The 53,397-nt window shown below is 68.2% G+C and carries 61 protein-coding genes (2 of these 61 running past the window's edge); 28 read left to right on the forward strand and 33 right to left on the reverse strand.

Translation table 11 applies throughout. The features are described 5' to 3' along the window. Window positions 1–640: the 5' portion of a flagella assembly cyclic-di-GMP phosphodiesterase TipF gene (gene tipF, locus AC1DJ5_RS07090; RefSeq protein WP_477020126.1), read on the reverse strand. Its footprint begins 629 nt before the window's first position; only the first 640 of its 1,269 coding nucleotides appear in the window; it begins with the start codon at window positions 638–640; its stop codon lies beyond the left edge, outside the window. Between the two features lie 111 nt (window positions 641–751). Between tipF and AC1DJ5_RS07095 the strand changes: the two genes are divergently transcribed. Both AC1DJ5_RS07095 and AC1DJ5_RS07100 read left to right on the forward strand, forming a co-directional pair. Next, window positions 752–1,522 carry an SDR family NAD(P)-dependent oxidoreductase gene (locus tag AC1DJ5_RS07095; protein WP_477020127.1) on the forward strand — a complete coding sequence of 257 codons (771 nt, stop codon included), beginning with the start codon at window positions 752–754 and terminating at the stop codon, window positions 1,520–1,522. Window positions 1,523–1,685: 163 nt separating this feature from the next. Then, window positions 1,686–2,639, forward strand: a complete 954-nt coding sequence (locus AC1DJ5_RS07100; RefSeq protein WP_477020128.1) for a lysophospholipid acyltransferase family protein — start codon at window positions 1,686–1,688, stop codon at window positions 2,637–2,639. Here AC1DJ5_RS07100 and AC1DJ5_RS07105 read toward each other — a convergent pair. Next, on the reverse strand, window positions 2,606–3,103 hold the full coding sequence (locus AC1DJ5_RS07105) for a response regulator (protein ID WP_441455357.1): 498 nt from the start codon (window positions 3,101–3,103) through the stop codon (window positions 2,606–2,608). The genes AC1DJ5_RS07100 and AC1DJ5_RS07105 overlap by 34 nt on opposite strands. Window positions 3,104–3,160: 57 nt before the next feature. Further along, on the reverse strand, window positions 3,161–3,370 hold the full coding sequence (locus tag AC1DJ5_RS07110) for a DUF2093 domain-containing protein (protein WP_441455358.1): 210 nt from the start codon (window positions 3,368–3,370) through the stop codon (window positions 3,161–3,163). An 83-nt stretch (window positions 3,371–3,453) separates the two neighbouring features. Here AC1DJ5_RS07110 and AC1DJ5_RS07115 point away from each other — a divergent pair, with 83 nt between their 5' ends. Continuing rightward, window positions 3,454–4,620, forward strand: coding sequence for a DmpA family aminopeptidase (locus AC1DJ5_RS07115; RefSeq protein ID WP_441455359.1), 1,167 nt, complete (start codon window positions 3,454–3,456; stop codon window positions 4,618–4,620). A gap of 131 nt (window positions 4,621–4,751) precedes the next feature. On the opposite strand, the gene xseA is transcribed toward AC1DJ5_RS07115, so the two are convergent. After that, complete coding sequence (gene xseA / locus AC1DJ5_RS07120) at window positions 4,752–6,233, reverse strand: exodeoxyribonuclease VII large subunit (RefSeq protein ID WP_477020129.1); 1,482 nt, start codon at window positions 6,231–6,233, stop codon at window positions 4,752–4,754. Window positions 6,234–6,299: 66 nt separating this feature from the next. Between xseA and AC1DJ5_RS07125 the strand changes: the two genes are divergently transcribed. Genes AC1DJ5_RS07125 through purD form a run of 3 tightly spaced genes read left to right on the forward strand, consistent with a single transcriptional unit; the run spans window position 6,300 to window position 8,207 of the window. Next, the gene (locus AC1DJ5_RS07125; RefSeq protein WP_441455361.1) at window positions 6,300–6,467 is read left to right on the forward strand and encodes a hypothetical protein; all 168 of its coding nucleotides are present in this window, start codon (window positions 6,300–6,302) and stop codon (window positions 6,465–6,467) included. Window positions 6,468–6,477: 10 nt separating this feature from the next. After that, window positions 6,478–6,870, forward strand: coding sequence for a hypothetical protein (locus tag AC1DJ5_RS07130; RefSeq protein ID WP_477020130.1), 393 nt, complete (start codon window positions 6,478–6,480; stop codon window positions 6,868–6,870). A 59-nt stretch (window positions 6,871–6,929) separates the two neighbouring features. Further along, window positions 6,930–8,207, forward strand: coding sequence for a phosphoribosylamine--glycine ligase (gene purD / locus AC1DJ5_RS07135; protein ID WP_477020131.1), 1,278 nt, complete (start codon window positions 6,930–6,932; stop codon window positions 8,205–8,207). A gap of 45 nt (window positions 8,208–8,252) precedes the next feature. Here purD and AC1DJ5_RS07140 read toward each other — a convergent pair whose 3' ends face one another. Next, window positions 8,253–8,801, reverse strand: coding sequence for a murein L,D-transpeptidase catalytic domain-containing protein (locus AC1DJ5_RS07140; RefSeq protein ID WP_477020132.1), 549 nt, complete (start codon window positions 8,799–8,801; stop codon window positions 8,253–8,255). Window positions 8,802–9,078: 277 nt separating this feature from the next. Here AC1DJ5_RS07140 and AC1DJ5_RS07145 point away from each other — a divergent pair, with 277 nt between their 5' ends. After that, a complete protein-coding gene (locus tag AC1DJ5_RS07145) occupies window positions 9,079–10,395 on the forward strand; it encodes a metal-dependent hydrolase family protein (RefSeq protein WP_477020133.1) in 1,317 nt (438 codons plus the stop codon). A gap of 108 nt (window positions 10,396–10,503) precedes the next feature. Here the strand turns inward: AC1DJ5_RS07145 and lpxK are convergent, their stop codons facing one another. From lpxK to AC1DJ5_RS07165, 4 genes are read right to left on the reverse strand one after another with little or no spacing between them, the layout of a single operon-like run. After that, window positions 10,504–11,541 carry a tetraacyldisaccharide 4'-kinase gene (gene lpxK / locus AC1DJ5_RS07150; protein WP_441455366.1) on the reverse strand — a complete coding sequence of 346 codons (1,038 nt, stop codon included), beginning with the start codon at window positions 11,539–11,541 and terminating at the stop codon, window positions 10,504–10,506. Continuing rightward, window positions 11,538–12,839 (reverse strand): 3-deoxy-D-manno-octulosonic acid transferase, encoded by a 1,302-nt coding sequence (locus AC1DJ5_RS07155; protein WP_477020134.1) that lies wholly within the window; start codon window positions 12,837–12,839, stop codon window positions 11,538–11,540. Before AC1DJ5_RS07155 ends, lpxK begins: the two co-directional genes overlap by 4 nt. A 1-nt stretch (window position 12,840) precedes the next feature. Beyond that, a complete protein-coding gene (locus tag AC1DJ5_RS07160; RefSeq protein ID WP_477020135.1) occupies window positions 12,841–13,527 on the reverse strand; it encodes a lysophospholipid acyltransferase family protein in 687 nt (228 codons plus the stop codon). Then, window positions 13,524–15,368: an ABC transporter ATP-binding protein gene (locus AC1DJ5_RS07165; protein WP_477020136.1), complete on the reverse strand. Its 1,845-nt coding sequence runs from the start codon at window positions 15,366–15,368 to the stop codon at window positions 13,524–13,526. Before AC1DJ5_RS07165 ends, AC1DJ5_RS07160 begins: the two co-directional genes overlap by 4 nt. Before the next feature lie 91 nt (window positions 15,369–15,459). Here AC1DJ5_RS07165 and AC1DJ5_RS07170 point away from each other — a divergent pair, with 91 nt between their 5' ends. Then, window positions 15,460–16,125, forward strand: coding sequence for a protein tyrosine phosphatase family protein (locus AC1DJ5_RS07170; RefSeq protein ID WP_441455614.1), 666 nt, complete (start codon window positions 15,460–15,462; stop codon window positions 16,123–16,125). Window positions 16,126–16,128: 3 nt separating this feature from the next. Here the strand turns inward: AC1DJ5_RS07170 and AC1DJ5_RS07175 are convergent, their stop codons facing one another. From AC1DJ5_RS07175 to folE, 17 genes are all read right to left on the reverse strand, one after another. Beyond that, window positions 16,129–16,335 carry a hypothetical protein gene (locus AC1DJ5_RS07175; RefSeq protein ID WP_441455370.1) on the reverse strand — a complete coding sequence of 69 codons (207 nt, stop codon included), beginning with the start codon at window positions 16,333–16,335 and terminating at the stop codon, window positions 16,129–16,131. Continuing rightward, window positions 16,332–16,520: a hypothetical protein gene (locus AC1DJ5_RS07180; RefSeq protein WP_441455371.1), complete on the reverse strand. Its 189-nt coding sequence runs from the start codon at window positions 16,518–16,520 to the stop codon at window positions 16,332–16,334. The genes AC1DJ5_RS07175 and AC1DJ5_RS07180 overlap by 4 nt, the downstream gene beginning before the upstream one ends. A gap of 98 nt (window positions 16,521–16,618) precedes the next feature. After that, a complete protein-coding gene (locus tag AC1DJ5_RS07185; RefSeq protein WP_441455373.1) occupies window positions 16,619–16,870 on the reverse strand; it encodes a DUF4170 domain-containing protein in 252 nt (83 codons plus the stop codon). Between the two features lie 11 nt (window positions 16,871–16,881). Then, window positions 16,882–17,691 (reverse strand): 3'(2'),5'-bisphosphate nucleotidase CysQ, encoded by an 810-nt coding sequence (locus tag AC1DJ5_RS07190; RefSeq protein ID WP_441455375.1) that lies wholly within the window; start codon window positions 17,689–17,691, stop codon window positions 16,882–16,884. Then, complete coding sequence (locus AC1DJ5_RS07195; protein ID WP_477020137.1) at window positions 17,688–19,034, reverse strand: TldD/PmbA family protein; 1,347 nt, start codon at window positions 19,032–19,034, stop codon at window positions 17,688–17,690. Before AC1DJ5_RS07195 ends, AC1DJ5_RS07190 begins: the two co-directional genes overlap by 4 nt. Window positions 19,035–19,077: 43 nt before the next feature. Beyond that, window positions 19,078–19,473, reverse strand: a complete 396-nt coding sequence (locus AC1DJ5_RS07200) for an MAPEG family protein (protein ID WP_441455377.1) — start codon at window positions 19,471–19,473, stop codon at window positions 19,078–19,080. A 2-nt stretch (window positions 19,474–19,475) separates the two neighbouring features. Next, entirely contained in the window at window positions 19,476–21,251 is a 1,776-nt protein-coding gene (locus AC1DJ5_RS07205) for a M14 family metallopeptidase (RefSeq protein WP_477020138.1), read from the reverse strand. 113 nt (window positions 21,252–21,364) lie between these two features. Further along, window positions 21,365–21,844 carry a DUF1579 domain-containing protein gene (locus AC1DJ5_RS07210; protein ID WP_441455379.1) on the reverse strand — a complete coding sequence of 160 codons (480 nt, stop codon included), beginning with the start codon at window positions 21,842–21,844 and terminating at the stop codon, window positions 21,365–21,367. Window positions 21,845–22,116: 272 nt separating this feature from the next. Further along, window positions 22,117–22,458: a hypothetical protein gene (locus AC1DJ5_RS07215; RefSeq protein ID WP_477020139.1), complete on the reverse strand. Its 342-nt coding sequence runs from the start codon at window positions 22,456–22,458 to the stop codon at window positions 22,117–22,119. 93 nt (window positions 22,459–22,551) lie between these two features. Next, the gene (locus AC1DJ5_RS07220) at window positions 22,552–24,081 is read right to left on the reverse strand and encodes a UbiD family decarboxylase (protein ID WP_477020140.1); all 1,530 of its coding nucleotides are present in this window, start codon (window positions 24,079–24,081) and stop codon (window positions 22,552–22,554) included. Between the two features lie 10 nt (window positions 24,082–24,091). Then, window positions 24,092–24,733: a Pr6Pr family membrane protein gene (locus tag AC1DJ5_RS07225; protein ID WP_477020141.1), complete on the reverse strand. Its 642-nt coding sequence runs from the start codon at window positions 24,731–24,733 to the stop codon at window positions 24,092–24,094. Beyond that, window positions 24,733–24,981: a helix-turn-helix domain-containing protein gene (locus tag AC1DJ5_RS07230; RefSeq protein WP_441455383.1), complete on the reverse strand. Its 249-nt coding sequence runs from the start codon at window positions 24,979–24,981 to the stop codon at window positions 24,733–24,735. Before AC1DJ5_RS07230 ends, AC1DJ5_RS07225 begins: the two co-directional genes overlap by 1 nt. 34 nt (window positions 24,982–25,015) lie before the next feature. Next, the gene (locus AC1DJ5_RS07235; RefSeq protein WP_477020142.1) at window positions 25,016–25,873 is read right to left on the reverse strand and encodes an aldo/keto reductase; all 858 of its coding nucleotides are present in this window, start codon (window positions 25,871–25,873) and stop codon (window positions 25,016–25,018) included. 179 nt (window positions 25,874–26,052) lie between these two features. Further along, window positions 26,053–26,838 carry a hypothetical protein gene (locus tag AC1DJ5_RS07240; protein WP_477020143.1) on the reverse strand — a complete coding sequence of 262 codons (786 nt, stop codon included), beginning with the start codon at window positions 26,836–26,838 and terminating at the stop codon, window positions 26,053–26,055. 19 nt (window positions 26,839–26,857) lie between these two features. Continuing rightward, window positions 26,858–28,687: a gamma-glutamyltransferase family protein gene (locus tag AC1DJ5_RS07245; RefSeq protein WP_477020144.1), complete on the reverse strand. Its 1,830-nt coding sequence runs from the start codon at window positions 28,685–28,687 to the stop codon at window positions 26,858–26,860. A gap of 149 nt (window positions 28,688–28,836) precedes the next feature. Further along, entirely contained in the window at window positions 28,837–29,277 is a 441-nt protein-coding gene (locus tag AC1DJ5_RS07250) for a biopolymer transporter ExbD (RefSeq protein ID WP_441455388.1), read from the reverse strand. Between the two features lie 185 nt (window positions 29,278–29,462). Next, the gene (folE, locus tag AC1DJ5_RS07255; RefSeq protein WP_441455389.1) at window positions 29,463–30,080 is read right to left on the reverse strand and encodes a GTP cyclohydrolase I FolE; all 618 of its coding nucleotides are present in this window, start codon (window positions 30,078–30,080) and stop codon (window positions 29,463–29,465) included. Between the two features lie 131 nt (window positions 30,081–30,211). On the opposite strand from folE, the gene cysS reads away from it, so the two are divergent. Beyond that, a complete protein-coding gene (gene cysS, locus AC1DJ5_RS07260) occupies window positions 30,212–31,618 on the forward strand; it encodes a cysteine--tRNA ligase (protein WP_477020145.1) in 1,407 nt (468 codons plus the stop codon). Between the two features lie 79 nt (window positions 31,619–31,697). Beyond that, on the forward strand, window positions 31,698–32,645 hold the full coding sequence (locus AC1DJ5_RS07265; RefSeq protein ID WP_477020146.1) for a homocysteine S-methyltransferase family protein: 948 nt from the start codon (window positions 31,698–31,700) through the stop codon (window positions 32,643–32,645). Here the strand turns inward: AC1DJ5_RS07265 and AC1DJ5_RS07270 are convergent. Beyond that, window positions 32,642–33,940, reverse strand: a complete 1,299-nt coding sequence (locus tag AC1DJ5_RS07270; protein ID WP_477020147.1) for a lytic murein transglycosylase — start codon at window positions 33,938–33,940, stop codon at window positions 32,642–32,644. The two genes, AC1DJ5_RS07265 and AC1DJ5_RS07270, sit on opposite strands and share 4 nt — an antisense overlap. Before the next feature lie 355 nt (window positions 33,941–34,295). Between AC1DJ5_RS07270 and ykgO the strand changes: the two genes are divergently transcribed. The 4 genes from ykgO (at window position 34,296) to AC1DJ5_RS07290 (ending at window position 36,552) form a co-directional block, all read left to right on the forward strand. Continuing rightward, entirely contained in the window at window positions 34,296–34,421 is a 126-nt protein-coding gene (ykgO, locus tag AC1DJ5_RS07275; RefSeq protein WP_013479043.1) for a type B 50S ribosomal protein L36, read from the forward strand. Between the two features lie 259 nt (window positions 34,422–34,680). Beyond that, window positions 34,681–34,962 (forward strand): nucleoid-associated protein GapR, encoded by a 282-nt coding sequence (gene gapR / locus AC1DJ5_RS07280; protein WP_441455395.1) that lies wholly within the window; start codon window positions 34,681–34,683, stop codon window positions 34,960–34,962. Window positions 34,963–35,198: 236 nt separating this feature from the next. Next, window positions 35,199–35,516, forward strand: a complete 318-nt coding sequence (locus AC1DJ5_RS07285; protein ID WP_477020174.1) for a hypothetical protein — start codon at window positions 35,199–35,201, stop codon at window positions 35,514–35,516. Window positions 35,517–35,640: 124 nt separating this feature from the next. Next, window positions 35,641–36,552 carry an alpha/beta fold hydrolase gene (locus AC1DJ5_RS07290; protein WP_477020148.1) on the forward strand — a complete coding sequence of 304 codons (912 nt, stop codon included), beginning with the start codon at window positions 35,641–35,643 and terminating at the stop codon, window positions 36,550–36,552. Between the two features lie 70 nt (window positions 36,553–36,622). Here the strand turns inward: AC1DJ5_RS07290 and AC1DJ5_RS07295 are convergent, their stop codons facing one another. The 3 genes from AC1DJ5_RS07295 to AC1DJ5_RS07305 all read right to left on the reverse strand — a co-directional run bounded on the left by AC1DJ5_RS07295 (window position 36,623) and on the right by AC1DJ5_RS07305 (window position 39,165). Continuing rightward, window positions 36,623–36,865 (reverse strand): DUF2798 domain-containing protein, encoded by a 243-nt coding sequence (locus AC1DJ5_RS07295; RefSeq protein ID WP_477020149.1) that lies wholly within the window; start codon window positions 36,863–36,865, stop codon window positions 36,623–36,625. A gap of 251 nt (window positions 36,866–37,116) precedes the next feature. Beyond that, on the reverse strand, window positions 37,117–38,574 hold the full coding sequence (locus AC1DJ5_RS07300) for a sigma-54-dependent transcriptional regulator (protein WP_441455398.1): 1,458 nt from the start codon (window positions 38,572–38,574) through the stop codon (window positions 37,117–37,119). Between the two features lie 120 nt (window positions 38,575–38,694). Beyond that, complete coding sequence (locus AC1DJ5_RS07305; RefSeq protein WP_477020150.1) at window positions 38,695–39,165, reverse strand: DUF1203 domain-containing protein; 471 nt, start codon at window positions 39,163–39,165, stop codon at window positions 38,695–38,697. Window positions 39,166–39,248: 83 nt separating this feature from the next. Here AC1DJ5_RS07305 and AC1DJ5_RS07310 point away from each other — a divergent pair, with 83 nt between their 5' ends. From AC1DJ5_RS07310 to AC1DJ5_RS07350, 9 genes are all read left to right on the forward strand, one after another. Then, complete coding sequence (locus AC1DJ5_RS07310; protein WP_477020151.1) at window positions 39,249–41,060, forward strand: M3 family oligoendopeptidase; 1,812 nt, start codon at window positions 39,249–39,251, stop codon at window positions 41,058–41,060. A gap of 196 nt (window positions 41,061–41,256) precedes the next feature. After that, entirely contained in the window at window positions 41,257–42,606 is a 1,350-nt protein-coding gene (locus tag AC1DJ5_RS07315) for a serine hydrolase domain-containing protein (RefSeq protein WP_477020152.1), read from the forward strand. A 74-nt stretch (window positions 42,607–42,680) separates the two neighbouring features. Beyond that, the gene (locus AC1DJ5_RS07320; RefSeq protein ID WP_441455404.1) at window positions 42,681–42,929 is read left to right on the forward strand and encodes an aa3-type cytochrome c oxidase subunit IV; all 249 of its coding nucleotides are present in this window, start codon (window positions 42,681–42,683) and stop codon (window positions 42,927–42,929) included. 232 nt (window positions 42,930–43,161) lie between these two features. After that, window positions 43,162–44,295: a Re/Si-specific NAD(P)(+) transhydrogenase subunit alpha gene (locus tag AC1DJ5_RS07325; RefSeq protein ID WP_441455405.1), complete on the forward strand. Its 1,134-nt coding sequence runs from the start codon at window positions 43,162–43,164 to the stop codon at window positions 44,293–44,295. Continuing rightward, window positions 44,292–44,525 carry a hypothetical protein gene (locus AC1DJ5_RS07330; protein ID WP_441455406.1) on the forward strand — a complete coding sequence of 78 codons (234 nt, stop codon included), beginning with the start codon at window positions 44,292–44,294 and terminating at the stop codon, window positions 44,523–44,525. Before AC1DJ5_RS07325 ends, AC1DJ5_RS07330 begins: the two co-directional genes overlap by 4 nt. Window positions 44,526–44,527: 2 nt before the next feature. After that, complete coding sequence (locus AC1DJ5_RS07335) at window positions 44,528–44,854, forward strand: NAD(P) transhydrogenase subunit alpha part 2 (protein ID WP_441455407.1); 327 nt, start codon at window positions 44,528–44,530, stop codon at window positions 44,852–44,854. After that, window positions 44,851–45,135 (forward strand): hypothetical protein, encoded by a 285-nt coding sequence (locus AC1DJ5_RS07340; protein ID WP_441455409.1) that lies wholly within the window; start codon window positions 44,851–44,853, stop codon window positions 45,133–45,135. The genes AC1DJ5_RS07335 and AC1DJ5_RS07340 overlap by 4 nt, the downstream gene beginning before the upstream one ends. A 9-nt stretch (window positions 45,136–45,144) precedes the next feature. Further along, window positions 45,145–45,522 (forward strand): hypothetical protein, encoded by a 378-nt coding sequence (locus tag AC1DJ5_RS07345; RefSeq protein WP_441455410.1) that lies wholly within the window; start codon window positions 45,145–45,147, stop codon window positions 45,520–45,522. A gap of 33 nt (window positions 45,523–45,555) precedes the next feature. After that, window positions 45,556–46,977 carry an NAD(P)(+) transhydrogenase (Re/Si-specific) subunit beta gene (locus AC1DJ5_RS07350; RefSeq protein WP_441455411.1) on the forward strand — a complete coding sequence of 474 codons (1,422 nt, stop codon included), beginning with the start codon at window positions 45,556–45,558 and terminating at the stop codon, window positions 46,975–46,977. Here AC1DJ5_RS07350 and AC1DJ5_RS07355 read toward each other — a convergent pair. Further along, a complete protein-coding gene (locus AC1DJ5_RS07355) occupies window positions 46,974–47,570 on the reverse strand; it encodes a hypothetical protein (RefSeq protein WP_477020153.1) in 597 nt (198 codons plus the stop codon). The genes AC1DJ5_RS07350 and AC1DJ5_RS07355 overlap by 4 nt on opposite strands. Window positions 47,571–47,724: 154 nt before the next feature. Here AC1DJ5_RS07355 and AC1DJ5_RS07360 point away from each other — a divergent pair, with 154 nt between their 5' ends. After that, window positions 47,725–48,117: a cupin domain-containing protein gene (locus AC1DJ5_RS07360; RefSeq protein WP_477020154.1), complete on the forward strand. Its 393-nt coding sequence runs from the start codon at window positions 47,725–47,727 to the stop codon at window positions 48,115–48,117. 83 nt (window positions 48,118–48,200) lie between these two features. Next, on the forward strand, window positions 48,201–49,667 hold the full coding sequence (locus AC1DJ5_RS07365) for an amidohydrolase family protein (RefSeq protein ID WP_477020155.1): 1,467 nt from the start codon (window positions 48,201–48,203) through the stop codon (window positions 49,665–49,667). On the opposite strand, the gene AC1DJ5_RS07370 is transcribed toward AC1DJ5_RS07365, so the two are convergent. After that, window positions 49,645–50,223, reverse strand: a complete 579-nt coding sequence (locus AC1DJ5_RS07370; RefSeq protein WP_477020156.1) for an HdeD family acid-resistance protein — start codon at window positions 50,221–50,223, stop codon at window positions 49,645–49,647. The genes AC1DJ5_RS07365 and AC1DJ5_RS07370 overlap by 23 nt on opposite strands. Before the next feature lie 72 nt (window positions 50,224–50,295). Further along, the gene (locus AC1DJ5_RS07375) at window positions 50,296–50,538 is read right to left on the reverse strand and encodes a hypothetical protein (RefSeq protein ID WP_477020157.1); all 243 of its coding nucleotides are present in this window, start codon (window positions 50,536–50,538) and stop codon (window positions 50,296–50,298) included. Window positions 50,539–50,632: 94 nt separating this feature from the next. Between AC1DJ5_RS07375 and AC1DJ5_RS07380 the strand changes: the two genes are divergently transcribed. The 3 genes from AC1DJ5_RS07380 to AC1DJ5_RS07390 form a co-directional block, all read left to right on the forward strand. Beyond that, entirely contained in the window at window positions 50,633–51,622 is a 990-nt protein-coding gene (locus tag AC1DJ5_RS07380) for a helix-turn-helix transcriptional regulator (protein ID WP_441455421.1), read from the forward strand. 176 nt (window positions 51,623–51,798) lie between these two features. Beyond that, entirely contained in the window at window positions 51,799–53,241 is a 1,443-nt protein-coding gene (locus AC1DJ5_RS07385; RefSeq protein WP_477020158.1) for a hypothetical protein, read from the forward strand. A gap of 77 nt (window positions 53,242–53,318) precedes the next feature. After that, window positions 53,319–53,397, forward strand: partial view of a universal stress protein gene (locus AC1DJ5_RS07390; RefSeq protein WP_477020159.1) — the start only. It continues 755 nt past the right edge of the window; only the first 79 of its 834 coding nucleotides appear in the window; the start codon lies at window positions 53,319–53,321; its stop codon lies beyond the right edge, outside the window.

A 53,397-nucleotide genomic window follows, 5' to 3' on the forward strand; every position in this document is an offset into this window, starting at 1 on the left:
GCAGGTTGTCGATGGCGGGCAGTAGGCCCTCGCCCTCGGCCACGGACAGGTATTCGGCGGGCATCATGATCCGGTTGGACGGATCGCGCAGGCGGGTGAAGCTCTCGTAGAAGACGGTGCGGCGCTGGGGCAGGGTCACGACAGGCTGCAGATAGAGGTCGACCCGGTTCTCGGTCAGGGCGTCGTGGACGGTCTTGAGCAGAGTGTTCGACTGGACCTGACGACGGCCCTCATAGGTGTCGGCGGTGATCGGCGAGGACGACAGGCGGTCGTCGATGGACTCGCTCATCTGCTGGATCAGGCCCTCCAGCATCCGCACTTCGCCGGTCAGGGCCTCGGTGCGCGACAGGGCGCCGCTCTCGATGGCCTGGGCCAGTTCGGTCAGGGCGCCTTGGGTCGACTCCATAGCATCGGCCATCAGGCGATGCGCCTCGCGAACCTTGGCGATTTCCTTGCGCAGGGCGCGGCGGTCCAGAACCCCGGCGACGACGGCGTGCAGCCCGACCAGAACGCCCAGCGCGCCCAGCACGCCGGCCGCGCCTGCCCCTGCGCCCATACCGGCGCGCCAGATCGCCGCCCCGATGGTCAGGGACAGGAACAGGTAGCCGAAGAACAGAAATCCGCCGGTAATCTTGCGCATGGGACCGGTGTTAAACCGCCTTTCCCGTATGGAATCGGCCAAGTATCGGTCTAACTAAAGGTAACGGCTAGGGTTCGGACACAGAAATCCGACCGTAAAGGGGGTTAACGCATGGAATTGTTCGATCTGAGCGGCAAGGTCGCGGTCGTCACCGGTTCCTCCAAGGGCATCGGCAAGGCCATCGCCGAGCGTCTGGCCGAACACGGGGCCCGCGTCGTCATCTCGTCGCGCAAGGCCGGGCCGTGCGACGAGGTCGCCGCCGCCATCAATGAAAGGCACGGCGAGGGCCGCGCCATCGCCATCCCCGCCAACATCGCCTCCAAGGAAGACCTGCAACGGCTGGTGGACGACACCAATCAGGCATTCGGCCATATCGACATCCTGGTCTGCAACGCCGCGACCAATCCCTACGCCGGGCCGATGGCGGGCATCGCCGACGACCAGTTCGAGAAGATTCTTCAGAACAACGTCATCTCCAACCACTGGCTGATCCAGATGGTCGCGCCGCAGATGCTGGAGCGCAGGGACGGGGCGATCCTGATCATCTCCTCGATCGGCGGGCTTCGCGGCAACGCCCTGATCGGCGCCTACAACATCTCCAAGGCCGCCGACATGCAGCTGGCGCGCAATCTGGCGGTGGAATACGGGCCGTCGAACGTGCGGGTGAACTGCATCGCGCCCGGCCTGGTCCAGACCGATTTCGCCAGATACCTGTGGGAGAACCCGGAGTTGCTGAAGACGGTCACCGAGCCTGCCCCGCTGAAAAGGATCGGCCAGCCTGATGAAATCGCCGGCACGGCAGTCTATCTGTGCAGCCCTGCCTCGGCCTATGTGACCGGACAGACCCTTGTGGTGGACGGTGGACTGACGATTGCCTGGTGAAGATCAAACGCGCTCAAGCAGCCCGAAGGGCGGTAGCGAAAGCGAAACGCGCTCAAGCAGCCCGAAGGGCGGTAGCGAAAGCGAAACGCGCTCAAGCAGCCCGAAGGGCGGTAGCGACAGCGATATGCGCTCAAGCAGCCCGAAGGGCGGTAGCGACAGCGATATGCGCTCAAGCAGCCCGAAGGGCGGTAGCGCCTCTAACAAACCTGGGCTTGCCCAGGACCTGACCTGGCGGCTGGAGGCGGCGGCGTTTTCGGGGCTGTTCGCCTTCCTCCGGGCGCTGGGCGTCGAGCGGGCCTCGGGTTTCGGCGGCAAGCTGTTGCGGACGCTGGGGCCGCTGACCGGCACGCACAAGACGGTGACGCGCAATCTGCGCATCGCCTTCCCCGACATGGACCCAGCCGAGCGCGAGCGTCTGGCCGTCGATCAGTGGGAGCAGACGGGGCGGACCTTTGCCGAACTGGCGGTCATGGATCGCCTGACGCCCGAGAGCGGACGCATCGACATCCTCGGGCTGGAGCGGCTGCACGCCATCCGCGACTCTGGCCGTCCGGTGGTGCTGGTCTCGGGCCATCTGGCCAATTTCGAGGTCATGGCGGCGGTCATCATGGCGGCGGGGGTGCCGTGCCAGGTCACCTATCGCGCGGCCAACAACCCCTATGTCGACGCCCTGATCCGTCAGAGCCGCGAGCGCTACGGCATCAAGCTGTTTGCGCCCAAGGGCGACGGCACGCGCGAACTGATGGCGGGAATGAAGCGGGGCGAATCCATCGCCCTGCTGGTCGACCAGAAATACAGTCAGGGGCCGGAGGTCGAATTCTTCGGCCAGCCGGTCAACGCCTCGCCCGGCGCGGCGCGGATGGCGCTGAAATTCGGCACGGTGATGCAGCCGTTGTCGGTGGTGCGCCTGCCCGGCGTGCGCTTCCGCGTGACGGCGCACGAACCGATCGCCGTGCCCGACACCGGCGACAAGGCCGCCGACGTCCGGGCCGGCGTTCAGGCCGTCAACCGCTTCGTGGAGGAGCGGGTGAAGGAGCATCCGGTGGACTGGTTCTGGGTCCACAAACGCTGGCCGGCCGAGGTCTATGCGGCGCTGGAATCCGTCGACCGGCGATAGGGGCCGGCGTAGTCGTCTGTCTGGGTGCGCCGACGGTCGGGGCCGAAATAGCCGCCGCCCCGGATGAAGGTGCGGGGCCGCATGATCACAGCCTGAATCCGGGTCAGCAGGGCCTGGGCGTTGACGGGCTTGGTCACGAACTCGGTCACGCCCGCGTCGCGCGCCTGAGCGACGCGGCGCTTCTCGGAATGGCCCGTCATCATGATGATCGGCAGATAGGGATTGGGGCTGTCCGGCGCAGTGCGGATCAACTGGGTGAAGGTCACGCCGTCCACCGGCAGCATCTTGAAATCGACGATGGCCAGGTCAGCCGGGTGCGTCTTCAGTGCCTCCAGCGCGGCCGCGCCGTCCTCGACCTCGCGCACCCGGGTGACGCCGATCGATTTCAGCATGACGCAGACGATGGCGCGCATGTTCGGATTGTCGTCGGCCAACAGGATGTCGAGCGATTGCAGGGCGGACATGGGAACACGACACGATCTGGGGGCGTCGTCGACGCCGCTAATCAGGAGGACTGGCGATCAGCCGCGCGCGGCCGTCATGAACTCGAGCGGGCTCGCGTAGGCTTCCTGCCGTTCGACCGACCAGTAGCGCAGTGCGGCGAGCGGGATCGGCACGCCGCTGACGGCGCAGGTCACGTAGGCGCCGGGGCGCAGAACGGCGAACTCGCCGTCGCCATAATGCAGCGTGGCGGGCGAGGGCGAAACGGGCGGAGAAGCAGGCGTCGTCATGGAACGATGATTGGCATGGCTCGCCGCGCGAGACGAGGGCGAATCACTGTCATCTGAAAAAGAGTTGATGACAGGAGCCGCTGATGATCCGTCCTTATGCGTGTTGGTGCGCAGTCGCGCTGGCGGCGACATTGGCGGCAGCCGCGTCCTCGGCAGCCGCTCAAGCGAGCGAGACGCGTCCGACGATCCGCGATCTGGGCCGCGCGCCCGGCGTGCTGTCGCCGGGGCTGCTGAACGCCATCACCGACGTGGCGGGCGTGCGGGTGGGGCAGGTGACGCTGCGGCGCGGCGACAGCATCCGCACCGGGGTGACGGCCGTCCTGCCGCACGGCGGCGACCTGTTCCGCGACAAGGTTCCGGCGGGCCTGTCGGTGGCCAACGGTTTCGGCAAGTTGGCGGGCGCGACCCAGATCCGCGAACTGGGCGAGATCGAGACGCCCATTGTCCTGACCAACACCCTGTCCGTGGCGCGCGGCATCGACGGCGTGCTGGACTGGACGCTGAAACAGCCGGGGCATGAGGACATCCGCTCGGCCAACGCCGTGGTGGGCGAAACCAACGACGGCGGGCTGAACGATATCCGGGCGCGGGTGGTGACGGCCGCCGATGTGGTGGGGGCCATCGAGACGGCGACGTCGGGGCCGGTGGAGCAGGGCGCGGTCGGGGCAGGGACGGGCACCATTGCGTTTGGGTTCAAGGGCGGGATCGGCACCAGTTCGCGCAAGCTGCCCGCCAGCCTCGGCGGCTTCACCGTGGGGGTTCTGGTGCAGTCGAATTTCGGCGGCGTGCTGAGCATGGACGGGACGCCCGTCGGGGTGCCGCTGGGCCGCTACTATCTACGTCAGGAGGTCGAGGCCGAGCGGGCCGACGGCTCAATCATGATCGTGGTGGCGACCGACGCGCCCCTGTCGGACCGCAATCTGGAGCGGCTGGCGAACCGGGCCTTCGCCGGTTTGGCGCGGACGGGGGCGGCCTTCTCGAACGGGTCGGGCGACTACGCCATCGCCTTTTCGACCGCCGAGGGCGTGCGCCGCACTGCGGCGCGCCGGGCAGGCGCGACGACGGTGGCTGATTGGCCCAACGACCGCATGTCGCCCCTGTTCGTCGCCGTCGCGGAAGCGACCGAGGAGGCCATCCTCAACTCCCTGCTGAAGGCCGAGACGACGACGTCGGTGATCGACGGCAAGACGGTGACGGTCGAGGCTCTGGACGTTGAGGCGGTGCGGGGGCTGCTGGCGGCGGGCCGGTAAGCTCTCCTCCCCATTTCATGGGGAGGAGGATCGGACGCGAAGCGGACGAGACTGAGGGGCCGCTTGGTTCCGCTGAAGCAGCCCCTCCACCGCCACGCGGTCCCCCTCCCCACGGAGTGGGAAGGGAAAAGCTAGAACAGGTCGCCCTGGCCCGCTGTCGGTGCTTTCGGGCGCGGCGCGGGCTTGGGAGCAGGTGGCGCGAGGGGCGGAGGCGCGGCGCCTTCGTCGTTGATGGTCGCGTCCCGGGCCCCGTCGCCGAAGACGATGCGGACGGCCTGACCGGGCGACAGCGCGGCGGCCGAGGCGATCATGGCGCCGGCCTCGTCCTCAATCCGGGCGAAGCCTGGCTTGGGCCGCTTGGGGTCCAGCGTCGCCAGCGCCCGCGACAAGGCGGCCAGGCGGGTCTCGTCGCGGTCCAGCCGCCGCTTCATCGCCGGGCCGAAGCGATCCGCATAGGCCGTGAGCCGGTCGCCGCGCCGTTCGATGGCCCGGTCCAGCAGACCCTTGGACAGACGCCCGCCGACCACGGCCAGCTGGCGCTCGTGCACGGCGACGTTGCGGTGCAGACCCGAGCCCAGACGGCTGGCGGCGTGGTCGAGGCGTTGCTGCGGCAGGGCCAGCAGGTCCTCGGGTCGGGCGGGCAGGCCGCGGGCTGCGGCGCGCAGCCGTGTGCGGCGGTCCTCCAGCAGACGCGATCCGGCCCGCGCCAGTCGCCCGTCGAGGTCGCTCAGCGTCCAGCGCAGGTCGGCCAGAACCGGGGTGGCGATCTCGGCGGCGCCGGTCGGCGTCGGGGCGCGACGGTCGGAGACGAAGTCGATCAGCGTCGTGTCCGTCTCGTGCCCCACGGCCGAGATGATGGGGATGTGGGCCTCGGCCACGGTGCGAGCCAGGGCTTCGTCGTTGAAGCACCACAGGTCCTCGACCGAGCCGCCGCCGCGCGCGACGATCAGCAGGTCGGGGCGGGGGATCTGCCCGTCCGGCGTCATGGCGTCGAAGCCGCGGATGGCCTTGGCCACCTGACCGCTGGCGGCGTCGCCCTGAACCACCACCGGCCAGACGATGACGCGGCAGGGCCAGCGTTCGGCGATGCGGTGCAGGATGTCGCGGATCACCGCCCCGGTCGGGCTGGTGATGACGCCGATGGTCGCAGGGAAGGTCGGCAGGGGCTTCTTGCGCGTCGGCTCGAACAGGCCCTCGTCACGCAGACGGGCCTTCAGCCGCTCCAGCTGGGCCAGCAGCGCGCCTGCGCCGGCCGGCTCCATGCTCTCGATGACGATCTGATAGGAGGACCGGGCCGGGTAGGAGGTGATCTTGCCGGTAACGATGACCTCCAGACCGCTTTCCGGCTGGGCGCCCAGGCCCTTGACCACGCCCTTCCAGATGACGCCGTCGATGGCCGCCTTGTCGTCCTTGAGCGTCAGATAGACGTGACCCGAGGCGTGGCGGTTCACCTTGGAGATCTCGCCGCGCAGACGGACGTGGCCGAAGCGGTCCTCCAGCGTGCGTTTCAGCGCAAAGCTGAGTTCCGAGATCGACAGGGGCGGGTTGTTGTCGCGCGCGGCGGTCGGCGCCTCGGCGGCGCCTTCGAAAGCATAGTCGTCGTCAAAGCTCATGGGCGCACCTTAGCCTCTGCGGCGGGCGACGGGAACGGGGCGGTTCGGCAGGCGTTGCCGTCGGTGATGTCCGACTATTCCCTTCCGCCAAAACCGCCCGAGGAAGACCCGACTGAACGCGACCTCTCGCGCCGCAGCGGCAATCCGTCGGTCAGCCCCTGGCTGTTGCTGATGGGCGTCGTTCTGCTGGGCGTCGTGGTCTATGCGGCGTCAGCCTTGCTGCCACTGAAGTAGGATCTTCGTCATGAACCGCAGCCTGATCGTCCTCGCCTCGGCCGCCGCCCTGCTGGCGGCCTGTTCCCAGCATAAGGAAAAGGCGCCGCCCCCCGCGGAAGCGCCGGCCGTGTCCGACGCCCTCACCCGGGACGAACCCATCGCCCTTGGCCTGACCGCCGCCCAGTTCGACGGCGCCAACCTGCTGTCGACCAATGGTTCGGACCTGGGCGACGTCGTGCGCGTCGACGTCAACAGTGCGGGCAAGGCCGTCGGCCTGATCGTCGCGCCGACCGGTCCGGGCCAGCGCTGGGTGCGTCTGCCGCTCGACGGGCTGACCGTGAAGGTGAATGGACCCTATCATGACGTGGTCACGACCCGGACCTGGGAAGAGGTCAAGGCTCTGCCCGGCTGGACGCCCTGAAACGTCGCTAACCCTTTCGCCCGCTTGACCCGTGCGGCCGAGCCCGTCATTGCGCAAGCATGAACATTCTGCTCGTCGGTTCGGGTGGGCGTGAACACGCCTTGGCCTGGAAAATCGCCCAGTCGCCGCTGGTCACGCGGCTTGTCGTCGCGCCCGGCAATCCCGGCATGGCGAAACACGCCGAGCTGAGGCCCGATCTGAAGGCGACCGACGCTGACGGTTTGGCCGCCCTCGCGCGCGAGATGAAGGCGGACCTGGTCGTGGTCGGCCCCGAATCGGCCCTGGCCGAGGGCCTGGCCGATCGGCTGAACGCGGCGGGGATCCCCTGCTTCGGTCCGACCGCCAAGGCGGCGCAGTTGGAGACCTCCAAGGCCTTCTCCAAGGCCTTCCTGGCGCGGCACGACATTCCGACAGCGGGCTATGGCGTCTATGAGGACGTGCCTTCGGCCAAGGCGGCGCTGAACCAGTATTCGGCCCCCTATGTCATCAAGGCCGATGGCCTGGCAGCCGGCAAGGGCGTCGCCATCAGCCCCGACAAGAAGGACGCCGAGGCCGAGATCGAGCGGATGCTGGGCGGGCGTTTCGGCTCGGCCGGCTCGCGCGTGGTGATCGAGGAGTTCATGGACGGCGAAGAGGGCTCGCTGTTCGCCCTGTGCGACGGCCAGCGCGCCGTCCTGTTCGGCGGGGCCCAGGATCACAAGCGCGCCTTTGACGGCGACATGGGGCCGAACACGGGCGGCATGGGCGCCTATTCGCCGGCGCCGGTCTTCACCCCCGAACTGGTGCAGCAGGCCGACGAACGCGTGGTGCAGCCGACCATCCGCATGATGGCCGCCGAGGGCGCGCCCTATCGCGGCGTCCTCTACGCCGGCCTGATGGCGACGAGCGACGGCCCCAAGGTGGTCGAGTTCAACGCCCGCTTCGGCGACCCGGAATGCCAGGTGCTGATGATGCGCTTCGACGGCGACATCGTTCCTCTGCTGCTGGCCTGCGCGCGCGGCGATCTGACCCGCGCGCCCGCGCCCCGGTTTAAGGACGGCACGGTGATCTGCGTGGTCATGGCGGCCAAGGGCTATCCCGACAGCCCGCTGGAAGGTTCGGTCATTCGCGGCGCCGATCAGGACTTCGGCCCCCACGTCCAGGTCTTCCATGCGGGGACCAGGAAGCGCGAGGACGGCACCCTGGTCGCCGCCGGCGGCCGGGTGCTGAATGTCTGCGCCTATGGGGCCGACATCGCCGAGGCGCGGACGCGGGCCTATGAAGCCATCGCCAAGATCGACTGGCCGGGCGGCTTCAACCGCACCGACATCGGCTGGCGGGCGCTGGAGCCGCGTTAAGCGCTCTGGGAATAATGGAACCGCGCTGGGCGGCTCCGCTAAGGCTCAGGCCATGGCGAACAGCAGCCGGCCCTCGCCCATGCGTTCGCGCAGGGGCGCCAGGTCGGCGTGGGACACCGAGAAACAGCCGTAGGACCGACCCAGCTTGCCCTCGCGGGCCAGGAAGGCCGGGTCGGCGTAGTCGGCGCCGTGGATGATGATGGCCCGTTCGCGCGCCCGGTTGTTGGAATACTCCAGCCCGTCCAGCAGGACGTTCGGCCCCTGCTGGCCGCCCCAGCCGGCGCCCGCCGTGGCATAGGCACCGATGGACGACATATGGCTGTCCATCTGGTTCGAGAAGCGCTGGGCGAAGCCGGAATGCGCAGGGTCAGATCCGCGACCGTGGCTGGTGCGATAGGCCGTGACCCAGCCGCCTTCCAGATCGACCTCGTACAGGCGGTCCTCGCCCGAGAACTTCTGGAAGTCGACCAGATACATCCGGTCGCGCCTGGTGATCTTGTGGCCGTGGACATCCAGCGCGGCGTGGGCGCGCTCCATCAGGTCCTTGCGGACGACGCCATGCGGATCGATGACGGGGCCGGTCGCCCTCGCCACGGAAACGGGCTGAGGCGCGACGGTCGGGACGGGAACGACGGGAAGGCTGCCAGGCGTGGCTCCGGCGAGTTGAACGGTGGAGGCGGCGGAGGAACATCCCGCCAACAGGGCCGAACCGCCCAAGATCAAGCCACGTCTGGAAAGCCGCATGCGACGCCCCTCGCACCATTAAACAACTGTATCCGCTTGTTTCATAAAGCCCCGTAACGACGCAACCTTAGCCTTGGCGAAAGCCGTGAAGGGGCTAAGGTGAAGGCAGTAGTTCTGGGAGGGACCGATGAAGAAACTGGCTCTGATTGTGACCGCTGCCGTTCTGGCGGCCACGTCCGCACAGGCGCAACAAGCCCCTACGGTCGCTGCCGTTTCCGCCGAGCAGCCGACGACGTTCGTTCAAGTGGGGCGGCTCCTGGCCGATCCGGCCAGCGGCCAGGTGCTGCGCGATAAAACTCTCGTGATCAGAGGGAACCAAGTCGTCGAAATCCGCGACGGCTTTGTCGGCGACGGAAAAGTGGTCGATCTGCGGAGCGCCTTCGTCCTGCCGGGCCTGATCGACAGCCATGTCCACCTGACCCACCAGCAGAGCCCGACCGCGCGCCTGGACAATGTGACCGAGTCGACCGCGACCCAGGCGATGATCGGCGCGCGCTACGCCCGCCGCACCCTGAACGCGGGCTTCACCACCGTCGCCGACCTGGGCGCCAGCAACGAGGCCATCTTCGCCCTGCGCGACGCGGTGCGGCGCGGCGACGTGCCGGGACCGCGCATCATCGCGGCCGGCTCGGCGGTTTCGATCCACGGCGGCCACGGCGACGTCAACGGCTATCGCGAGGACGTCATGCATGTCCTGTCGCCGGAAAGCGTCTGCTCGGGGGTCGAGGACTGCATGCGGGCCGTGCGGATGCAGGTCCGCAGCGGCGCCGACATCATCAAGATCACCGCCACCGGCGGGGTCCTGTCCAACACCGCCGCAGGTCTGGCCCAGCAGTTCAGCGAGGACGAACTGGCGGCCATCGTCGCCTCGGCTCACCGCATGGGGCGTCAGGTCACGGCCCATGCCCACGGCGTCGACGGCATCAACGCCTTCCTCAAGGCGGGGGGCGATTCCATTGAACACGGCACCTACCTCGACAATGAGTCGATGCGCCTGTTCAAATCGCACAACGCCTGGCTGGTGCCGACCCTGATGGCCGGCGACTATGTGGCGCGCGTGGCCTCTAGCCCCGATAACTTCTTCACCCCGGCTCAGACCGCCAAGGCGCTGGAAATCGGGCCCAAGATGGTGGACATGGCGCGCCGCGCCCATGACGGCGGCGTCCGCATCGCCTTCGGCACCGACTCCGGCGTCTCGGCCCACGGCGACAACGCTCAGGAGTTCGCGCTGCTGGTCCGCGCGGGCCTGACCCCGCTGGAGGCCATCCAGGCCGCCACCGTCGGCGCGGCCGAACACCTGATGATATCGAACGAGGCCGGTCGTCTGGCGGCGGGGATGCCCGCCGACCTGATCGCCGTCTCAGGCGATCCGCTGAGCGACGTGACCGAACTGGAACGCGTGCGCTTCGTGATGAAGAACGGTCAGGTCTTCCGCGGCGACTAATTCCTTCTCCCCTTGTGGGAGAAGGTGGCCCGCGCAGCGGGTCGGATGAGGGGTTTCTGGCGGTCGGATGAAGGGGGCGTTGGCAAGCGCGGCGCGACCCCTCATCCGTCAGCCTTCGGCTGGCACCTTCTCCCGCAAGGGGAGAAGGGCCTTGGTAAGGAAGCCGGCGAAAGCCGCTTCCTGCTCCAACCGCGCGACCACGGGCCAAGACACGATCCGCGTCCGCCATTCAAGCGGCAGACGCACCCAGTCCTTTTCGGTCGTCACCAGACCGGCGTCGAACAGGGCGGCCCGATCCGTAAGCAGGGCGAAGTCGCGCTCTGACAGGGCGGCGTGGTCCGGGAAGGGGACGAAGTCCTTCAGGTCGCAACCGGCGGCGATCAGCGACCGCTCGACCTTCCACGGCTTGGCGATGCCGGCGAAGCCGACCTGAGGTCCAGGCGGCGGCGCGGCGGCGGGCTCCAGCCGGGCGATGAAGACCGGCAGGTCGCCGAAGGTCGCGACCAGTTCAGGGTCGGCCTCGGCCAGGTCGGCGGGCAGCAGGATGATCACGGCGTCGGCGCGCGCCAGGCCGGCCTTTAGCGGCTCGCGCATCGGACCGGACGGGAAGACCGAGCCGTCGCCGAAGGGCCATTCCTCGTCGCGCGTCTCGCCGTCGACGACGATCAGGCTGAGGGTCTTTTGCAGCGTCGGGTTCTGATGGGCGTCGTCCAGCACCAGGGCCTCGGCCCCGGCGGCGACGGCGGCCTTGGCTCCGGCGACGCGGTCGCGAGCGATCCAGGCGGGGGCGTCGGCAGCCAGCATCAGCGGCTCGTCGCCCACGTCGGCGGCAGTGTGGAGGTTCAGATCAACCTGAACCGGCCCTTCCAGCGCGCCGCCGTAGCCCCGCGACAGGGCGGCGGCGTTGACGCCTTGCGCGTGCAGCAGACGCAGGACCTCGCGCGCGATCGGGGTCTTGCCAGACCCGCCGACCGTCAGATTGCCGATGGAGATGACAGGCGCGCCGGGATCGAGGGGCGCGGCGCGGGCGATGCGGCGGGCGGTGACGCCGGCCCAGATCCACGAAGCGGGCTTGAGAAGCATCCGCGCCACCGGCGCATGGCGGCGGTCGCGGCTGTACCACCAGCGGGGCGTGTTCAGCTTCATCGGCGGCCTCGCGAGGGGGCGGCGGGCAGGTGGGCCTGAAGCGCTAGCCACAGCCGATCCAGCCCGGCGGCGGCGTCGGCGGCGGCGCGACGGGCGCGCTCGCCCATGTCGCGGGCGGCGTCGGGATCGGCCAGCAGGGGGGCGACGACGCCGGGCAGTTCGCCCGGCGACAGCACCGAGATCAGGCCTCCCGCCTGTTTCAGCATCCGCGTCACGGCGACCCAGTTGCTGGCGTCGGGGCCAGTGACGACCGGCTTGGCCAGGCGCGCGGGCTCCAGCGGATTGTGCCCGCCGACGGCGCCGCCGCCCAGCGCGGGCGCGAACGAGCCGCCCATGACCACGACGTCGGCCAGTCGCAGGAACAGGCCCAGTTCGCCGAGGGTGTCGGCCAGATAGATGTCGGTCTGATCCGTGATCGGCTGGCGTTGGCTGCGCCGGGCAAAGCTGTAGCCATCTTGGCTCAGGGACCGCGCGATCTCGTCGGCGCGGTCGGGGTGGCGCGGCACGACGATCAGGAACAGGCGGTCCGCCAGATGGTCCAGCGCCCCGACGATGGCCATTTCCTCATGCTCGTGGGTGCTGGCGGCGACGACGACGGGGCGGTCGTCGATCAGGGCCGACAGGCGCGAGAACTCGGCCTTGTCGTAGGGCAGGGGCTCGCCAGACAGTTTCAAATTGACCTGACCGTCGACGCGGGCGCCCAGGGCCGTCAGCCGGTCGGCGCTGGCCTGATCCTGAGGCCAGACGTGGGCGAAGGTGGCCGTCAGGGCGCGGGCCATGCCGGGAGCTTTCTTCCAGCCCTCGGCGGTCTTGCCGGTGATGCGGGCGCTGACCAGGGCCAGGGCCACGCCGCGCTTTTTCGCCGCCGTCAGCAGATTGGGCCACAACTCGCTCTCGACGAAGACGCCGATGGTCGGCCGCCAATGATCGAGGAAGGCGGCGACGGCGGCGGGGCCGTCCACCGGGGCGAACTGATGGATGACGCCGGGCGGCAGGCGTCCAGCCAGAATCTGGGCCGAGGTCAGGGTGCCGGTGGTGACCAGAACCGTCACGTCGGGACGGTCCTTCCTGATGCGCTCGGCCAGCGGCAGGATGGACAGGGCCTCGCCGACGCTGACCCCGTGGATCCAGATCAGCGGCCCGGCCGGACGCGCCGCGCCAGTCAACCCCAGCCGCTCGTCGACCCGCCGCGGGTCTTCCTTGCCCTGCTTGACCCGGGCGTCGAGCAGGCGCGGGGCCAGCGGCTCGATCAGCCGGGTCAGCAGGCGATAGGCGATCAGGGCGGGACTGAAGATCACGTCAAGCGTGCCCCAACCCGGTCAGGGCGTCGGCGCGGGCCTCGACCGCGTTCAGCCGGGCGGTCCAGTCGGCGGCGACCTCGGACAGATCGGCGCCCTCGGGATAAAGGGCGGCGTCCCAGACGATGGCCCCCTTGCCGAAGGGCAGGGGCAGGATGGCGCTGTCCCAGCTGTTCAGGCGGATCGCCGGGCTGCAGGACAGGCCGATGAAGAGGGTCGGCGCGCCCGACAGCTTGGCCAGCAGCGGCAGGCCCTCGGCCATCTGACGCGCCGGGCCGCGCGGGCCGTCCGGGGTGATGGCCAGGGCGCCGACCTTTAACTGCCTCAGGCCGTCGCGCAGGGCCTGGGTCCCGCCCTTGGACTGGGCCGCCTTGTCCTTGTTGGCCGAGGAGCCGCGCACGGCGGGAAAACCCTGACGCGCCACGGCCTTGGCGATGAACTCGCCGTCGGCGCTCAATGAGATCAGCGCCTTGGCCGACTGCGCCCGGCCCAGCGGCCAGCAGGCGGGCGACAGGCCGATGCGCGAATGCCAGAAGGCGCACAGCACGCCGCCACCCTTGTCCCAGACGGCCTCGGCGAGGGCCTCGTTCTCATGCGTCCAGCGGATGGTGGCGAAGCAGAAGCGCATCCATTGCGCCAGGGTCCACGCCAGAATCGTCTGGACGACCGGATTGCGCAACGGCCTCATGCGACGGTTTCGACCGTGACGGGGGGCGAGCCGTCCAGCGACTGCTGCTTGGCCAGGCGGGCGTAGAGGCCGCCCTTCCTGACCAGGGCGGCGTGGGAGCCCTGTTCGACGACGCGGCCGGCGTCGATCACATAGATGCGGTCGGCGTTCTGAACCGTCGACAGGCGGTGGGCGATCATCAGGGTGGCGCGGCCGTGCATCAGACGCTCCAGCGCCGCCTGAACCAGGGCCTCGCTCTCGGTGTCCAGCGCCGAGGTGGCCTCGTCCAGCAGCAGGATGGGGGCGTCCTTCAGGAAGGCGCGGGCGATGGCGATGCGCTGGCGCTGGCCGCCCGACAGGCGCATCCCGGCCTCGCCGACGCGGGTGGCGTAGCCCTCGGGCAGGGCGGCGATGAAGTCGTGGGCCGCGGCGGATCGGGCGGCCTCGACGATCTGTTCGGCCGACGCGCCCTTGCGGCCATAGGCGATGTTGGCGGCGACGGTGTCGTCGAACAGGAAGGGCTCCTGCGTCACCAGGGCGATGCGCTCGCGCAGGGAATGCAACTGCAGCTCGCGAATGTCGCGGCCGTTCACCTTCACGGCGCCGGACGTCACGTCATAGAAACGCGGCAGCAGCGACAGGATGGTCGACTTGCCGCCGCCGGAGGGCCCCACCAGGGCGACGGTTTCCCCGGGCTTCACGGAAATGGACACGCCCGACAGCGTTGACGCGCCGTCTTCTTCGCCGGCTTTGTAGGCGAAGGAGACGTTCTCCAGGGCCACGGTCGCCGGACCGGGCGCCAGAGTCTCGGCGTCGTCGGCCTCGCGAATCTCGGGCTGGATGTCCAGGGCGGCGAACAGGCGGCGCGCGGCGGTCAGGCCCTCGCTCATCACCGTCTGCAGGTTGGTGACCTGACGCAGTGACTGGCCGGCCAGAAGCAGCAGGCCGATGAAGGCGGCGAACTGGCCCACGCTCATGGCGCCGTCCTGGGCGCGCCAGCCGGCGTAGGCCATGACGGCGGCGACCACGATCATGGCCACCATGTCGCTGGCCGGACCGGCGAAGGCGCGGGCGTTGGCGCCCTTGATGACGTGGCGCTGACGGCGCGCCACCACGGCGGCGATATTGGCTTCCTCGGCGGCTTCGCGGTTCTCGATCTTGATCAGACGGACGCCGTCGAGGTTCTCCATCAGGGCGGTCGACAGGTTCTCGGTCTCGGCCATGGCGCCGCGCGCCGCCTTGCGGGTCTTCTTGCCGAAGCGGCGGATGATCAGGCTGACGGCGGGCACGCCCAGCAGAACGATGGTCGTCAGGCGCCAGTCGATGAAGCCCATCGACACCAGCACGGCGACCAGCGTCAGGCCGTGCTGGGTGTAGTTGACCACGCCCGAGGTGAAGGCCTCGCGCACCAGATTGGCGTCGAACAGGACCGACGAGACGAAGGCGCCCGAGTGCTGGCTGCGCAGCCGGGCCAGATCGGCGCGGATCATGGCGGCGAACAGGCGCACCTGGATGTCGCCGACGATGCCGTGGCCCAGCCGGTTGACCAGGGCCGCCTGGGCCAGGGCCGCCAGGTTGCGGATCAGGGCCACCGCCACGATGGCCAGGGGAATGAGGATGACCGCGTGCGCGGTCGGCACGTCGAAGACGCCCCACAGCCGGATCGGCATGTCCTGGCGCACGAACAGGCCGTTGATCGCCGGCTCCAGCAGCTTCAGCAGCGCCGCCGACAGTCCGCCCGCGATCGCGGCGCACAGCATGGAGGTGAACAGGGCGGTCTTGTGATGGGCGAGATAGTCGCGCCAAATCCGGCCCAGCAGGGGGCGCAGACGTTCTGCCGGTTCGGGGGCGGTCGTGGTCATCGGTTCTCGGTCGAACGGGTTGGGCGCCAAGTCAAGCCGTGCGGCGAAGCCTGCAGGTGACGCGGTGCGGTTTCATCGCTATCTGCGGCTTATGGAGCGCTATGATCTGACCAACCCGATGGGCCGATTCAAGGCGCATTGGTCTTATTTCTGGAAGGATCACGCCTTCCTGCGCACGGCCTTCACCAACGCCCACTGGCTGGGACCTGATCTGGTGCGCACTAACCAGCCGTCGCCGGGACAGCTGGCCTATTGGCGGCGGCGCGGTATCAAGACGGTCATCAATCTGCGCGGCCAACGCGACGAGGCCTATTACTGGCTGGAGAAGGCCGCCTGCGAACGTCTGGGCCTGACCCTGATCGACGCCCCGCTGGATTCCCGCGATGCGCCCGGCCGCGACCGCATCCACCGGGCGCGCGAGCTGTTCGGCGCCATCGAGTATCCGGCCCTGATCCACTGCAAGTCGGGCGCGGACCGGGCGGGGATGATGGCGGTCCTGTATCGCCACTTCCATCTGGGTGAACCCATCTCGGCGGCCATGTCGGAACTGGGCAAGCGCACCCTGCACAGCCGCGAAGGACTGACGGGGGTGCTGGACTATGTGCTGGAGAAATACGTCAACGAGGTCGAGCCGACCGGCGTCAGCTTCGAGGACTGGATCGACAGCGACGCCTATGATCCCAAGGCCATCCGCGCCGAGTTCAAGGCCGGCTGGTGGGGCAGGCTGGTGGTCGACCGCCTGCTGAAGCGGGAATAGGCGTCAGCCCCAGGGACCGCGCTTAGGACCCTTGCCATGAAGGGCGGCCTCGGCGTCATGGCGGGCCTTGCGGTCGGCCTCCCAATGACGGAACCAGCGCGCATAGCCGCGCTCGCGGCCGAGGACGACCAGCCAGAGCGCCAGCACCAACAGCAGCGACGCCAGGGCCATGATTTGCTGGCCGTCCAGATCGTAGCCGAACAGGGTCACGGTCGCGCCTCCGGTTCGTGAGGATGGTGATGGTGGGGCGGTTCGGCCGGGGTGATCGGGTCGTTCCAGGCGGTGTCCTGGTCTTCGCCCGGACGCGGCCTGTGAGGCGGCTGACGTCGCACCACCCAGATGATCGCGACCACGGCCACGATCACCAGAAGCAGGACGATCAGGGTGGGGATCATGGCGGTCGGGTCCTCTCAGAAACGCCAAAGGCGGCTGACGAGAAAGCGCGCCAGCCGCCTGTGCGGTTCCGAACGTCGCCGTGAGGCGCGCGTGAAAATCAGGCGTCGCTGCGCGGGTCGATCAGCTTGTGCGCGTGCAGGATGAAGTAGCGCATGTGGGCGTTGTCGACGGTGGCCTGGGCGCGGGCCTTCCAGGCCTGCTTGGCTTCGTCATAGCTGCCGTAGGCGCCGACGAACTCGACCTGGGCCAGATCGCGGAAGACCGGCTCGGACGGGTGGCGCATTTCGCCGCCGATGACGAGGTGAAGCAGTTGGGGGTCGTGGGCGTCGGCCATGGATGGGGCTTCCATTGCAGGGAGGGTCAGATCGCCAGCGGGATAGGCGCTGTACGGCGCACGATCAACGGGTGAAGGGCCGGCGCGGCGCAGATCAGGCTGGTTTGTCGCGGATCAGGGCGGTTAAATCGCCACGGACGGCCCATGTGGTCGCTGACCTTGGCCCCGGCCTCCTCGGCGATCAGGGCGCCGGCGCAGACGTCCCAGTCCCATTTGGGGCTGATGGCGATCGCCGCGTCAAAAGCGCCGGCGGCGACCAGGGCCATCCGGTAAGCCAGGGCGTTGCGCTTGGTGAAGCGCATTTCCGGCCAGGGTTCGGCCCATTCTCTAGCCTCCATCAGCCGGGCGTCGGCTAGAAGCTCGGCGTCCTCCAGCGTGTCGGTGTCCGAGGCGCTGATAGGCCGGTTCTGCAACCGGGCGCCGCCGCCGAGCGTGGCCTCGAACATCTCGCCCAGCATGGGGGCATGGATGACGGCGGCGACGGGGCGACCGTCCTCGACGACGGCGATGGGCACGCACCACCACGGCTTGTTCTTCATATAGGCGACCGTGCCGTCGATCGGATCGACGACGAAGATACGCTTTTTCGTCAGGCGGTCGGCGTTATCCGCCGTCTCCTCGGACAGCCAGCCGTAGTCGGGGCGGGCGGTCAGAAGCGTGTCGCGCAACAACTGGTCCACCGCCAGATCGGCGCTGGTGACAGGCGAGCCGCCCTCCTTGGACCACACCTTCAGCCCCGCCTCGCGATGCTCGAGCGCCAGCCGGCCAGCGGCCAGCGCCGCATCGCGGATCAGCTCGAGGTCGGCAGCCCAAGGTGCTGAAGAAGCGTCGGTCATTTTCCGGCGATAGCGACCGCGTCGAACATCAGGGACGGGCTGTTGAAGGAACCGCGGAACTCCAGATCCGATCCGCGCACCAGTCGGGCGTAGAGGTCGATCAGATTGCCCGCCACGGTCACTTCGCTGACCGGATAGGCGAGCTGGCCGCCCTCGAACCAGAAGCCGGACACCCCCGCCGACCAGTCGCCGTTATTGCCGTTCAGCGACGGGCCGAACATGGAGGTGATCAGCAGGCCCGAACCGGCGTCGGCCATCAGGCCGTCGCGGTCGCGCTGACCCGGCGCCAGATGCAGGTTATGGGTCGAGACGCCCGAGGGGCCGGCCAGACCGCGCGAGGCGTGGCCGGTCGAGGCCAGACCCAGCTGGGCGGCGGCGGCCGTGTTCAGCAGCCAGGTGGTGATGACGCCGCCCTCGACGATATTGCGGCGTTCGACCGCCACGCCCTCGTCGTCGAAGGGGGTGGAGCCCAGGCCGCGCAAGCGGAAGGGATCGTCGATCAGGTTGACGCCTTCGGGCAGGACGCGCTGGCCCAGCTTGTCCTTCAGGAAGGAACTGCCGCGCGCGATGGCCGGGCCGGAAATGGCGCCCAGCAGCGGCGACAGGACCTGGGTGGCGATGCGGTTCTCGAAAATGACCGGGGCGGTGGTCGAGGCGATCTTGCGCGGGCCGACGCGGGCCACGGCCCGTTCGCCGGCCTTCAGGCCGATCTCGGCGGCGCCCGGCAGGTCGGACAGGTGGCGCGTCGCCCGGCTTTCGCCGCCGCGCTCCATCGCCCCGTCCTTCTCGGCGATGACGCCGACGCCCAGCGAGAAGGCGCTGCCCTTGTGACGACCGTCGAAGCCGTGAGACGTGACCAGACGCCATTCGCTGGCCGACCAGGAGGCGTGACCGCCCTCGGAGCGGGCGACGCCCTCGACGCCCAGGGCGGCGGCCTCGGCCTCGACGGCGGCGGCTTCCAGCGCCTCGGCGGTGCGTTCCGACGGATCGAACAGGTCGAGGTCGGCGTGCGGCCCCTGCGCCAGCCGGTCCTGCGGGGCCAGGCCCGCATAGGGGTCTTCGGGGGCCAGCTTCGCCATCGCCACGGCCCGGTCGACCAGGCGAGCGCGGGTGGCGTCGGACAGATCGGAGGCGGAAACCGTGGCCTGACGACGGCCGACGAAGACGCGCAGGCCCAGGTCGCGGGCCTCTTCGCGCTCGACCTCTTCCAGCTCGGCGTTGCGCACGCCGACGGACAGGGAGGCGCGGTGGGCCGAGACGGCTTCGGCGGCGTCGGCGCCGGCCTTCAGCGCGGCGGCGACCAGATCGTGGAGGATGTCGGGGGAGGGCGTCTGTTGGGACATGCCCCGATATGGCGGACCCGCCCCCGCATCGCAACCAGAAGGCTCAGATCACCGACCAGGCGATCAGGCTGACGGCGGCGATCAGCAGGGCCAGCCAGGTCAGGACCATGCCCGTGACCCGGCCCAGCGACGGTCCCTTCTGGAACAGCAGGCCGAGGCCGTGGATGACCCGGCCCAGGAACAGCACGCCGCCGACGCCGTGGATCAGCAGGGGCGGGGCGCCGACGAAGGCCAGCAGGATCAGGCCGCAGATGCCCGCGGGCACATATTCGGCGGCGTTGCCGAAGGCGCGGACGGCGGGGGTCATCTCGGGATTACCGCCGTCGCCGAACTCGATCATGAACCGACGGCGGCGGCCGACCACGACGCTGGACAGGACCAGCAGGGTCAGGATCAGCAATCCGCCCCACAGGGCGGCGGCCTGGATCGAAGGGACCATGCTCAGTTCTCCCGCCCGACCGGATACAGCCGGTAGCGCTGATCGTAGAAGGGGGTGCGTTCATAGAACCAGGCCAGACGCGCGTCCCCGTCGGCGGCGAAGGCGGGCTCGGCCGCCAGCTTGGCCTCGAACTCGGCCTTCAGCGCCGGATCGGCGGCCAGCATCTTCTCGGCCAGCGGGGCGATGGCGTAGGCCTCGATGTATTCGACGCGGCTCAGCACCTCGGGGAACATGCCCCAGGCGAAGAAGCTCTCGTTCGACTGCGGCTCCAGCAGCAGGATGGCGAGGTCGCCCATCGGTTGATCGGTCGGCACGCGCACCGAGCCGACGGGGAAGGTCCAGTCCTTGGCCTCGGCGCGGACCTCGCTGACCGTGATCGGCACATGGCCCTCGTTGGTGCGGGCCGAGACCTTGGGATCGACCAGGCGCAGCATGTCGACGGCGACGGTGCGCGGCGCGGCCAGCGTCTCCATCTGCACGCCGTGGGTCTTCAGCCGCTCAATGATGTCGGCGCGATAGGACGGCACCCAGTAGGCGGTCGGACGCTTCAGCGTCAGGGTCGGGTGCGAGCCAAAGAAGGGCACCTGCCACAGCACCGGGTCCGGCTGACCCAGCCAGCGCAGTTCGGGACGACCCGAGGCGGCGCTGTCGTAGGTGTCGTAGAGGATGCCCTTGAACGGGCGGATCCGCGTCGGCTGATCGTCGCCGTCGAAATTGGCGGGCAGTTCGGCGGGACGCAGGGCGCGGTCGGCGCTGATGGCGGCGCGCAGGGTCTGCGACTTGTCGGCCAGCAGCTTCAACGCCGATTCCAGGAAGATATAGGTGCCCAGAACCCGCTGCTCGTGCGGTTTCAGGCTGTGGTTCTCGATCAGGATGGTCGGGACGTGGGCCGCCGAGCCCCAGCCGTTGGAATAGCGCTCGCCCAGACCGCCGTCGTTCATGCCCTTTTTCGGATCGCGGTCGTCGATGGCGAAGACCAGTTCGCCGGGGATGTGCCCTTGCGCCTCTAGCGCGGCGTCCATGTCGGGCTTGAAGGCATCGTCCAGCCATTTGGCGATGGCCGGGCTGCGGCTCCAGATGCCGTCCTCGCCGTTGTAGCCGTAGGTGACGTCGTATTGATAATCGATGCCGTCGGTGACGTGGATGTCGAGGTAAAGGTCTGGATTGTACTTGTGGATCAGGCCCATGACGGCCTGCATCTCGGTCTGGTCCAGCTTCATGAAGTCGCGGTTCAGGTTCTGGTTGGTCGCCGTGTGACGCCAGCCCTGATTGCGCGGTCCGCGCTGGTTGGGGCGGGAATAGGGGCTGGTCCGCTCGTGCCCGTCCACGCTGAGGATCGGGATCAGGATCAGGTTGGCGCGGTCCAGCAGGCTGTCCTTGCCGTAGAAGGCCATGTCGCGCAGCAGCATCATGCCCGCGTCCTTACCGTCGATCTCGCCGGGGTGGATGCCGGCCTGGGCCAGCAGGACGGGCTTCTTCGGGTCGAGCGTGGCGCCGTCCTTGGACGCGATGACGGCGTAGATCGGCCGCCCCTCCGGCGAGACGCCGAACTGTTCGATGCGGATCAGGTCCGAGGCCGCGTCCAGCCGGTCGAACCAGACCCGGGTGTCGGCGTAGGTCGGGCTGAAATCACGGGCGGCGTCCGCCTCGAAAGCCGAGACCCACGGATCCGACGCGTCGCGCAGCAGGGCGCGGCTGGCGCCGTTCCAGGCAGGCGCGGGCGGCAGGAAGGCCTGGTCCCACGGGGCGGCGTTGGGCACGGAAGGGGACTGGGACATGGCGGGACTCGCGAGCACGGCGGTTAGGACGGCCGGCAGGATAAGGCGGCGCATACTGGCGCTCCGGTGGACGACCGGCGGACCTTAACCGCATTCGCCCCAGGCGCCAGCCGTCAGGCGCTGGTGAAGTCCATGATCCAGTTCACTTCCCAGGTCGCGCCGTCGTCATAGGAGAAGGACTGGGTCCAGCGCGGGTGGGCCGTGTCGGTGCGGCTCCATTCATAGCGGGCGATGATGGGGCGTCCGCCATCGACATCCGGCCCCTCGAACCGGCCCAGGCCGTCGCGGAAGCGGCCGCGCACCGGGGGCTGCATCCGCCCGTCGGCGTCGCTGATCCAATAGATGGACCATTCGCCGGTCGCCCGGTCGAGTGTGCGCACGGCCATGCCCATCCAGCCGCGCGCCGCGCAGACTTGCTCCTCGACATTGGCCACGCCGCCCAGCTGGGGCCGGCATTGTGAGGTGCTTTCGAAGGAGTCCCAGTCGTCGCAGCCGACGCCGCGCGCCACCAGACGGCGGTGCTCCACGGTCCAATGGCCGAACTGAAAGTCGAAGTCGGCGGTGCGGGGCGCGTCGGCGGTTTGGACGGTCATGGCGGGTCTCCTCCTCACGATGGCTAAGGGCAGGCTGGGTCGGCCTCGAAAGCCGTGACCCACGGATCCGACGTGTCGCGCAGCAGGCTCCGTTCCAGGCGGGCGCGGGCGACAAGGCCTGGCCCTACGGCGCGGCGTTGGGGCCAGGGGAATCCGGAGGGCTGGACTCTGACATGGCGGGACTCGACGCGAGCGCCGCGACGACGGCGAGGAACAGGCTGATGCGCATGGCGCCTGTTTTCCGCCGTCGCGGGCGCGCTGATCAAGTCCGATCAGCCGTTCCGTTTGGCGTGAAGACGGTCGATGGTGGTCTGGGCCTCTTGTCGGCGGGCCGTGTGCCTTTGCCATTCGGCCCGCTGGGCCTCCGTCAGGCCCCCGGCGGTTTCATTGGCGGCTTCGAGGTCGGCGATCTTGCCGTCCAGATCCTGCACTTCGTCCTCGGCCGCGGCCAGACGGTCCTGTTCCGCCTCCGAAAGGCGCGGACGCGGGCGGGGAGGCGCGCGACGGGCCATGCCCCCGGATCCCACGCGAACCTGAGCGTCAGCGAAGGTGGGGCTATACAGGGCGGGCGTCGCCACAACGAGGGCGAGGGTCAGAATGAAGGCGGGCTTCATGGAGCACTCCGATTGATACTTCGAAACGCTATGACGAGATTACGGCTTCGTCATCTGAAATCTCATTTGAGACACATTTGGCCTTCTTGGACCCTATTTCCAGATCGGGGTTCCGTCGCCCGGCAATCCGAGGCGGTCCCAGAGGTCGTTGACTCGCTCGATCACGGCGTCGTCCATGCGGATTTCCTCGCCCCACTCGCGCTTGGTCTCCGGCTCCCACTTGTCGGTGGCGTCCAGACCAATCTTGGACCCCAGGCCGCTCTCGGGCGAGGCGAAGTCCAGATAGTCGATGGGGGTGTTCTCGATGACGGTGATGTCGCGGGCCGGGTCCATCTTGGTCGAGATGGCCCACATCACGTCCTTCCAGTCGCGGGCGTTGATGTCGTGGTCCACGACGATGATCCACTTGGTGTACATGAACTGCCGCAGATAGCTCCAGCAGCCCATCATCACCCGCTTGGCGTGGCCGGGGTAGGCCTTCTTCATCGACACCACGGCGATGCGATAGCTGCACCCTTCGGGGGGCAGCCAGAAGTCGACGATCTCGGGGAACTGCTGGCGGATCAGGGGGATAAAGACCTCGTTCAACGCCTCGCCCAGCACGGACGGCTCGTCCGGCGGACGGCCGGTGAAGGTGGTCAGATAGATGGGGTCCTTGCGCATGGTGATGGCGCTGACCTGGAAGACCGGGAACTTCTCGACCGAGTTATAGTAACCGGTGTGGTCGCCGTAGGGGCCTTCGTCTTCGAACTCGTCCAGCAGGACGTGGCCTTCCAGCACGATCTCGGCGTTGGCCGGCACCATCAACGGCACGGTCTTGCAGGCGACCAACTCGGCCTTGGAGCCGCGCATCAGGCCCGCGAACTGATACTCCGACAGGGTCTCCGGCACCGGGGTCACGGCGGCCAGGATGGTGCCGGGGTCGGCGCCGAGCACGACGGCGCAGGGCAGGGGTTCGCGCTTGCCCGCCTTCTTGTGCCGGGCGTAGTGCTGGGCGCCGCCGCGATGGGCCAGCCAGCGCATGATGGCCTTGTCCTTGCCCAGGACCTGCATCCGATAGATGCCCAGGTTGAAGTCGTCCTCGCGGTCGTCCGACGGCCCCTTGGTCACGACCAGACCCCAGGTGATCAGAGGCGCCGGCTCGCCGGGCCAGCAGCCCTGGATCGGCAGGCTGTTCAGGTCGATCTGGTCGCCCTTTAGCACCACCTCTTGAACCGGAGCCTTCTTCACGACCTTGGGCCGCATGGCCATGACCGTCTTGGCCAGGGGCAGCATCTCCATGGCGTCGCCGAAGCCGCGGGGCGGCGTCGGGTTGCGCAGGAAGGCCAGCAGTTCGCCGACTTCGCGCAACTCGCCCGCCGTGGTGCGGGTCTTGCCTTCCAGCGTCACGCCCATGGCGACGCGCTTCACCGTGCCGAACAGGTTGGCCAGGCAGGGAATGGGGCTGATCGAGCCGTCCGGCATGACCGGCTTCTCGAACAGGACCGCAGGGCCGCCGTTCCGCAGCAGCCGGGTCTGGATCTCGGTCATCTCCAGCGTGGTGGAGACGGGTTCGGAGACGCGAACCAGTTCGCCGTCGGCTTCGAGGACAGCGATGAAATCGCGCAGGGACTTGTAGGCCATGTGCTGACGCTTAAGCGGACGCGGGCCGTCTGTCACGCCGTCCGAAGGTGCGGTCGATCGCCACGACGATCAGGCCGACGATCAGGAAGAAGACCAGCAGGCCCGCGAAATAGACCATGGCCTTGCCCAGCCCCAGCTTGTCCACGTTCACGAACCAGTAGGGCCACCAGCCGCTCAATGCGCCGTGCAGCAAGGTCCAGGCCCCATAGGCCAGCACCGGGACCAGCCATTTTACCGGGTCGATCCAGCGCAGCCGCCCCTTGGGGGTGAACAGCAGCCAGTCCAGCGCGAAGCCGGCGGGCATGACATAGTGCAGCAGATCGTTGGCGACCAGCGACCAGGCCTGAGGCTTCCCGGTGGCGGCCAGCAGGAAGTGATAGGTCAGGCCGACCACGACGATATACATGGCCAAGGCCGCTCGCACGCCCTCGCTGGCGGACCAGCGCCCCAGCCGGCTGCTCGGCGCCAGGACCGGCGCGGTCAGGGCCAAGGCGACCAGAATATTGCTCAGGATGGTGAAATAGCTGAAGAAATGCAGCGTCAGCACGCCCGGGGCCTGATCAGGATTGCCCGTTATGGTCACGCCATACTGCAGAGCCACGGCGAACCAGCCTATGCAAGCGAAGACGGCGCGATAGAGACGGGCGGCCATCAGCAGGCCGGAACGTCCGACCTCAGAGCCCAGACCGGCAGGCGCAGGGCGCGGATCGCGGCGTCGATCTGGGCGGTGTTCAGATGTTCGCGACCCGCCTCGACACGGCGCAGGCCCTCGGGTGTCAGGTTCAGGGCGACGGCGAGATCGGACGAGGCGACGCCTCGCTGATCGCGCCATCGCCGGATGCGGGCGCCGATGACGGCGTCGATCGGGTCAACGCCCGGAAACCCCAGAACCGAACCCATCGTCGCCTCCCGACGCCCCGATCAGGCGTTGCTGTCAGACGGCATCCTGATCCCATTGGAAGGCAGCGTCCAGCCAGTCGCCGAGGCGGCCGTCGGGACGGGCCAGGGCATGGATAAGCGCCATCTCTTCGGCCGACAGTTCGAAGTCGAAGATGTCGAAATTCTCGGCTGCGCGAGTTTCCTTGGCGGTGCGCGGAATGGCGGCCACGCCCTGCTGGATGATCCAGCGCAGGGTGACCTGGCCGTTGGTCTTGCCGTGGGCCCTGGCGATTTCGCCGATCACCGGGTCGTCGGCGATCTTGCCCTGGGCCAGCGGCGACCAGGCGGTGATGGACGAGCCCAGTTCGCGCGCCGTCTCGATCAGCGTCTTCTGCGACAGATAGGGGTGATACTCGACCTGGTTGGTCACCAGCGGCGCCTTGGACAGGCCGGCCGCCTGACGGAACAACGCCGACGGGAAGTTGGACAGGCCGATGTGGCGGGTGAAGCCCTGTTCCTGCGCCTCGTTCAGGGCGCCGATGGTTTCCTCGAAGGACGGCGTCGGCTTGGGCCAGTGCAGCAGCAGCAGGTCGGGCGTCAGCCCCAGGCTGGCGGCCGATTCCTCGGCCTGACGCAGCAGGGCGTCGGCTTGGAAATGCTCGACCCAGATCTTGGTGGTGACGAAGACGTCCTCGCGCGCCACGATCCCTTCGGCCACGGCGTCGGCGATGCCGTCGCCCACGGCCTTCTCGTTCTTGTAGATCCAGGCCGTGTCGATGTGGCGATAGCCGATGCGCAGGGCCTCGCGCACCATGCGCCGCGTGTCCTCGCCTTCCAACTGCCAGGTGCCGAAGCCGAGCAGCGGAATCTCCACGCCCGAGGCGGTGACGGTCGGTTGGTTCGAATAGGACATGGGGAGGCTCCGGGCGCGGTCTGGGAGCGCTCGATATAGGCGCTGGATCAGCCTTCGCCATTCTCCAGCCAGTGGAAAATCCGGTCCACAGCGGCTCCATGCCCTTGCGGAAGGCGTCCCTGTGGCCGACGCGCCGCGCGCCGAACTCTAGGCGATTGACGCGGCGTCAGGTCAAGCGGTCAGTCTTTGGCGACAGGCGGCGAAGCTGTCACGGGGCCCAGCGCCAGGACGCCGTCGAACGCGCCTTCGCCGTAGGGGGTGAGCATGACGCCTCGCGCTGTGGCGTCGTAGCTGGCCGCCATCGGATTGGCGCCGCAAGCGTCCTGTCCGCAGTTCCAGGCTGTTCCGCCCTGTTGAACGACAAGCAGGCTGACGACTTCCTTGGCCGGAAGAAGGGCCGTCGCCGGCATGAGGTCGAAGCGTTCGAGATGAGTCTTGCGGGCGTGGATGTTTCCGACGAGCACCAGAACCCGCGCCTCGGGGCGGGCATGAAGCGCGTCAGTAAGGCCAACCGCCATGTCGAGTTCATAGTAGCTCTGCGACAGGCTGCGCGGTCGGGATCGGTTAGGCTGGAAGGCGTGGAAGGCCACGTCGCGCCCCTCGGCCTTCAGGCCCCGAACCGATTCCAGCATGGTGAGCATGGCCGTGCTGGATCGACCGTCGGCCATCTTCGGGTCGAGGAACATGGTGCCGTTTAGCGTCGCGGCGGCGGTATCGGCGTCGGGCGCCGCCAGGAAGGCGTCGAGCTGAGGCTGCATCGACTGAGGCAACTCCAGAGCGACGGTCACGGCTCCCTGCGCGGCGGCGGCGCAGACCATTTCGGCGAAGGCGGCCGGCGTTTCCGTCGTGCCGTGCATCTCTCCCACAACCACGAAGCGGGTTTCCGGGCGCCACAAGGCGTCCGTGCCGGTTGGAGCCGAACAGGGCGTCGTGGCGAGAAGAGCGGCGGACAAAAGCGCAAGCATCGGATGGTCCTTTCCGGGATCAATAGGCCAGGGCGTTGCCGTCCTTGCGCATTTCGGTGGCGGCGCCGTAGGTCCAGCGGCCCTGTGCGTTGATCTGCTTCATGACGTTCTGATAGCCGCCGAAGCCGCCGTCGGGCGGGCCGAGGTCCCAGCCCATCGCGGTCAGTCGCTGCTTGGTCGCTGCCGGCACGCCGGATTCCAGGTGCAGCTTGCCGACGCCCTCGGCGGGCTGGCCGGTCGGCTCGGACGAGCCGTAGTGCTGCCAGCGCGGGCTGTCGCCGGCCTCCTGCGGGTCCAGGCCGTAGTCGACCATGTTGATGATGATCTGTGCCTGACCCTGGGGCTGCATCCCGCCGCCCATGACGCCATAGGCCAGCCAGGGCTCGCCGTCCTTGCAGGCGAAGCCGGGGATGATGGTGTGGAAGGGGCGCTTGCCCGGCGCATAGACATTGGGGTGGCCGTCGGTCAGGGCGAACAGTTCGCCCCGGTCCTGGAACATGAAGCCCAGCGTCCGCCCGTCCGGGCCATCGGGGGTCAGGCCGGAGCCCATGCCGCGATAGTTGGACTGGATCCAGCTGACCATCATCCCGTCCTTGTCGGCCACGCTGAAATAGGTGGTGTCGCCCTGGGTCGGGGCGTCGCCGGGGAAGACCCGGTCCATGACGCGGTCGGGGTTGATCAGTTTCGCCCGCTCGGCGGCGTAGGCCTTGGAGTTCAGCCAGGCGGTCGGGGCCTTGCTGAAGCGTTCGTCGGCGAAGTAGCGGGCGCGGTCCTCGAAGGCCAACCGCTTGGCCTCGGCCTGGTGGTGGATGGAGGCGGCGGACTGGAAGCCCATGCCCTTCAGGTCGAACTGCTCGCAGATGTTGAGGATCTGGTTGGTCGACAGGCCCTGGGTGTTCGGCCCCAGGCTATAGACTTCGACCCCGCGATAGGTGGTCATCAGCGGCTCGACCCATTCGGTGCGATGGGCGGCCAGGTCGGCGCGGGTCATCCAGCCGCCGATGCGCTTGAAATAGCGTTCGATATGGTCGGCGATCACGCCGTCGTAGAAGGCGTCGCGGCCGCCCTCGGCGATCAGGCGCAGGGTGCGGCCCAGGTCCGGGTTGGCGAAGACCTCGCCCACGCGCGGGGTTCGGCCGTTAGGGCGATAGACCTTCTGACGGTTGTCATTCTCTTCGATCTGGGCGGCGGCGCGGTCGAAGCCGACCATGTTTCGCTCCAGATACCAGGCGATGACCTGGGGCATGGGCACGCCCTGTTCGCACAGTTCTGCGACGGGCAGCAGGACGTCCTTCCACGGCAGCTTGCCGTAGCGCTGGTGCGCGCTCCACCAGGCGTCGACCGTGCCGGGCACGTTGATGGTCACGGCGCCGTATTTGGGCAGGTAGCCGTCCGGGCCGGCCTTGGAACGGGCGGTGGCCAGAGACAGGCCGCGCGGGCTGTTTCCCGAGCCGTTGAAGCCGACGACCTTCTTCTGGGTCGGGTCCCACATCAGGCAGAAGGCGTCGCCGCCGATGCCGTTGGCGGTGGGTTCCAGGAAGCCCAGGGCGGCGTTGATGGCGATGGCGGCGTCGATGGCCGAGCCGCCGCGCCGCAGGGTGTCCAGACCGATCAGGGTGGCGGCGGGGTGGGCCGTGGCGGCTGCGCCATTGGCGCCCCAGACGGTCGAGCGGCCGACGAACTTGGGTCCCGTCACTCGGTCGCCGATGCCGACGCCCGCATAGGGATCGGCCGGACGGGGGGCGGGGGCGGCGGCCCTGGGAGCCACGGCGGTCTGCGCGGCGGCTGAACCGGCTCCGGCCAGAAGGGCGCCTGCAGGCAGGGTGGACAGGAAGGTGCGGCGATGCATGGCGATTTCCCCCGAAATGAACAGCCTGCATCAAGGACCGGACGGCGGGCGGGAGCAAGCGTCGAGATGACGATCGGCGACGAATTCGGGCAAAGAAAAAGGGCCGCCCGACGGGGCGACCCTTTTCCTGATCCTCGGTGAAGAGGGTCTTAGCTGATGTCTTCGTTCAGAAGGCCGACCTTGTAGAAGCCGTTTTCCTGAAGCTTGTTCATGACTTCCATGAACTGGTTGTATTTCACTTCCGCCTGGGCGCGGACGAAGACGCGTTCTTCGCGGCAGTCGGTGGCCACATCCTGAGCCGCGCAGACGTCGGCCGGCAGGGTGGCGAGCGAGGTTTCCTTCTCGGCGATGTAGATGCCGCCCGCTTCCTGGATCGTGATGTACACGGGTTCCTTGGGCTTCTCGTTCGCGGCGGGCGGGGTCGCCGGCGGAAGGTCCAGCTTGATCGACACGGTGGCCAGCGGCGCGGCGACCATGAAGATGATCAGCAGCACCAGCATGATGTCGACGAACGGCGTGACGTTGATGTCCGCGTTCTGTTCGATCGTCTTGCCGCCTTGGCCCGCGGGACCGGAAAGTTTAGAGCCCATACGCCATCGTCTCCATCACGGCTCGCATTCTTCGGCGAGCAGCACTCAAAGGTATGGTTCGTCTCTTGGCGTCCCGCGCCGGGCTTGTAAAGCCGTCATGCGTGACGAATTCGCGTCATCGGGCAATAAGATTGCATAACCGGCCGTTTCGCAGGTGCGAGACGACCGGTTCAAACCCCTTGCTCTCAGCCCTTGGCCAGCCTGAGGAAGCGGTCAGCCAGGGCCGGGTCGTCCTTGAAGGCGCCGGTGAAGCGGGTGGTGATGGTGGTGACGTGGCGGTGATGCACGCCGCGCGTGGTCATGCACTGGTGGGCGGCGTCCAGCAGGACGGCGACGCCCCGCGGCTGCAGGTGCGATTCGATGGCTTCGATGATGTCGTTGGTCAGCGTCTCCTGGTTCTGCAGGCGACGGGCGTAGATCTCGACCACGCGCGCCAGCTTGGAGATGCCCACGACCTTTTCGCCCGGCAGATAGGCGACATAGGCCTTGCCCAGGAAGGGGGCCATGTGGTGCTCGCAGTGGCTCTCGATCTCGATGTCGCGCAGGATGACCATGTCGTCATAGCCGGTCACGTCCTCGAAGGTGCGCGACAGCTCCTTGCCGGCATCGGCGTCATAGCCGTCGAACCATTCGCCATAGGCGTCGACAACGCGCTTGGGCGTATCGATCAGGCCGGGACGTTCGGGATTGTCGCCCGCCCAGGCGATCAGGGTGCGCACGGCTTCAAGCGCCTGCTCGCGGCTGGGGCGCTTGAGGGCTTCCTCGTTGGCGACGAGAACGGGCTTGGCGGGCGTGTTGCTCATGAATCTGTCCAACGGCGGCGGGGGAGGGCCCGCTGCGGCTTACCTTTTACCAATGGGCGTAGGATGTGTATCAGGCCGCTATATGGGACAGGTTGTCCGTCCCGCAAGAAAACTCGCAAAGACTGCTCCTGATGCCGTTGCACATTCATGACACCCTGCGCCGTGAAAAGCGTCTGTTCGAACCGCGCGATCCGAGCCGGGTGACCCTCTATGTCTGCGGGCCGACGGTTTATGACTACGCCCATATCGGCAATGCGCGCCCGCCGGTGGTGTTCGACGTCCTGGTGCGGCTGCTGCGCCGGACCTATGGCGCGGATCAGGTGATCTACGCCCGCAACGTCACCGACGTGGACGACAAGATCAACGCCAAGGCCGCCAAGGAAGGCGTCGCCATCGGCGAGGTCACGGCCCGCTACGAGGCCGCGTATCTGGCCGACATGGGCCTGTTGAACGTGTCGCCGCCCGATCTCGCCCCGCACGTCACCGACTATATCGACGCCATCGTCAGCCAGATTCAGGCCATCGTCGACGCCGGCTGCGCCTATGCCGCCGAAGGTCACGTGCTGTTCGACGTGTCCAGCTACCCGGCCTACGGCGCGCTGTCGGGGCGCAATCTGGACGACATGATCGCCGGCGCCCGCGTCGAGATCGCGCCCTACAAGAAGAACCCGCACGACTTCGTCCTGTGGAAGCCGTCCAAGGCCGACGAGCCGTCCTGGCCGTCGCCGTGGGGCGAGGGGCGTCCCGGCTGGCACATCGAATGCTCGGCCATGATCGAACAGACTCTGGGCCTGCCTATCGACATCCACGGCGGCGGCATCGACCTGGTCTTCCCGCACCACGAGAACGAGATCGCCCAGGGCGTCTGCGCCCACGGTCACGCCCACGGCGATCAGGCGCACGATGAGTACGCCCGCTACTGGATGCACAACGGCTTCCTGACCGTGGACGCCGAGAAGATGTCCAAGTCGATCGGCAACGTCCTGCTGCTGCACAATCTGGTGCAGGCCATGCCGGGCGAGGTGGTGCGCTGGGCCTTGTTGAGCGCGCATTATCGTCAGCCTCTGGACTGGAACCAGACCCTGCTGGAGCAGAGCCGCAAGAACCTCGACCGCCTGTACGGCGCCCTGCTGCGGGCGACGGCGGTCGAACCTTTGACGGACGAACCCCCGGCGGAGTTCCTGAAAGCCGTCGAAGACGATCTGAACACGCCCGGCGCCATGGCGGTGCTGTTCGGCCTGTCCAGCGAGATCGAGCGCGGCATGACCGCTGGCGACATCGCGGCGGTGGGGACCGCCAAGGGGCAACTGATCGCGGCGGGATCGATTCTCGGCGTGCTGCTGGCCGATCCGTCGGAATGGTTCTCGGGCGTGGACGAAGGCCTGAAGGTCGAGGTCGAAGCCCTGCTGGCCGAACGTCAGACGGCGCGCGCCGAAAAGGACTGGGGCGAAGCCGACCGCATCCGCGACCGCCTGAACGAGCTGAACGTGGTCGTCATGGATGGCCCGCAGGGCGCGACGTGGCGGGTGAAGGGCTGAGTCTTCTCTCGGATCTGCAGGAACGGTGAAATCTGATATGGATGGGGTCTGAACACAGGCGGAACCGGGAGATTAGCCTATGTCTCGTTTCAGAAATGCGCTGCCCCAGCTTGGCGGCGACATGTTCCTGACCGACGCCGGTCTGGAAACCGACCTCATCTTCAACCGCAACATTCCGATCCGGGAGTTCGCCGCCCACACGCTGCTGCCCGACCCGGCGGGGCGTGCGGCTCTGGAGGCCTATTTCAGCGGCTTTTTGCGTCTGGCGCAGGAGGTGGACGCCGGGTTCATCCTCGACGCCGTGACGTGGAAGGCGCAGCGGCGCTGGGCGCCTGATCTCCAGGCCTCGATCGAGGAACTGCAGGCCGCGAACGAGGCGGCGGTAGCTTTCGCCGCCGCCCTGCGTGATCGCGCGGACAATGCCCGACCCATCGTCCTGGGCGCCTTGATCGGGCCTCAGGGCGACGCCTACCGACCGGAGCGCCGCATCGCGGCCGAAGACGCCGAGGGCTACTTCGCAGAGCAACTCGGCTGGCTGGCGGCGACCGAGGTCGACATGGTGACCGGGCTGACGTTCAACCAGGCGGGCGAAGCCGTAGGGTTGGTGCGCGCGGCGAAGGCCTTGGGCCTGCCCGCGGTGATTTCTTTCACGGTCGAAACCGATGGCGCGCTGCCCGACGGTCAGCCCCTGGCCGAGGCGATCGCGGAGGTGGACGCCGAAACCGATCAGGGCCCGGCCTATTTCATGATCAACTGCGCCCATCCCGATCATTTCGCCAGCGTTCTGGACGGGCGCGACTGGACCCGCCGGATTCGGGGCGTTCGCGCCAACGCTTCACGGCGCAGCCATGTCGAACTCGATGAAGCGCCCGATCTCGATGCGGGCGATCCCGATGAATTCGGCCAGTTGCACGGCAGGCTGCGCGACCGCTTGCCGTGGATCAACATTTGGGGCGCCTGCTGCGGCGGCGACCTTCGCCATGTCAGCCGGATCGCCAGGGCCGTCAGCGACGGCCCGCCCGCTTAGCGCGCCTTTCGGATCAGCTCGTCGGCCAGCATGTCCGTCAGATAGCCGTCCGCGACCCGCCCGTTGGCCTGCTGCCAGCGGCGCAGGGCCGTGCGGGTGTTGGTGCCGATGACGCCGTCCACCCCTTGCGTGTCGAAGCCCATCTTCGTCAGGGCCGTTTGGGCGCCGACGCGCTGTTCGCGGGTCAGGGGGCCGTCGTTGGGCCAGGTCGCGGTCAGCGCAGGCTTGCCCTGCACCCCGTCGGCGATCAGGCCGATGGCGAGCGCATAGCTGACCGAGTTGTTGTAGCGCCGGATCACGTAGTGGTTGGGCAGGGCCAGGAAGACCGGCCCCTTGGCGCCCTGCGGCAGCAGGATGGTCGCGCCCTCGGCGGCTTCGTCCGGGTTCAGGGCCGCGCCGTTGGCCAGACGCACGCCGCGTCCCGCCCAATAGGCCCAGTTGTGCTTGGGCCCCTCGGCCTGGCTGTAGTCGAAGCCGGCGGGCAGGATGACCTCATAGGCCCATCCCTGGCCGCGCTTCCATCCGGCCTGGGCCAGCAGGTTGGCGGCCGAGGCCAGGGCGTCGGCGTCCGAGCCCCAGATGTCGACCTTGCCGTCGCCGTTCTGATCGACGCCCAGCTTCAGATAGCTGTCGGGCATGAACTGGGTCTGGCCCATGGCGCCGGCCCAGCTGCCCTTCAGGCCTGCACGATCGCGACGACCGTCGACGACGATGTCGAGCGCGTTCTTCAACTGGTCCTCGGCCCAGGCGCGGCGGCGGCCTTCATAGGCCAGGGTCGCCAGCGAGCGGATCACGTCGAAATCGCCCTGAACCTGACCGAAGGCGCTTTCCTGAGCCCAGACGCCCAGAAGAATCTCGGTCGGCACGCCGAATCGCTGGGTCACCTCCCACGGCACGCGGTCGACGCGTTGGCGGGCCATGGCGATTCGCGAGGCCGCCGTGGCGCTCTTGATGTAGTCGCCGGCGGGGCGCGAGAATTCGGGCTGGTTGCGGTCCAGGCGGATGACGCTGGCGTTGGGCGTCACGTTCTGCAGCTCGCGCGAATACTCCCACTTCCGCGCGCCGCCGTGGCGGCTGAGGAAGCCCTGCTTCCACGCCTCGAAGCCCGCCTGATCATAGGCGTCCGACAGGTCCATGGCGGCCGGGGGCGGCGTCGAGGGCGGCGTCGAGGGCGGCGTGGCGGGGGCCGGCTCGACGACCGCCGGGGGCGCGGGCTGCGGCTGTGGCGGCGTCGGCATCATGGGCGCGCAGGCGGCGACCGAACCAAGCAGGACAAGACGATAAGCGATACGCATGACCACAGGCTAACGCCCCCGAATTCCACTACCAATCACAAGCGCGCGAAGCCTGTCGGGGTTTCCGTGATAAGGGTTAAGGCGGCGCTAACCTTTGCGACGGCGGTGCTTTTAACAGGCGGGAATCTGTCTTCGGACACGGCCCGGCGGCGGAGGCGCGACGTGCCGGACGGCCAGGTCCAGAGACGCTCCGTTCGACCCGGGGACAGGCTCCAGCGGAATCCCGGTGCGGAATGTTGACGAAAGGCGAGGGCCTCTCTATACGCACCGCTCCGCCGCAAGGTCCTGTCCGCAGGGTTTCGCGCATTTGTTTTTTGACGCCCTCACGGGCCTCCAATTTTCGGGACGTCCGACCATGAAGGTCCGCAGCTCGCTCAAGTCGCTCAAGACCCGCCACCGGGACTGCAAGATCGTTCGCCGCAAGGGCGTGGTCTATGTGATCAACAAGACCGACCCGCGCTTCAAAGCCAAGCAAGGCTAAGAACCGCGTCGGCGCCCGCAAGGGCGTCGCGGTTGCGATATCCACAAGGCTGCGGACATTGTCCGCGGCCTTTTTCGTGTCCGGCGTTGAGCCGCGCCGCGCGGCGTGGTTAGCGTCCGGGTCATTCTTGTTGCCCAATCGGCCTTTGGCCTGCTTGAGGGCGTTTGTGTTTAGTCGCTCTTGTTGGCCACGGCCGGCTGGGGCGATTCCCTTTCTGCTCTGACGGCCCTTGGCCTGCTTGAGTTCTGGAGTCTCTCCCATGGCCGACGACGCCCCCGCCTTCGACGCCTCTGCTGCTGACGTCCTGACCGCCACGGCTCAAGGCCGTCTGCGTTCCATCATCGAACGCCTGGAGCGCCTCGAAGAGGACAAGCAGGCCGTCATGGTCGACATGAAGGAGGTCTTCGCCGAGGCCAAGGGCGAGGGCTACGACGTCAAGGTGCTGCGCAAGGTCCTGCGCCTGCGCAAGCAGGACAAGGCCAAGCGTCAGGAAGAAGAAGCGATCCTGGACCTCTACCTGTCGGCCCTCGGCGAGATCTGAGGGAGGCGGGCCTGAAGCGCACCCCCTTCAAGCCCTCCTGCGACGGCCCTTCACGCTCCAGCAGCCTGAAGGGCGGCGACGCGAGCAAGCTGCGGTCCAGCGGCTTCTCGCGCTCAAGCAGTCCGAAGGACGGTAGCGCTCCCAAGCTGCGCTCAAGCAGCCCGAAGGGCGATAGCGCCAACAAGACTCGCTCAAGTAGTCCGAAGGACGGTAGCGCCCCTAAAAAGAAGCCTTCGCTGTCTCCCTGGGAGCAGCAGAAGGAAGCGGCCCAGCGGGCGGCCTTGAACGCCCTGAAACGCGTCCGCCGCTCGGCAGAGAAGGCGGGCGTTTCGCTGTCGGAATGGGAGGGCGAATTCCTCGATTCGGTGGGCGAGCGAATCCAGACCCACGGCCGCGCATTCGCCGACCCCGAGAAGGGCGCGCCCGGTCAAGCCTTGTCGACCATGCAAGGCCGCAAGCTGAAAGAAATCACCGCCAAGGCCAAGGGCGAGGAGCCCAAGCGTCGCTGGACGCGAACACCGACCCGCGATTTGGCGGATCCTGAGTCGGATTAAACCTTGGTCACAAAAGCAGAACGCTGTTTTCAAGTCGTCGAGCTTGCCTCTAAAGCGCCGTTTCAACAGTGACGGCAGAGAGGCCATTGTGCGCAAGCTTGCAGGAATCGTGTGCGGCCTGGTCATGGCCCAGACCCTGGTCATGGGGGGCCCTGTCGCCCAAGCTCATGACGTCCGGACGCTTGCGACCGGTGAGCACCAGCAGGTCGTGAACGGGGTGCGCCTCTGGTATCGCGTCGCGGGCCAGGCCGAGGGCGCGCCGGTCGTCTTCCTGCACGGGGGGCCCGGACAGGGCAGTCAGACCTTTGCCCGTTTTGCCGGACCCGAGCTCGAGCCGCATCTGCGCATGGTCTATCTGGACCAGCGGGGCAGCGGCCGCTCGGAACGGCCGTGGGACGAGGCCTACTCTCTGGATCTGCTGGTTGAGGATCTGGAGCAGCTGCGCAAGTTGTGGGGTGTGGAACAGATTGTGGTGGTCGGGCACAGCTTTGGCGCCATCATCGCGCTGGAATACGCCGCCCGTTACCCCAGTCATACCGAGCGGCTGATACTGACGGCTGCGCCGCCGGATTTGCCGGGGGTCATAGAGGGGCAGTGCGACCGGCTGGCTGTGGTCGATCCCGAGGCCTATCAGCGCGCTGTGGAGCAAAAGCCTGAGGGGATGAAGGCCCGCTGCAATGCCTTTAGCGCCGGGCGCGCCTTCATCGATTCCGCCATGTTCCCGGACCCGGCCATCATGACTCTGGTGGATGAAACGGATGGGCAGGAGGGCCTGCGCAACACCGGCGAAATAGGGCGTGTCCTGTTCGGACAGGGCCTGATGGATTATCGCTTTGAGGGTCACAAGAGCCTGACAATGCCCGTCATGATCGTTGCGGGTGGGGCCGACTATCAGACGGGCGTGGGACCGCAGCGGGCGCTGGCGTCCGATCTGCCCAATGCACAGGTGCTGGAATATGAGGGCCGTGGACACTTCATGTTTGTCGAAGATCCTGCTCGGTTCGCCGCAGACGTGGTCGCCTTCCTGAAGCCCTGAGATCTGGCGTCGGCGCAACTGAAAGACTGACGACGCCGCAGCCGTCGCCGGCTACGGCGTCAGATCGCGTCTAGCGCGCCGAGCGGACGGCCAGCAGGCCCATGACCCTGTAGGCCATCTTGAAGCCCAGCGGCCCCACGAACAGGGTGAAACAGAAGGCGATGGGCCAGGCCGTGATGAAGGCCTTGGGCCATTCCATCAGCCAGTGATGAGTGGGGCCAAGCGCGATCAGGCTCATGACGCCGGACATGGAGAAGGCCATCATCATGGTGATGAAGCCTTGGGCCAGCAGGAGGACTTTCTTCTCGTTCACGTCGTTCTCGCAATTGCGGACGGCGAACGAGGATCGAATACCCCGGGCGCCCTCCTGATCAGGTGGCGCCGCGGGTTCGCGCAAAAACTGCGCGACTAGATCTCGCCTGAGCGAGGGCCGGAATAACCACACCGGCCTCAAAATCTTTTCGACGGTCGCGGCAATAGAGGCGCCGATCGGTCGCGTCAAGCGATGCGGGACCGGGCGGGGCGCGCCGGGGCCGAATCGCTACGGGCCGAGGGTCTGAAGGCTCAGCCCGCTTCCTTCAGCTGCTCCTCCAGCCCCTGTTCGCGGACCTTTCGGTACAGGGTCGAGCGGCCGATGCCGAGGCGACGGGCGATCTCGCTCATGTGGCCGGAATAGACCTCGATGGCGTGCTGGATCAGGTCGCGTTCGATCTCTTCCAGGGTGCGCAGGTGGCCGCGCGCGTCGATGATGCGCACAGGGCTGTCGGGCAGGGCCTCGGCCCCCGTGTCGCCAGCGGGCGTCTCGGCGCGGTCATGCGAGATGACGCCGCCCGAGGTCAGGGGCATGGCGACGCCCGAGATGGCCGGGAAGTCGTGCGGCTGCAACAGCGGCGAATCGGCCAGCACCAGGGCGCGATAGATCGAGTTTTCCAGCTGGCGCACGTTGCCGGGCCAGTCGAAGGCTTGCAGCAGGGCCATGGTCTCGACGGCGCAGCCAGCGACGCGCTTGCCTTCTTCCACGTTGAAGCGGGCGATGAAGTGCTCGACCAGGGCCGGGATGTCCTCGCGCCGTTCGCGCAGGGCCGGGGCCTCGATCGGGAAGACGTTCAGGCGGTAAAACAGGTCCTCGCGAAAGGCGCCTTCCTTGACCTGCTGGGCCGGGTCGCGATTGGTGGCCGAGACGATGCGGACGTCGACCTTGACCGCGCGCTTGGCGCCGACCGGGTCGATCTCGCCCTCTTGCAGAGCGCGCAGCAGCTTGACCTGCATGTCCAGCGGCAGTTCGCCGATCTCGTCCAGGAACAGGGTGCCGCCGTTGGCCTCCATGAACTTGCCGAGGTGTTTGTCGGTGGCGCCGGTGAAGCTGCCCTTCTCGTGGCCGAACAGGATCGACTCGACCAGATTGGCGGGCAGGGCGCCGCAGTTGACGGCCACGAAGGGCTTGCCGGCCCGGTCCGAGGCGCCGTGCAGGGCGCGGGCGATGACCTCTTTACCCACGCCGCTTTCGCCAGTGATCAGAACCGGGATGCCGGACTTGGCGGCGCGGACGCCCAGAGCCTTGACCATGCGCATCGGCGGGCTGTCGCCGACGATGTCGTCGAACGAGGTGCGGCCCGAGACGTGCTTCTTCAGGCGGCCGATCTCGGCCGACAGCTGGGTCAACTGCAGGGCGTTGCGCACCCCGATCAGAAGGCGCTCAGGCCCGACCGGCTTGACGAAGAAGTCCTGGGCCCCGGCCTGCATGGCCTTGACCACGGTTTCGATGCCGCCGTTGGCGGTCAGGACGATGACCGGCACGGCCACGCCCGCCGTGCGGATCTCCGCCAGCGTCTCCAGCCCCGACAGGCCGGGCATGACGAGGTCCAGCAGAACCACGTCGGCCCCGCCGCCCTTGGTCAGGCGGTCGATCGCCTCGCCCCCGCTTTCGGCGTGGACGACGGCATAGCCTTCGCGGTCGAGCACCGCCTGAATCAGGCGGCGCTGCGTGGGATCATCGTCGACGACCAGAACGGTCTTGGCCATGTGAAACACACCCTAAAACATCACCGTAACGGCCGTCCTCGTTGCTCGGGATCGGCTCGTTTCGAGCTGACCCTAGGCCACAGGGGGTGAAGATCGGGTTTCGGAGAACTGAGTCAGGGGTTAACGGCGACAGGCGGCGGCCATGTAGCAGCCGCGCCGGGCGGTGTGGATGTGAACGGTCCGGATCGCGGGGTCGGCCAGGCGTTCGGCCAGCCAGGCCTCGACGGGCTCGTCCTGCGCGACCTCTGCATCCGTCATCATCCAGTCGCGATCATAGGCCCGCAGCGACAGCAGGCGACCGACCAGAATGGCGGGCAGGGCGTCCACGACGGGCGGCGCTTCCACGGCGGCTTCGCGCACGAAGATCGGCCCGGTCGCGCGATAGGGCGAAGCGGACGCCGTCAGGTGGCCGTGGTTGAGCAGGATCAGGCGCTCGCCCGGTTCGGCGTCGATCAGCGAGACGCGGCATGGGGCGCTGTTGGGCGTCTCCGCGATCATGCGTCGGGCGCCCTGTTGTTCCAAAGCTGCGTCGTCGAGGGCGAAGAGAGGCCGAAAGGGCGCGAGCGGCAGGGGGGTGATGCAATAGGTCATGGGGCGTCATCGCGCGGTGGGCCGAGCGTGTCTGGCGTCTTTCGGACGTTGCGTCCTGGGCCCGCCGTCTCCACAACAGCGGCATGAACGCGCCCATCCAGACCCCCGACCTGACCCCCGACTTGGCCGACGCCCCGCTGTGGGACCTGTCCGACCTCTACGCCTCGCGCGAGGATGCGCGCATCGCCGCCGACCTCGAGCGGACCAAGGCGTTGGTGGACCGGATGAACGCCTATCAGGGCCAGTTGGTCGGCCAGCGCGGCGAGGCGGCGGCGCTGGGTCAGGCGCTGGATCAGACCATTGAGCTGTACGAGCAGGCGGCGGACGTCATGGGCGGCCTCGGCGCCTACGCCTTCCTGGCGGCCTCCACGGCGCGCGACGATGCGGGCGCGCAAGGGTTCGAGGCCAATATCCGCGAGAAGATGACGGTCATCGCCACGCCGACCGTCTGGCTGACGCTGGAGATCAACCAGCTGGACGAGGGCGAGATCGCCGCCGCCCTGGCCGCCCATCCGGCCGCCGCGCGCTGGTCGCCGTGGCTGCGGCGGGTGCGGGCCATGAAGCCGCACGAACTGTCGAGCGAGTTGGAGACCTTCATCGCCGAGCGCGGCCCCATCCAGGCCCAGTGGCCGCGCCTGTTCGACGAGACCCTGGCGGCGCTGCGGGCCGAGGCGGACGGCGAGAGCCTGACCCTGTCGGAAGCCCTGAACCGCCTCAGCGACGCCGACGCCACCAAACGCGCGTCAGCCGCCGAGGGCCTGTCGAAAGCCTTCGCCGACAAGGCCCAGACCATGGCCATGGTCATGAACACCGTCGCCGCCGACAAGGCGCTGGAGGACAAGTGGCGCGGCTTCAAACGCCCCGCCGACAGCCGTCACCTCGGCAACGAGGTGGACGGCGAGAGCGTGGACGCCATGGCCGAGGCCGTGGCCGAAGCCTATCCGCGCATCTCGCACCGCTATTATGCGCTCAAGGCCAAGGCCATGGGCAAGACGGCGCTGGATCACTGGGACCGCAACGCCCCCATCGAGGCGACGCCGCCGCGCACCTATGACTGGGCGCAGGCGCGTGAGGTGGTGCTGGCCAGCTTCGCTGACCTGGGCGGCGACTTCGCCGAGCGCGCGGGCTGGTTCTTCGACCGGCCGTGGATCGACGCCAAGGCGCGGGCGGGCAAGCAGTCGGGGGCCTACGCCCACCCGGTGACGGCGGATCGCCACCCCTACGTCTTCCTGAACTGGATGGGCGAGCGGCGCGACCTGCTGACCCTGGCCCACGAGCTGGGCCACGGGGTGCACCAGACCCTGGCGGCGGCGCAAGGGAGCCTGCTGGCCGACACGCCGCTGACCCTGGCCGAGACGGCCTCCATCTTCGCCGAGGGGCTGACGTTTGATCGGCTGCTGGCCGAGGCGACGCCCGAGGATCAGCGCGCGCTGCTGGCGGGCCGCATCGAGGACGGGCTGAACACGGTGGTGCGCCAGATCGCCTTCCACCGCTTCGAGACCCGCTTCCACGACGAGCGCGCGGCGGGCGAGGTCCCGGTCGAGCGCATCGGCGAAATCTGGATGGAGGAACTGGGCGCCAGCCTCGGCCCGGCGGTGACGCTGAACCCCGGCTATGAGACCTGGTGGGCCTATGTCAGCCACTTCGTCCACTCGCCCTTCTATGTCTACGCCTATGCGTTTGGCGACCTGTTGGTCGCGGCACTGATGGAGACGCGCGCCAAGGACCCGGCGGCGTTCACGCCCCTCTATCGCGACCTGCTGTCCGGCGGCGGGGCGCATACCTATGTCGAGGCGCTGAAACCCTTCGGCCTCAACCCGCGCGACCCGGCCTTCTGGACCATCGGCACCAAGCGGCTGGAGCGGCTGGTGGATCAGTTCGAGGCGCTGGGCTGAGAAAATCCCTTCTCCCCTTGCGGGAGAAGGTGGCCCGTCAGGGCCGGATGAGGGGTTTCTCGACAGTGGATATTGGCGACGTTTGAGGCAGCGCGACCCCTCATCCGTCAGGCTTCGCCTGCCACCTTCTCCCGCAAGGGGAGAAGGAAGGGGTTCCGCCGTTGACAGCGGGCGCCGCGACGTAAAGCGTGGCGGTATGAAACACGCGTATCGCGCCCTCGCTCTCGCCGCCGTTCTCACCCTGCCGACGACGGCGCTGGCCCAGACGCCGCCGACCGCCAACCATCGCGCCCTGGCGGCGGGCTACAAGGCGCTGACGATGTGCAGCGCCCTGCATACGGCGAAGGAAGCGGGCGCGACCCGCACCCCGGCCAGCGTCGAGGCGAACGAACTGGTGGGAATCTATCCCGAGCTTCAGCCTCTGGTCGACGGGATGACGGCCCAGATGTCGGGCGATGTCGTCTCCGTGGCCTGGGACGAAGCGGCGCCGGCGCGCGTCGCCATCCACACGCCAGGACGCGGCTGCGTCATTCAGCCGATGGGCTACGTCGCCGGCAGCGCGCCCGCGCGGGCGCCGCAAACCCGGCGGGCCTCGGCGCCGGCCTTGCCGACCGGCCGGGCGCGGGGCGATGCGGCGGCGTTGAACGGCGCCGTGGATCGCGCCTTTGCTGGGGGCTTCGGCGCGGGCGCCAATACGACCGCCGTAGTGGTGCTGCAGGACGGCCGGATCGTGGCCGAGACATACGCCGACGGCTTTGGCCCCAACACGCCGCAGCGCACCTGGTCGGTGGCCAAGAGCCTGGCCGGGACCCTGATCGGGGCGGCGGTCCAGCGCGGCGAGGTCGATGTGACGGCCCCGGCCGCCATCGCCAACTGGCGGGGGCAGGGCGACCCGCGCGGCGCCATCACGCTGGAGAGCCTGATGCGGATGGCCTCGGGCCTGACCAGCGACACGGCGGGCAACCGCACCGACGCCCTCTATTTCGGCGGAACCGCCGTGGACGAGCAGGCGCCGGGCTGGCCGCTGCTGGCGCCGGTCGGCTCGACCTACCGTTACGCCAACAACGACACCCTGCTGGCGGTCCTGGCCGTCGCGCCGACGTTCGCCGCCCATCCGCCGGCTGAACTGTTCGACCGTCTGGGCATGACGCACACCTTCGCCGAAACCGACTGGCGCGGGAACTACATCCTGTCGAGCCAGGTCTGGACCACGGCGCGCGATCTGGCCCGCTTCGGCCAGTTCTATGTTCAGGACGGGGTGTGGGAGGGCGAGCGCATCCTGCCCGAGGGCTGGCGCGCCTTCGTGTCGACGCCCTCGGGACCGCAGCCGCCGACCGGCGCCTTCGGCTATGGCGCGACCTTCTGGGTGATGAACCGGTCGGACGGCGTGCCCGCCGATACGTTCGCCGCTTTCGGCAATCGCGGGCAGTATGTGGTGATCGTGCCCAGCCGCAACGTCGTCATCGTGCGGCGCGGCGAGGACCCGGCGGGCAAGGGTTTCGACGTCGCCGCCTTCGCCCGCGACGTTCTGGCCGTGCTTGATTGAGGCGGGGCCTTGAGCAGCGCGCCCCGACCGCTATAAGGGCCGTCGAAATCTCGACTCTTTTTCGGAAGACCTGAATGGCCGACCAGCACGCAGACAACGCCGAACACGCCTATGTGCACGGCTCGATGGAAATCTCGGAACAGGTTTCGACCTGGCACCTGTTCCAGTTCCTGGCCAAGTGGGGCTCGCTGCTCATGGCCGCCGTCCTGCTGTTCCTGACGGTCTGGTTTGCGGTGGGCGCCGGCTTCATCGCGGGTGCCATCAGCGCCGTGGCCCTGTTCGTGGCCGGCTTCTTTGCCCTGCGCTCCAAGCCCGCGCACTGAGGCCCGCGCCGCGCTCGCGGCGTATCGAATCATGAAAGCCCGTCGAGCTTCGCGTTCGACGGGCTTTTTCGTGTCTTGAGTTGTAAACGGGCGGGTCGAAAGTTGCGTTTTGGGCGCGTAATTCGCCCTCTCGTCGCAACAAATCGTCAGGCTCGCGGGTCCATTTGCGCTTTGACGCCCGCTTCCGCTTCGTCCTAACGTTCGGGCTCTGGGGGACAAGGGAGGGATTCGCTTGGCTGTCGCCATCGCCGTGACCCGCGAGCGCCGTGAAGGCGAAGCGCGCTGCGCCGTAACGCCGGAGACGGTGAAGAAGCTGATCGCCCTGGGCGCGACCGTTGCGGTCGAGACCGGGACGGGGCTGGGCTCGTCCATTCCCGACGCGGACTACGTCGCGGCCGGCGCGACGGTGAGGCCCGACACCCGCGCGGTGCTGGAGGGGGCCGACATCGTGCTGAAGGTGCGCGGCCCGACGGCGCAGGAGACCAGCGCCCTGAAGCCCGGCGCCGTCGTCGTGGCCATGCTGGACGCCTATCGCGAAAAGGACACGGTCGAGGCGCTGAAAGGCGCCGGCGTCACCGCCTTCGCCATGGAATTCGTGCCGCGCATCACCCGCGCCCAGGTCATGGACGTGCTGTCGTCCCAGGCCAATCTGGCCGGCTATCGCGCGGTGATCGAGGCGGCCTACGCCTTTGGCCGCGGCTTCCCGATGATGATGACGGCGGCGGGCACGGTCGCCCCGGCCAAGGTCTTTGTCATGGGCGTCGGCGTGGCGGGCTTGCAGGCCATCGCCACGGCGCGGCGTCTGGGCGCGGTCGTCACCGCCACCGACGTGCGCCCGGCCACCAAGGAACAGGTCGAGAGCCTGGGCGCCAAATTCCTGGCGGTCGAGGACGAAGAGTTCAAGAACGCCCAGACGGCGGGCGGCTACGCCAAGCCGATGAGCCCCGAGTATCAGGCCAAGCAGGCCGTCCTGACCGGCGAACACATTAAGAAGCAGGACATCGTCATCACCACGGCCCTGATCCCCGGCCGCGCGGCGCCGGTTCTGGTCAGCGCCGAACAGGTGGCGTCGATGAAGCCCGGCTCGGTTCTGATCGATCTGGCGGTCGAGGCGGGCGGCAATGTCGCCGGCGCCAAGGCGGGCGAGGTCGTGACCACGGCGGGCGGCGTCTCCATCGTCGGCTACACCAACCTGCCGGGCCGGATCGCGGCCGACGCCAGCGCGCTTTACGCCCGCAACCTGGCCGCCTTCGTCGGGTTGATGCTGAAAGACGGCGCGGTGACGCTGGATCTGGAAGACGAAATCCTCAAGGCCGCCGTCGTGACGCACGGCGGGGCCGTGGTGCATGAGGGCGTGAAGGGATGATTCCGGCTCGTTTACGAAATGCGCTTTCGACCTTCTCGCTGGTCGCGATTTTCGGAGGCCCGATCTTCTGCGTCTTTGCGCTGATGATCGGCTTCGTCGAGGATAGTTCCGGCCAGGCATTCGGCCGAGGGCTCACAAACATTGCTCCGATCTTTTTTGGGAGCGTGCTCAACGGTGGTTTCTTGAGAGTCCTCATCAGCATTGATGCTCGACTGGAGCAAAGGGTCTGAACATGGAACACGTCGATCCCACCGTCTTCCGCCTGGCCATTTTCGTGCTGGCGATCTTTGTCGGTTATTATGTGGTGTGGAGCGTGACGCCCGCCCTGCATACGCCGCTGATGGCCGTGACCAACGCCATTTCCAGCGTCATCGTCGTCGGCGGCCTGATCGCCGCGGCGGCGCTCAGCCCCGAGGCCGCCGGGCCGAACGCCTGGATCGCCAAGGGCGCGGGCGTGGTCGCCGTCACGCTGGCCAGCGTCAACATCTTCGGCGGTTTTATGGTCACGCGACGGATGCTGGCCATGTACAAGAAGAAGGAAAGGCCCAAGGCCTCGTGATCTTCTCGCCCGCCCTGTTCGCCTACTACGTCTCCTGGGCCGCCACCGGCCTGGGCGTGGCCCTGTGGATCTGGAGCTGGCTGCGAGTGAAAGACCCCATCGGCAAGCTGCGGTTCCAGGACTGCGGCGTGGTGCTGGTCTTCGCCGCCGTATTGACGCGGATCGTCATCCAGGACCGCGAGATGACGGTCTTCGACTGGGCCATGTTAATATTGGGGCCGCTGTTCATCGCCGCCGCGTTGTGGCGGCTGACCCGCACCCAAAGTCTGACCAAACGCTAAGAGTATGTGATGAAGACCACCCTGATTTTCGCCGCCGCCCTGACCGCCGCCGTCGCCGCGTCCGGCGCCGCCTCGGCCCAGCACACGGAAGAAGTCGGCCAGAACCCTTACGGCGGCCTGCACTGGTCCGTCGCCGCGCCGCAGGGCGCCACCTGGGCGCTGCAGTGCCAGTTTGCGCCGGTGACCGTGCGCGGCATCCATATGAACCGCATCAATCACACGGGCACGGGCCCCATGGCCGGTCGCCTGCCGGGCGATAACGGCAGCTGCCGCCTGACCAAGACGGGCGGCGAAGGCTCCGTCGGCGTCGCCCTCGTCAAGAACGGTCAGGCCACCGCCGCCGGCACGCGCGATCCGGCCAAGCCGGCTGTCATCAACGTTTTCTGACCACGCTGAAATAACCCCGGGGGAGGGGATCTGATGAACGCATCCATAGCCGCGTTGGCCTATCTGGCCGCGGGGGTCCTGTTCATCCTCTCCCTCAGGGGCCTGTCCAGCCCCGAGACCAGCCGACGCGGCAATACCCTGGGCATGATCGGCATGGGGCTGGCCGTCGGCGTGACCCTGCTGACGCTGGCGACCTCTGGCGCGCTGGATAGGCTCACCCTCGCCTTGATCGGCGGCGGCGTCGTGGTCGGCGGCGGCGCGGGGGCGCTGATCGCCAGGCGGGTGCCGATGACGGCCATGCCGCAGCTGGTCGCGGCCTTCCACTCGCTGGTCGGTCTGGCTGCCTGTCTGGTGGCGGTCGGGGCCGTCTATGCGCCCGACGCCTTCGGCATCATGACCGCGACCGGCGGCATCAAGACCCTGTCGATCGTCGAGCTGTCGCTGGGCGTGGCCATCGGCGCCGTCACCTTCACCGGCTCGGTCATCGCCTTCGCCAAGCTGAACGGGAACATGAGCGGATCGCCGATCCTGCTGCCGGCGCGGCACCTGATCAACATCGGCCTGGCCCTGGCCCTGGTCTTCCTGATCGGCGTGCTGATCGTCACCGGCGGCACGGCCATATGGGCCTTCTGGGGCGTCTTCGCCATCGCGCTGATCCTCGGCGCGACCCTGATCATCCCCATCGGCGGGGCCGACATGCCCGTCGTGGTGTCGATGCTGAACTCCTATTCCGGCTGGGCCGCTGCGGCCCTGGGCTTCACGCTGGAAAACATCGCCCTGATCATCACCGGCGCCCTGGTCGGCTCGTCCGGCGCCATCCTCAGCTACATCATGTGCAAGGGCATGAATCGCAGCTTCATCAGCGTCATCCTGGGCGGCTTCGGCGGCGGCGATGCGGCAGCAGCCGGCGGCGCGGGCGCGGTCGAAACCCGTCCCGTCAAGCAGGGCTCGGCCGAGGACGCCGCCTTCATCCTGAAGAACGCGTCCAAGGTCATCATCGTCCCGGGCTACGGCATGGCCGTGGCCCAGGCCCAGCACGCTCTGCGCGAAATGGCCGACAAGCTGAAGGAAGAGGGCGTCGAGGTTAAGTACGCCATCCACCCCGTCGCGGGCCGGATGCCGGGCCACATGAACGTCCTGCTGGCCGAGGCCAACGTCCCCTATGACGAGGTGTTCGAGCTGGAGGATATCAACTCCGAGTTCTCCTCCGCCGACGTGGCCTTCGTCATCGGCGCCAACGACGTGACCAACCCCGCCGCCAAGACCGACCCGCAATCGCCCATCTACGGCATGCCGGTGCTGGACGTGGAGAAGGCCGGCACCGTCCTCTTCATCAAGCGCGGCATGGCGGCCGGTTACGCCGGGGTCGAGAACGAACTCTTCTTCCGCGACAACACCATGATGCTGTTCGCCGACGCCAAGAAGATGGTCGAAGGGATCGTGAAGGCGCTCTAGGGCGCGGGCGCCTCGGGCCGACAGTCGCCGTAGGCTTCGTTATAGGGGCGACCAAAGCAGGCGATCAGACCGTCGAGCACATCGAGGTTCATTGGCCATGTCAGGGTGAAGCCGTAGGCGGCCTTGAAGCGTTCGGCGGCGCGATCGAAATCGACGGGCTTGGGCGTCTCGGCCAGTCGTTCCCTGGCGGCGAGCAGACCTGGCCGATCCTGATGAAGGAAGGCGATGGTCCCTAGGGCGTAGTCCGAAAAACCGCTGTTGGGGGGTTCCGGATCCACCCCTGCCATCATCAGCCGCGTCGCGGCCTCGGTCTGGCCGAGGCCCGCGCGAAGCTGGCCTTCGTGCCAGAAGTTGATGTGCAGTTCGCCGGGCGTCAGTTCGCCCCAATGCGCCTTGCGGTAGGCGGCCAGAAGGTCGGCGGCGGTAGCCGCGCATTCGGGCTTTTCACCCAGGGTTCGCCAGCCGCCCTCAAGATCCTGATCGAAGGCCGCCGGCGACAGCGCCAGAAGCGCCGCCCGATCATGGGGGCAAGGGTCAGTGGCGGCGGCAGGCTGCGCCTGCGCCATGGCCAGAGACATAAGCGCAATCAACATGTTTCCCCTCCTGCGACGTGAACGTCGTTGATTAAAAAGATCGGTGTTTTGCGGCTAAAGTGCGGCTGTTGAGGCGGGGCATTGGCGCCGCTGGCGAACAGCGCCATCAAGGCTCGGATACCTGTATCGGACGGTCATGGCGGGGGAGGGTGAAGTGGATTTCAGCGCGGACGAGATCATCGCCAACCTGTCGCTGACGCCGCATGCCGAGGGCGGGCATTTCCGCACCATGGCGCGCGATCGGGGGCTGGCGGGCTGCGGGTCGGAGGCCTCGACTGACTATCGTCTGCTGACGGCGGACGAGGCGGGCGAGTGGCGTCTGGTCGAGACGACCGAAATCTGGGCCTTCTACATGGGCGCGGCGATGGAGCTGGAGATCGTCACCGACGCGGGGCGGCGTCCGGTGGTCGTGGGGCCTGACCGGCAGCAGGCGGCGGCAGAACAAGGCGCGTGGCGTCGGGTCCGCAGCCTCGGCGACTGGACCCTGGCCAGTTGTTCGACCGCGCCGGGGCTGGCTGCGGACGCCGTCGAGTCCGCACCCGTCTGAAGTTGTGCGGCGCATCGCCTGACGGACCGCCGCTATCCCTGATTGGCTTGCCGCGAAATCTGCCGTGCGTATAGCGGATGATCATGCGCACCCTTCTGATCGCCGCCGCCGCACTCTTGTCCGCCTGCGCCACGGCGCCGCTGACCGCCGTTGAAGCCCCGGTCGAGACGGTCGACCTGCTGCTGACCTCGGCCACGGTGGTCGATGTCGAGAAGGGGACGACGACGCCCGATCAACTGGTGGCCGTGCGCGGCGGCGACATCGTCGCCGTCCTGCCGGAAGGCGAGGCCCGCCGCTATCGCGCGACGCGGACGCAGGATCTCGGCGACCGCTACGTCTTGCCGGGCCTGTGGGACATGCATGTCCACTTCGGCGGCGGCGAGACCCTGATCGGCGAGAACGCCGAGCTGATGCCCCTCTATGTCGTCAACGGCGTGGTCGCGGTGCGCGACGCGGCGGGCGATCTGGCACAACAGGTGCTGGACTGGCGCGACGCCCCGCCGACGCCCGACAGCCCGCGCATCTTCACCTCCGGCCCCAAGATCGAGGGCATCGCCCCGGTCTGGAAGGGCGTAATCGAGACCGGCAGCGAGGCCGACGTGGACGCCGCCCTCGACCGGCTTCAGGCCCTGCGCGTCGACTTCGTCAAGATCACCGATAACACCCTGAAGCCCGAGCTCTTCCTCTATGCCGTGCGCGAGGCGAAGAAGCGGGGCATGAAGACCTCGGCCCACATCCCGGCCAGCATCACCGTGCTGGACGCGGCCGAGGCGGGCCTGTCGTCGATCGAACACCTCGACTACGCCATGAAGGCGGGCTCGCGGGACGAGGCGGCCATCGCCGCCGACTATCTGGCGGGCAAGTACACCTACGCCCAGACCATGCGGCGCTATGCCGACACCTTCGACGTGGCGACGGCGCGGCGGGTCTATGCCCGTCTGAGGGAGTTGGGCACGGCCGTGTCGCCGACCCTCTACGGCTCGACCACCCTGGCCAACCTTGATCTGGACGACCACTCGCACGACGCCGGGCTGGCCTATGTCGGGCCGGGCATCCGCGCCACCTATGACTGGCGCGTCCAGCGCGCGGCCCAGGCCACGCCGCAGCAGGTGGCCGACCGCCACTTCGTCAAGGACGTCACCGCCCGCACCCTGCCTATGCTGCGCGACGCGGGCGTGATCATCCTGGCCGGGACGGACGCGGGCTTCCTCAACTCGTTCAACTATCCGGGCTTCTCGCTGCACGACGAGATGGAACTGTACGTGAAGCTGGGCCTGACGCCGCGCGAGGCGTTGGCGGGCTCGGTCGTCGACGGCCCGCGCTTCCTGAACCAGGGCGCGCGCTACGGCGCCGTGGCGGCGGGCAAGTCGGCGGACCTGCTGGTGCTGGACGCCGACCCGCTGGCTGACGTCAGCGCGACGCGGCGCATCGCCGACGTGGTGCTGCGCGGCCGGCTGATCGACGCCGGCGAACTGGAACGGATGCGCGGCGAGATCCGCGCCCGCGTCACGGCGCGCGAGGCGACCTTCAAGTCTTCGCCAGCTTCCTGACGCGGAAGGCCACGAAGATCATCAGGCCGCCGAACAGGATGGCCCAGGCCGCGATCAGCCACAGCAGGCCCAGGGCGCCGGGGCCAGGGGCGAAGACCAGGATCAGGCCGAACAGGATCGACAGGATCCCCGCCGCCGCCAGCGTCCACTCGTTGGCGATCTCCTTGCGCAGGTGGACGGCGCCGACGATCTCAAGCACGCCGCGCATGATCGACCAGAAGCCGATCAGATAGATCAGCACCAAAGCCGTCAGCCCCGGCCAGACGAAGGCCAGGACGCCCGCCGCCACCCCGGCGAGCCCCGACAAGGCCAGCCACCAGCGCGGGCGCAGTCCGCCGCCCCGGATGGCGGCGACGATGGCCAGCACCCCGTCGACCAGGGCATAGGCGCCGTAAACGATGATGAGGCTCAACAGGCTGATCTGCGGCCAGGCGAAGGTCAGCACGCCGAAGACCACGGCGGCGATCCCGCGCAACAGCAACAGCCACCAGGATTTGTGCAGGGCCGAGCGCACGAGGCTGTCCAGCGAAGGCGCGGCGGAGTGGGGCGACGTCATGGGAAAATCCCCGTTCTGGCGGGACCGAAACGGTCACGCTTGGGCGAACGCGGTCAGCCGCTGGGGGTTCCTTCAGGCCGCCATGCGCCAGTCGGCGTGCGCTGCGGCGGGCGCGGCGTGGAACTCGTCCCACAGGGCGTCCTCGTCGGAGTAGCGGCTGCTGGCGGAGGCGGAGATGACATCCACGACCTGTTCTTCCTGGCGATCCCAGATGACGGCCAGGTCGCCTTCAGCCTCGCACGGCACAATCATGTAGCGCTCGGCGAACGCCTTGCGGGCGGGCTTCTGGACGGTGGGGGTGCGGGCGAAGGCCATGTCGGGATCTCCTGAAGCGATTGCCTCTTGCTGATGTTGAGAGGATGCGACAGCATTGCGCCAGTTTCGGACGTAGGCTTGTGGAGACGTTTCAGTGCGGCACGACAAGGCGGCGATGGTAATTGATCTGGCGCGCGGCATGGCGGCCAGCGCCGAGGGGCTGACGCTGAACGAGATGGCGGGGCAACTGCGGGTCGGGCGGCGCACGGCCGAGCGGATGCGCGACGCCGTCCTGATGCTGTTCCCTCAGGTCGAGGAGGTGTCGGACCCGCCGACCAAGCGATGGCGCATTCGCGGCGGCCTGTCGGCCTTTGAACAGGCCCCGACCGCGACCGAGATGCTGGAGCTGACCAAGGCGGCGGCGGGCCTGCGCGCCGCGGGCGAGGCCGGGCGGGCGGCGGCGCTGGAGGGGCTGGAGCGCAAGGTGAAGGCGGCGATGCGCTCGACCACGCTGAACCGGCTGGCCCCCGATCTGGAGGCCCTGGTGCGGGCCGAGACGATCGCCGTCCAGGCCGGGCCGCGTCCCTCGGCCGACGAGGCGGTGCTGGCCGAGATTCGCGGGGCGGTGCTGGCGGGGCGGCCGCTCGGCTTCATCTATTCGCGACCGGGGGCCGAGGCGCGCAGCCGCAGCGTCGCCCCCTGCGGCGTCATGTTCGGCCGCGCCAACTATCTGGTGGCGGCGGACCGCGAGAGCGGGCGCATTCAAACATTTCGCCTTGATCGCATGACCTCGGTCGAGGCGGGCGACGGGATGGCGACGCCTCCCGGTGACTTCGATCTGGCCGCCTTCGCCAGCCAGTCGTTCGGCATCTATCAGGACGAGATCGAGGAGGTGGTGCTGCGGATCACGCCCGAGGGCGCGGCCGAGGCGCGCGGCTGGCGCTGGCACCCGACCCAGACGCTGGAGGATCAGCCGGACGGATCGGTCCTGGTGCGCTTCCGCGCCTCGGGGATGCGGGAACTGGCCTGGCACCTGTTCAGCTGGGGCGAGCAGGTGGCGATCGAGTCGCCGCAGCGGTTGAAATCGGTGATGGCGGACGAACTGGCGGCGGCGGGGCGCGCCCTCGCGCGGGCGCAATCCTAAGCCATCCGTAAGGTGACGCTGGTGGCCCCATCCGTCATCCTCGGCCTTCCAGAAACTCGAGGTCTGCTAGTCCAATCGCTGCGCCTCGGACCCCCCGCGGGCGCGTTTATGGATCCTCGGCACAAGGCCGAGGATGACGGCGGATGGGGCGGCGTTCATGATTACCGGAGTGTCCCTTGCGTCTGAAAGCCCTCGCCGCCTCGACCGTTCTGGCTGTCGCCCTGCTGGGCGCCTGCGCCGCCGCGCCCTTGCCGCCGGGGACCTGGGATGCTCGGGCTGCGCCCATGGTCGAGGTCGCGCGCGACGGCGACCGCTGGACGGCGGACTATGTGTTCAATCGCGACGCGCCGGTCTGGGCCTTCATGGATTCGGCGTTGATCGTGGACGTCCGTCAGCCCTGGCGTCCGACCCAGTGGAGCGTCGACACGCCCGGCGTCGTCATGGAGCGGCGCGGCCACTATGACGTGATCCGCAGCCTGGACGGGGGCCCCGTGCCGCGTCACGTGCGCTTTTCGCTCAAGCCCAAGTCTGTCTATCTGGAGGCGGAGTACGGCACGCTGACCTTCTCGGACGGCGCCGTGGCCCTGCCGACGCGCCAGTTCGACGTCTTCGCCCTGCCGTCGGTCGAGGCGGCCGAGGCCATGCCGGCCGATCTGAACGGAATGGATCTGGAGGGCGGCCCCTCCACCGTCGCCTGGCGCGACACGACCGGGCCGGTGCTGTTCAACGGCGAGCGGCGCGCCCAACTGACCACGACGGGCGAGCGCTCCTACGTCCTGCTGGGGCGGGCGCGGGTGACGCCGGGCGAGGGGCTGACCACGGTCATCGACCCCAACCTGCCGTCTTGGATCGGCGAGGAGATCCGCAGCTTCGCGCCCCATGTCGGCGACTACTATCTGCGTCGGCTGGGGTCTCCCGGCGTCGGCAGCGAGACCTCGACCGTCATGGTCAGCTGGAACGGCCCGACCGAACGCCTGTCCAGCATGGGCGGCAGCGTCCTGCCCGGCCTGATCGTCATGAAGTTCGAGGGCGTCGGCGTGCTGCGGCCCAATGCGGAGATGCTGGAACGGTCGCGCTGGTTCATCGGCCATGAGAGCGCGCATTTCTGGCTCGGCCAGGCGGTCCGCTATCAGTTCGCGCGCGACGCCTGGATCACCGAGGGCGGGGCCGACCTGATGGCCGTGCGGGCGCTGAAGGCGCTGGACCCTACCTATAACGCCCGCTCCGAATTGCAGAGCGAGGTGGACGACTGCATCGACCTGGCGCGCGGCAAGCCGGTGGCCGAGGCTGGCGCGCGGGGCGAGCACCGCGCCTACTACGCTTGTGGAGCCGTCTTCGCCATGGCGGCCGAGGGCGCGCAGAAGCGGCGCGACGGCGGCGATTGGTTCGACTTCCTGCGCCGGCTCCTGGCGGCCAACCGCGAGGACAAGGTGCTGACTCGCGCCGAGTGGCTGGAGGCGCTGACTCGCGTGTCGGGCGATCCGTGGCTGGCGCAGACCATCGACCGGATGCTGGATCAGGGCGCGGCCGATCCTGCGGCCGAGATCGCGGGGTTGTTCCGCAAGACCGGCGTCCCGCACCGTTTGGAGAACGGCAAGGTCGTTCTGTCCGGATCGTGATCGCTGTTATTTGATCGGGATCAAGGGCCAAAGCTTGCGCCGGGTGTTCTATGGCTGTGGAGCAAGAGGAGGTCGCCATGACCTGGTCCAGCCTGATCGTCTATGTCGATGACGAACCCGACAACGCGGCTCGCATCGCCCAGGCGTGCGACCTCG

It is taken from the genome of Brevundimonas sp. 01N35 (genome assembly GCF_056399785.1).

Coding starts and splice junctions, on each gene's coding strand:
- folE (WP_441455389.1), bottom strand. CDS start 30,080: ATGAGCAACACGCCCGCCAAGCCCGTTCTCGTCGCCAACGAGGAAGCC.
- AC1DJ5_RS07210 (WP_441455379.1), bottom strand. CDS start 21,844: ATGACCGTCCAAACCGCCGACGCGCCCCGCACCGCCGACTTCGACTTT.
- cysS (WP_477020145.1), top strand. CDS start 30,212: ATGCCGTTGCACATTCATGACACCCTGCGCCGTGAAAAGCGTCTGTTC.
- AC1DJ5_RS07300 (WP_441455398.1), bottom strand. CDS start 38,574: ATGGCCAAGACCGTTCTGGTCGTCGACGATGATCCCACGCAGCGCCGC.
- AC1DJ5_RS07205 (WP_477020138.1), bottom strand. CDS start 21,251: ATGTCCCAGTCCCCTTCCGTGCCCAACGCCGCCCCGTGGGACCAGGCC.
- AC1DJ5_RS07160 (WP_477020135.1), bottom strand. CDS start 13,527: ATGAGGCCGTTGCGCAATCCGGTCGTCCAGACGATTCTGGCGTGGACC.
- gapR (WP_441455395.1), top strand. CDS start 34,681: ATGGCCGACGACGCCCCCGCCTTCGACGCCTCTGCTGCTGACGTCCTG.
- AC1DJ5_RS07215 (WP_477020139.1), bottom strand. CDS start 22,458: ATGAAGCCCGCCTTCATTCTGACCCTCGCCCTCGTTGTGGCGACGCCC.
- AC1DJ5_RS07125 (WP_441455361.1), top strand. CDS start 6,300: ATGTCCGACTATTCCCTTCCGCCAAAACCGCCCGAGGAAGACCCGACT.
- AC1DJ5_RS07355 (WP_477020153.1), bottom strand. CDS start 47,570: ATGTTGATTGCGCTTATGTCTCTGGCCATGGCGCAGGCGCAGCCTGCC.
- AC1DJ5_RS07335 (WP_441455407.1), top strand. CDS start 44,528: ATGGAACACGTCGATCCCACCGTCTTCCGCCTGGCCATTTTCGTGCTG.
- AC1DJ5_RS07110 (WP_441455358.1), bottom strand. CDS start 3,370: ATGACGACGCCTGCTTCTCCGCCCGTTTCGCCCTCGCCCGCCACGCTG.
- AC1DJ5_RS07190 (WP_441455375.1), bottom strand. CDS start 17,691: ATGACCGACGCTTCTTCAGCACCTTGGGCTGCCGACCTCGAGCTGATC.
- AC1DJ5_RS07145 (WP_477020133.1), top strand. CDS start 9,079: ATGAAGAAACTGGCTCTGATTGTGACCGCTGCCGTTCTGGCGGCCACG.
- AC1DJ5_RS07315 (WP_477020152.1), top strand. CDS start 41,257: ATGAAACACGCGTATCGCGCCCTCGCTCTCGCCGCCGTTCTCACCCTG.
- AC1DJ5_RS07270 (WP_477020147.1), bottom strand. CDS start 33,940: ATGCGTATCGCTTATCGTCTTGTCCTGCTTGGTTCGGTCGCCGCCTGC.
- AC1DJ5_RS07180 (WP_441455371.1), bottom strand. CDS start 16,520: ATGATCCCCACCCTGATCGTCCTGCTTCTGGTGATCGTGGCCGTGGTC.
- AC1DJ5_RS07235 (WP_477020142.1), bottom strand. CDS start 25,873: ATGTCCTATTCGAACCAACCGACCGTCACCGCCTCGGGCGTGGAGATT.
- AC1DJ5_RS07230 (WP_441455383.1), bottom strand. CDS start 24,981: ATGGGTTCGGTTCTGGGGTTTCCGGGCGTTGACCCGATCGACGCCGTC.
- AC1DJ5_RS07290 (WP_477020148.1), top strand. CDS start 35,641: ATGGCCCAGACCCTGGTCATGGGGGGCCCTGTCGCCCAAGCTCATGAC.
- AC1DJ5_RS07185 (WP_441455373.1), bottom strand. CDS start 16,870: ATGGAAGCCCCATCCATGGCCGACGCCCACGACCCCCAACTGCTTCAC.
- AC1DJ5_RS07305 (WP_477020150.1), bottom strand. CDS start 39,165: ATGACCTATTGCATCACCCCCCTGCCGCTCGCGCCCTTTCGGCCTCTC.
- AC1DJ5_RS07365 (WP_477020155.1), top strand. CDS start 48,201: ATGCGCACCCTTCTGATCGCCGCCGCCGCACTCTTGTCCGCCTGCGCC.
- AC1DJ5_RS07095 (WP_477020127.1), top strand. CDS start 752: ATGGAATTGTTCGATCTGAGCGGCAAGGTCGCGGTCGTCACCGGTTCC.
- AC1DJ5_RS07225 (WP_477020141.1), bottom strand. CDS start 24,733: ATGGCCGCCCGTCTCTATCGCGCCGTCTTCGCTTGCATAGGCTGGTTC.
- AC1DJ5_RS07220 (WP_477020140.1), bottom strand. CDS start 24,081: ATGGCCTACAAGTCCCTGCGCGATTTCATCGCTGTCCTCGAAGCCGAC.
- AC1DJ5_RS07105 (WP_441455357.1), bottom strand. CDS start 3,103: ATGTCCGCCCTGCAATCGCTCGACATCCTGTTGGCCGACGACAATCCG.
- AC1DJ5_RS07170 (WP_441455614.1), top strand. CDS start 15,460: ATGGAGCGCTATGATCTGACCAACCCGATGGGCCGATTCAAGGCGCAT.
- AC1DJ5_RS07345 (WP_441455410.1), top strand. CDS start 45,145: ATGAAGACCACCCTGATTTTCGCCGCCGCCCTGACCGCCGCCGTCGCC.
- AC1DJ5_RS07265 (WP_477020146.1), top strand. CDS start 31,698: ATGTCTCGTTTCAGAAATGCGCTGCCCCAGCTTGGCGGCGACATGTTC.
- purD (WP_477020131.1), top strand. CDS start 6,930: ATGAACATTCTGCTCGTCGGTTCGGGTGGGCGTGAACACGCCTTGGCC.
- AC1DJ5_RS07250 (WP_441455388.1), bottom strand. CDS start 29,277: ATGGGCTCTAAACTTTCCGGTCCCGCGGGCCAAGGCGGCAAGACGATC.
- AC1DJ5_RS07200 (WP_441455377.1), bottom strand. CDS start 19,473: ATGGTCCCTTCGATCCAGGCCGCCGCCCTGTGGGGCGGATTGCTGATC.
- ykgO (WP_013479043.1), top strand. CDS start 34,296: ATGAAGGTCCGCAGCTCGCTCAAGTCGCTCAAGACCCGCCACCGGGAC.
- AC1DJ5_RS07100 (WP_477020128.1), top strand. CDS start 1,686: ATGCGCTCAAGCAGCCCGAAGGGCGGTAGCGCCTCTAACAAACCTGGG.
- AC1DJ5_RS07370 (WP_477020156.1), bottom strand. CDS start 50,223: ATGACGTCGCCCCACTCCGCCGCGCCTTCGCTGGACAGCCTCGTGCGC.
- lpxK (WP_441455366.1), bottom strand. CDS start 11,541: ATGAAGCTGAACACGCCCCGCTGGTGGTACAGCCGCGACCGCCGCCAT.
- AC1DJ5_RS07165 (WP_477020136.1), bottom strand. CDS start 15,368: ATGACCACGACCGCCCCCGAACCGGCAGAACGTCTGCGCCCCCTGCTG.
- AC1DJ5_RS07115 (WP_441455359.1), top strand. CDS start 3,454: ATGATCCGTCCTTATGCGTGTTGGTGCGCAGTCGCGCTGGCGGCGACA.
- AC1DJ5_RS07240 (WP_477020143.1), bottom strand. CDS start 26,838: ATGCTTGCGCTTTTGTCCGCCGCTCTTCTCGCCACGACGCCCTGTTCG.
- AC1DJ5_RS07330 (WP_441455406.1), top strand. CDS start 44,292: ATGATTCCGGCTCGTTTACGAAATGCGCTTTCGACCTTCTCGCTGGTC.
- xseA (WP_477020129.1), bottom strand. CDS start 6,233: ATGAGCTTTGACGACGACTATGCTTTCGAAGGCGCCGCCGAGGCGCCG.
- AC1DJ5_RS07130 (WP_477020130.1), top strand. CDS start 6,478: ATGAACCGCAGCCTGATCGTCCTCGCCTCGGCCGCCGCCCTGCTGGCG.
- AC1DJ5_RS07245 (WP_477020144.1), bottom strand. CDS start 28,687: ATGCATCGCCGCACCTTCCTGTCCACCCTGCCTGCAGGCGCCCTTCTG.
- AC1DJ5_RS07310 (WP_477020151.1), top strand. CDS start 39,249: ATGAACGCGCCCATCCAGACCCCCGACCTGACCCCCGACTTGGCCGAC.
- AC1DJ5_RS07195 (WP_477020137.1), bottom strand. CDS start 19,034: ATGTCCCAACAGACGCCCTCCCCCGACATCCTCCACGATCTGGTCGCC.
- AC1DJ5_RS07375 (WP_477020157.1), bottom strand. CDS start 50,538: ATGGCCTTCGCCCGCACCCCCACCGTCCAGAAGCCCGCCCGCAAGGCG.
- AC1DJ5_RS07350 (WP_441455411.1), top strand. CDS start 45,556: ATGAACGCATCCATAGCCGCGTTGGCCTATCTGGCCGCGGGGGTCCTG.
- AC1DJ5_RS07320 (WP_441455404.1), top strand. CDS start 42,681: ATGGCCGACCAGCACGCAGACAACGCCGAACACGCCTATGTGCACGGC.